General features: G+C 73.7%; 50 protein-coding genes and 2 pseudogenes (2 of these 52 cut by a window edge). 37 read left to right on the top strand and 15 right to left on the bottom strand.

What is annotated here, in order from left to right; all coding sequences use genetic code 11:
* Positions 1-613: the 5' portion of a DUF389 domain-containing protein gene (locus tag A3IG_RS0105450; RefSeq protein ID WP_018382533.1), read on the bottom strand. The gene continues 326 nt to the left of window position 1, outside the view; 613 of the gene's 939 nt are visible here — the first part of the coding sequence; the start codon lies at positions 611-613; its stop codon lies beyond the left edge, outside the window.
* Positions 614-631: 18 nt separating this feature from the next.
* Entirely contained in the window at positions 632-1,588 is a 957-nt protein-coding gene (gene coaA, locus A3IG_RS0105445) for a type I pantothenate kinase (protein ID WP_026219920.1), read from the bottom strand.
* 198 nt (positions 1,589-1,786) lie between these two features.
* Between coaA and A3IG_RS0105440 the strand changes: the two genes are divergently transcribed.
* The 5 genes from A3IG_RS0105440 (at position 1,787) to A3IG_RS0105420 (ending at position 7,396) form a co-directional block, all read left to right on the top strand.
* The gene (locus tag A3IG_RS0105440; protein WP_018382531.1) at positions 1,787-2,818 is read left to right on the top strand and encodes an ATP-binding cassette domain-containing protein; all 1,032 of its coding nucleotides are present in this window, start codon (positions 1,787-1,789) and stop codon (positions 2,816-2,818) included.
* Positions 2,815-3,627: an ABC transporter permease gene (locus tag A3IG_RS0105435; RefSeq protein WP_018382530.1), complete on the top strand. Its 813-nt coding sequence runs from the start codon at positions 2,815-2,817 to the stop codon at positions 3,625-3,627. Before A3IG_RS0105440 ends, A3IG_RS0105435 begins: the two co-directional genes overlap by 4 nt.
* A 78-nt stretch (positions 3,628-3,705) precedes the next feature.
* Positions 3,706-5,553 (top strand): glutamine--fructose-6-phosphate transaminase (isomerizing), encoded by a 1,848-nt coding sequence (glmS, locus tag A3IG_RS0105430; RefSeq protein ID WP_026219919.1) that lies wholly within the window; start codon positions 3,706-3,708, stop codon positions 5,551-5,553.
* Positions 5,554-5,571: 18 nt separating this feature from the next.
* Positions 5,572-5,955, top strand: a complete 384-nt coding sequence (locus A3IG_RS0105425; RefSeq protein WP_018382528.1) for a holo-ACP synthase — start codon at positions 5,572-5,574, stop codon at positions 5,953-5,955.
* On the top strand, positions 5,948-7,396 hold the full coding sequence (locus A3IG_RS0105420; RefSeq protein WP_018382527.1) for a bifunctional ADP-dependent NAD(P)H-hydrate dehydratase/NAD(P)H-hydrate epimerase: 1,449 nt from the start codon (positions 5,948-5,950) through the stop codon (positions 7,394-7,396). Before A3IG_RS0105425 ends, A3IG_RS0105420 begins: the two co-directional genes overlap by 8 nt.
* Here the strand turns inward: A3IG_RS0105420 and A3IG_RS0105415 are convergent.
* Positions 7,383-7,703: a hypothetical protein gene (locus A3IG_RS0105415; protein ID WP_018382526.1), complete on the bottom strand. Its 321-nt coding sequence runs from the start codon at positions 7,701-7,703 to the stop codon at positions 7,383-7,385. The two genes, A3IG_RS0105420 and A3IG_RS0105415, sit on opposite strands and share 14 nt — an antisense overlap.
* 192 nt (positions 7,704-7,895) lie before the next feature.
* Between A3IG_RS0105415 and A3IG_RS0105410 the strand changes: the two genes are divergently transcribed.
* From A3IG_RS0105410 to A3IG_RS0105400, 3 genes are read left to right on the top strand one after another with little or no spacing between them, the layout of a single operon-like run.
* Entirely contained in the window at positions 7,896-8,840 is a 945-nt protein-coding gene (locus A3IG_RS0105410) for a helix-turn-helix domain-containing protein (RefSeq protein ID WP_018382525.1), read from the top strand.
* Positions 8,797-8,937, top strand: a complete 141-nt coding sequence (locus tag A3IG_RS34995) for a DUF397 domain-containing protein (RefSeq protein ID WP_018382524.1) — start codon at positions 8,797-8,799, stop codon at positions 8,935-8,937. Before A3IG_RS0105410 ends, A3IG_RS34995 begins: the two co-directional genes overlap by 44 nt.
* 43 nt (positions 8,938-8,980) lie before the next feature.
* Positions 8,981-9,202 (top strand): DUF397 domain-containing protein, encoded by a 222-nt coding sequence (locus A3IG_RS0105400; RefSeq protein WP_018382523.1) that lies wholly within the window; start codon positions 8,981-8,983, stop codon positions 9,200-9,202.
* Between the two features lie 91 nt (positions 9,203-9,293).
* Here A3IG_RS0105400 and A3IG_RS0105395 read toward each other — a convergent pair whose 3' ends face one another.
* Positions 9,294-9,908 (bottom strand): TetR/AcrR family transcriptional regulator, encoded by a 615-nt coding sequence (locus tag A3IG_RS0105395; RefSeq protein ID WP_018382522.1) that lies wholly within the window; start codon positions 9,906-9,908, stop codon positions 9,294-9,296.
* Positions 9,909-9,992: 84 nt separating this feature from the next.
* On the opposite strand from A3IG_RS0105395, the gene A3IG_RS0105390 reads away from it, so the two are divergent.
* The 6 genes from A3IG_RS0105390 to A3IG_RS0105365 all read left to right on the top strand — a co-directional run bounded on the left by A3IG_RS0105390 (position 9,993) and on the right by A3IG_RS0105365 (position 17,035).
* Complete coding sequence (locus tag A3IG_RS0105390) at positions 9,993-10,838, top strand: SDR family oxidoreductase (RefSeq protein WP_018382521.1); 846 nt, start codon at positions 9,993-9,995, stop codon at positions 10,836-10,838.
* Positions 10,839-10,940: 102 nt separating this feature from the next.
* Complete coding sequence (alr, locus tag A3IG_RS0105385; RefSeq protein ID WP_078500070.1) at positions 10,941-12,149, top strand: alanine racemase; 1,209 nt, start codon at positions 10,941-10,943, stop codon at positions 12,147-12,149.
* Positions 12,142-13,473 carry an alpha/beta fold hydrolase gene (locus A3IG_RS0105380; protein WP_040910841.1) on the top strand — a complete coding sequence of 444 codons (1,332 nt, stop codon included), beginning with the start codon at positions 12,142-12,144 and terminating at the stop codon, positions 13,471-13,473. The genes alr and A3IG_RS0105380 overlap by 8 nt, the downstream gene beginning before the upstream one ends.
* Positions 13,474-13,484: 11 nt before the next feature.
* Positions 13,485-14,054: a tRNA (adenosine(37)-N6)-threonylcarbamoyltransferase complex ATPase subunit type 1 TsaE gene (gene tsaE, locus A3IG_RS0105375; RefSeq protein WP_018382518.1), complete on the top strand. Its 570-nt coding sequence runs from the start codon at positions 13,485-13,487 to the stop codon at positions 14,052-14,054.
* 234 nt (positions 14,055-14,288) lie between these two features.
* Positions 14,289-14,996, top strand: a complete 708-nt coding sequence (locus A3IG_RS31765) for a leucine-rich repeat domain-containing protein (RefSeq protein WP_078500068.1) — start codon at positions 14,289-14,291, stop codon at positions 14,994-14,996.
* A complete protein-coding gene (locus A3IG_RS0105365; protein WP_018382516.1) occupies positions 14,993-17,035 on the top strand; it encodes a hypothetical protein in 2,043 nt (680 codons plus the stop codon). Before A3IG_RS31765 ends, A3IG_RS0105365 begins: the two co-directional genes overlap by 4 nt.
* Positions 17,036-17,169: 134 nt before the next feature.
* Here A3IG_RS0105365 and A3IG_RS0105360 read toward each other — a convergent pair whose 3' ends face one another.
* The 4 genes and pseudogenes from A3IG_RS0105360 to A3IG_RS28675 all read right to left on the bottom strand — a co-directional run bounded on the left by A3IG_RS0105360 (position 17,170) and on the right by A3IG_RS28675 (position 21,553).
* The gene (locus tag A3IG_RS0105360; protein ID WP_018382515.1) at positions 17,170-18,429 is read right to left on the bottom strand and encodes an MFS transporter; all 1,260 of its coding nucleotides are present in this window, start codon (positions 18,427-18,429) and stop codon (positions 17,170-17,172) included.
* Positions 18,426-19,580 (bottom strand): PLP-dependent cysteine synthase family protein, encoded by a 1,155-nt coding sequence (locus tag A3IG_RS0105355; protein ID WP_018382514.1) that lies wholly within the window; start codon positions 19,578-19,580, stop codon positions 18,426-18,428. Before A3IG_RS0105355 ends, A3IG_RS0105360 begins: the two co-directional genes overlap by 4 nt.
* A 134-nt stretch (positions 19,581-19,714) precedes the next feature.
* Positions 19,715-20,131, bottom strand: a complete 417-nt coding sequence (locus A3IG_RS0105350; RefSeq protein WP_157862343.1) for a hypothetical protein — start codon at positions 20,129-20,131, stop codon at positions 19,715-19,717.
* A gap of 146 nt (positions 20,132-20,277) precedes the next feature.
* Positions 20,278-21,553, bottom strand: a pseudogene (locus tag A3IG_RS28675) (MFS transporter).
* Between the two features lie 302 nt (positions 21,554-21,855).
* On the opposite strand from A3IG_RS28675, the gene A3IG_RS0105340 reads away from it, so the two are divergent.
* A complete protein-coding gene (locus tag A3IG_RS0105340) occupies positions 21,856-22,047 on the top strand; it encodes a hypothetical protein (RefSeq protein ID WP_018382512.1) in 192 nt (63 codons plus the stop codon).
* Between the two features lie 38 nt (positions 22,048-22,085).
* Here the strand turns inward: A3IG_RS0105340 and A3IG_RS0105335 are convergent, their stop codons facing one another.
* Positions 22,086-22,637 carry a hypothetical protein gene (locus A3IG_RS0105335; protein WP_018382511.1) on the bottom strand — a complete coding sequence of 184 codons (552 nt, stop codon included), beginning with the start codon at positions 22,635-22,637 and terminating at the stop codon, positions 22,086-22,088.
* Positions 22,638-22,725: 88 nt separating this feature from the next.
* Here A3IG_RS0105335 and tsaB point away from each other — a divergent pair, with 88 nt between their 5' ends.
* Genes tsaB through A3IG_RS0105315 form a run of 4 tightly spaced genes read left to right on the top strand, consistent with a single transcriptional unit; the run spans position 22,726 to position 25,437 of the window.
* Positions 22,726-23,379, top strand: a complete 654-nt coding sequence (gene tsaB / locus A3IG_RS0105330) for a tRNA (adenosine(37)-N6)-threonylcarbamoyltransferase complex dimerization subunit type 1 TsaB (protein ID WP_018382510.1) — start codon at positions 22,726-22,728, stop codon at positions 23,377-23,379.
* A gap of 17 nt (positions 23,380-23,396) precedes the next feature.
* Positions 23,397-23,963, top strand: coding sequence for a ribosomal protein S18-alanine N-acetyltransferase (gene rimI / locus A3IG_RS0105325; protein ID WP_018382509.1), 567 nt, complete (start codon positions 23,397-23,399; stop codon positions 23,961-23,963).
* The gene (gene tsaD, locus A3IG_RS0105320) at positions 23,960-25,147 is read left to right on the top strand and encodes a tRNA (adenosine(37)-N6)-threonylcarbamoyltransferase complex transferase subunit TsaD (RefSeq protein WP_018382508.1); all 1,188 of its coding nucleotides are present in this window, start codon (positions 23,960-23,962) and stop codon (positions 25,145-25,147) included. The genes rimI and tsaD overlap by 4 nt, the downstream gene beginning before the upstream one ends.
* On the top strand, positions 25,144-25,437 hold the full coding sequence (locus A3IG_RS0105315) for a hypothetical protein (protein ID WP_018382507.1): 294 nt from the start codon (positions 25,144-25,146) through the stop codon (positions 25,435-25,437). The genes tsaD and A3IG_RS0105315 overlap by 4 nt, the downstream gene beginning before the upstream one ends.
* Before the next feature lie 33 nt (positions 25,438-25,470).
* On the opposite strand, the gene A3IG_RS28670 is transcribed toward A3IG_RS0105315, so the two are convergent.
* Complete coding sequence (locus A3IG_RS28670; protein WP_018382506.1) at positions 25,471-26,736, bottom strand: class I SAM-dependent methyltransferase; 1,266 nt, start codon at positions 26,734-26,736, stop codon at positions 25,471-25,473.
* Between the two features lie 107 nt (positions 26,737-26,843).
* On the opposite strand from A3IG_RS28670, the gene A3IG_RS0105305 reads away from it, so the two are divergent.
* From A3IG_RS0105305 to groL, 3 genes are all read left to right on the top strand, one after another.
* Positions 26,844-27,869 (top strand): polysaccharide deacetylase family protein, encoded by a 1,026-nt coding sequence (locus A3IG_RS0105305; protein ID WP_104530669.1) that lies wholly within the window; start codon positions 26,844-26,846, stop codon positions 27,867-27,869.
* Positions 27,870-28,177: 308 nt separating this feature from the next.
* On the top strand, positions 28,178-28,486 hold the full coding sequence (gene groES / locus A3IG_RS0105300) for a co-chaperone GroES (protein ID WP_018382504.1): 309 nt from the start codon (positions 28,178-28,180) through the stop codon (positions 28,484-28,486).
* Positions 28,487-28,671: 185 nt separating this feature from the next.
* A complete protein-coding gene (gene groL, locus A3IG_RS0105295) occupies positions 28,672-30,294 on the top strand; it encodes a chaperonin GroEL (protein ID WP_018382503.1) in 1,623 nt (540 codons plus the stop codon).
* Positions 30,295-30,414: 120 nt separating this feature from the next.
* On the opposite strand, the gene A3IG_RS0105290 is transcribed toward groL, so the two are convergent.
* Both A3IG_RS0105290 and A3IG_RS0105285 read right to left on the bottom strand, forming a co-directional pair.
* Positions 30,415-31,083 carry an MOSC domain-containing protein gene (locus tag A3IG_RS0105290; protein WP_018382502.1) on the bottom strand — a complete coding sequence of 223 codons (669 nt, stop codon included), beginning with the start codon at positions 31,081-31,083 and terminating at the stop codon, positions 30,415-30,417.
* Between the two features lie 94 nt (positions 31,084-31,177).
* Positions 31,178-32,239 (bottom strand): aminotransferase class V-fold PLP-dependent enzyme, encoded by a 1,062-nt coding sequence (locus A3IG_RS0105285; protein ID WP_018382501.1) that lies wholly within the window; start codon positions 32,237-32,239, stop codon positions 31,178-31,180.
* 82 nt (positions 32,240-32,321) lie between these two features.
* Between A3IG_RS0105285 and A3IG_RS0105280 the strand changes: the two genes are divergently transcribed.
* Positions 32,322-33,299, top strand: coding sequence for a LysR family transcriptional regulator (locus tag A3IG_RS0105280; protein ID WP_018382500.1), 978 nt, complete (start codon positions 32,322-32,324; stop codon positions 33,297-33,299).
* A gap of 33 nt (positions 33,300-33,332) precedes the next feature.
* On the opposite strand, the gene A3IG_RS0105275 is transcribed toward A3IG_RS0105280, so the two are convergent.
* Positions 33,333-33,632: a WhiB family transcriptional regulator gene (locus A3IG_RS0105275; RefSeq protein WP_018382499.1), complete on the bottom strand. Its 300-nt coding sequence runs from the start codon at positions 33,630-33,632 to the stop codon at positions 33,333-33,335.
* A 496-nt stretch (positions 33,633-34,128) separates the two neighbouring features.
* On the opposite strand from A3IG_RS0105275, the gene A3IG_RS0105270 reads away from it, so the two are divergent.
* The 4 genes from A3IG_RS0105270 to A3IG_RS0105255 all read left to right on the top strand — a co-directional run bounded on the left by A3IG_RS0105270 (position 34,129) and on the right by A3IG_RS0105255 (position 38,717).
* Positions 34,129-34,740 (top strand): response regulator transcription factor, encoded by a 612-nt coding sequence (locus A3IG_RS0105270; RefSeq protein ID WP_018382498.1) that lies wholly within the window; start codon positions 34,129-34,131, stop codon positions 34,738-34,740.
* A 395-nt stretch (positions 34,741-35,135) separates the two neighbouring features.
* On the top strand, positions 35,136-35,744 hold the full coding sequence (shbA, locus tag A3IG_RS0105265) for an RNA polymerase sigma factor ShbA (protein ID WP_018382497.1): 609 nt from the start codon (positions 35,136-35,138) through the stop codon (positions 35,742-35,744).
* A gap of 174 nt (positions 35,745-35,918) precedes the next feature.
* On the top strand, positions 35,919-37,424 hold the full coding sequence (gene guaB / locus A3IG_RS0105260; protein ID WP_018382496.1) for an IMP dehydrogenase: 1,506 nt from the start codon (positions 35,919-35,921) through the stop codon (positions 37,422-37,424).
* A 168-nt stretch (positions 37,425-37,592) separates the two neighbouring features.
* Complete coding sequence (locus A3IG_RS0105255; RefSeq protein ID WP_018382495.1) at positions 37,593-38,717, top strand: GuaB3 family IMP dehydrogenase-related protein; 1,125 nt, start codon at positions 37,593-37,595, stop codon at positions 38,715-38,717.
* Between the two features lie 23 nt (positions 38,718-38,740).
* On the opposite strand, the gene A3IG_RS0105250 is transcribed toward A3IG_RS0105255, so the two are convergent.
* The gene (locus A3IG_RS0105250; protein WP_018382494.1) at positions 38,741-39,997 is read right to left on the bottom strand and encodes a nucleotide sugar dehydrogenase; all 1,257 of its coding nucleotides are present in this window, start codon (positions 39,995-39,997) and stop codon (positions 38,741-38,743) included.
* Positions 39,998-40,179: 182 nt separating this feature from the next.
* Between A3IG_RS0105250 and A3IG_RS0105245 the strand changes: the two genes are divergently transcribed.
* From A3IG_RS0105245 to A3IG_RS0105205, 9 genes are all read left to right on the top strand, one after another.
* Entirely contained in the window at positions 40,180-41,886 is a 1,707-nt protein-coding gene (locus tag A3IG_RS0105245; RefSeq protein WP_018382493.1) for a glycerol-3-phosphate dehydrogenase/oxidase, read from the top strand.
* 377 nt (positions 41,887-42,263) lie between these two features.
* A complete protein-coding gene (locus tag A3IG_RS0105240) occupies positions 42,264-44,186 on the top strand; it encodes a serine/threonine-protein kinase (protein ID WP_018382492.1) in 1,923 nt (640 codons plus the stop codon).
* Between the two features lie 95 nt (positions 44,187-44,281).
* Positions 44,282-46,426, top strand: coding sequence for a protein kinase family protein (locus A3IG_RS0105235; RefSeq protein WP_026219915.1), 2,145 nt, complete (start codon positions 44,282-44,284; stop codon positions 46,424-46,426).
* 204 nt (positions 46,427-46,630) lie between these two features.
* Positions 46,631-47,488, top strand: a complete 858-nt coding sequence (locus A3IG_RS0105230) for a hypothetical protein (RefSeq protein WP_157862344.1) — start codon at positions 46,631-46,633, stop codon at positions 47,486-47,488.
* A 194-nt stretch (positions 47,489-47,682) separates the two neighbouring features.
* Entirely contained in the window at positions 47,683-49,401 is a 1,719-nt protein-coding gene (locus A3IG_RS0105225; protein WP_040910859.1) for a serine/threonine-protein kinase, read from the top strand.
* A 133-nt stretch (positions 49,402-49,534) separates the two neighbouring features.
* Positions 49,535-50,923 carry a dihydrolipoyl dehydrogenase family protein gene (locus A3IG_RS0105220; RefSeq protein WP_026219914.1) on the top strand — a complete coding sequence of 463 codons (1,389 nt, stop codon included), beginning with the start codon at positions 49,535-49,537 and terminating at the stop codon, positions 50,921-50,923.
* A 110-nt stretch (positions 50,924-51,033) separates the two neighbouring features.
* Complete coding sequence (locus A3IG_RS0105215; protein ID WP_026219913.1) at positions 51,034-52,641, top strand: succinic semialdehyde dehydrogenase; 1,608 nt, start codon at positions 51,034-51,036, stop codon at positions 52,639-52,641.
* A gap of 23 nt (positions 52,642-52,664) precedes the next feature.
* Positions 52,665-54,449 carry a GMC oxidoreductase gene (locus A3IG_RS0105210; RefSeq protein ID WP_018382486.1) on the top strand — a complete coding sequence of 595 codons (1,785 nt, stop codon included), beginning with the start codon at positions 52,665-52,667 and terminating at the stop codon, positions 54,447-54,449.
* A 694-nt stretch (positions 54,450-55,143) separates the two neighbouring features.
* The gene (locus A3IG_RS0105205; RefSeq protein WP_018382485.1) at positions 55,144-55,983 is read left to right on the top strand and encodes an alpha/beta fold hydrolase; all 840 of its coding nucleotides are present in this window, start codon (positions 55,144-55,146) and stop codon (positions 55,981-55,983) included.
* 345 nt (positions 55,984-56,328) lie between these two features.
* Here the strand turns inward: A3IG_RS0105205 and A3IG_RS0105200 are convergent.
* Positions 56,329-56,628 (bottom strand): annotated as a pseudogene (locus A3IG_RS0105200) (chorismate mutase); the annotation flags it as partial.
* 353 nt (positions 56,629-56,981) lie between these two features.
* Between A3IG_RS0105200 and guaA the strand changes: the two are divergent.
* A protein-coding gene (guaA, locus tag A3IG_RS0105195; protein WP_018382483.1) for a glutamine-hydrolyzing GMP synthase crosses the window boundary here: on the top strand, positions 56,982-57,013 show its 5' end (the start). 1,552 nt of this gene lie beyond the right edge of the window; the window shows 32 of its 1,584 coding nt (coding positions 1-32); it begins with the start codon at positions 56,982-56,984; its stop codon lies off the right edge, out of view.

Here is a 57,013-nt window from a genome sequence, read left to right as displayed (position 1 = left end):
ACTGTGACCGGTGGAACAGGTCGATGCCGTTCATCAGCCTGCTGAACGCGAACGTCGTGAGCATCGCCACGGGGAACCCCACGAGCAGCGCCAGCACCGAGCGCAACGCGAGCCGCAACCGCCACTGCACCAGGGCGACGGACACCCCCGCCAGCGGGCCGAACTCGGGTCCCACGACCATGGCGCCGACCACCAGGATGGAGCTGTCCACCACCACGCCGCAGGCGGCGAGCATCACCGCGACGGTGAGGAACGCCAGGAAGGTGCCGGAGAGGGTGGACTCCTCGCTGGTGGCCTCGGTCATGGACTCCCACACCACGGCGTCGGCCGGTTCGCCGGGGGCTTCCCGGTCCGCCTGTTCCGCGTACCGGGACAGGGTCAGGTCGAGGTCCTCCATGGTGATCGCGCCCTCGTCGCCGAGGCCGCGTTCGCGCAGGGCGGTCAGCACCTCGTGGGCGGCCTCCCTGGCGACGTCGCAGGTGACCACGTCGCCGGGTGGGCGCCGGGCGGCTCCGGGCAGCACCGTCAGGTGGGTGGTGCCGACCGCCCGGTCCAGCATGGCGACGATCTTCTCGGTGCGGTCGGTGGGGACGATCAGTCGTAGATGGAGCACGAGCCGAGAATAGGCGGGTCAGAGCTTGCGCAGGCTCAGCCGTTGGACGGTGTGGTCGCTGCCCTTGCGCAGCACCAGGGTGGCCCGGCCGCGGGTGGGCAGGATGTTGCGCTCGAGGTTCGGTCGGTTGACGGTGCGCCAGATCATGGCGCCGTACTCCAGCGCCTCCTCCTCGCTGACCTTGGTGTAGCGGTGGAAGTACGAGGAGGGGTTCTGGAACGCGGTCTGCCGCAGTTGCCGGAACCGGCTGAGGTACCAGCGTTCGACGTCCTCGGTGCGGGCGTCCACGTACACGCTGAAGTCGAAGTAGTCGGCGAGGGCCACCCGCATCAGGCCGTCGCTGCCGGGCAGGGCCGGCTGGAGCACGTTGAGGCCCTCGACGATGAGGATGTCCGGGCGGCGCACGGTCTGTACCGCGCCGGGGACGATGTCGTAGGTGAGGTGGGAGTAGACGGGCGCGCCGACCTCCTCCTGCCCGGCCTTCACCGCCGCGACGAACCGGGTCAGTGCCCGCCGGTCGTAGGACTCGGGGAAGCCCTTGCGGGACATCAGCCCGCGCCGTTCCAGTTCCGCCCGGGGCAGCAGGAAGCCGTCCGTGGTGACCAGCTCCACCCGGGGGTGTTCGGGCCAGCGGGCGAGCAGGGCCCGCAGCAGCCGGGCGGCGGTGGACTTGCCCACCGCGACGCTGCCGGCCACCCCGATGACGAACGGGGTGCCGGACTGCGGGGGCCGGTGGGTCTCGGCGCCCGCGAGGAACGTGTTGATCGCTCCGCGCAGCCCGTGGGTGGCGGCGACGTGGAGGTTGAGCAGCCGTGACAGCGGCAGGTACACCTCGATGACCTCGGTGAGGTCCACCACGTCACCGAGGCCGCGGAGCTGTTCGACCTCGTCGGCGGTGAGCGGCAGCGGGGTGACGTCCCGCAGGGCGCTCCACTCGGCGCGGGAGAGGTCCACATAGGGACTGGGGGAGACCACGCACCCATGTCACCACACCGGTGCGCCCCCGATGCGCGGGGGTTGTGCGCCGCCCGGTTGGCCGCTCGTCCGGGGCCGCTGACGGTGCCCTGACAGCCGTACGGCCCGCCCCGGGAGCGCTGTCAGCGTCCTGCACCCGTTCTGTCAGCGCGGCGGTCCAGCGTGGAACCCACGAGCACAGCGCACGAAGGGCTTCCCATGACCTACGCGATCGAGGCCGAAGGCCTGACCAAACGCTTCAAACAGACCCAGGCGCTGGCCGGGGTGGACCTCGCGGCGCGCACCGGCACCGTGCTGGGGGTGCTGGGCCCCAACGGCGCCGGGAAGACCACCACGGTGCGCGTCCTGTGCACCCTGCTCCGCCCGGACGGGGGACGGGCCCGGGTGGCCGGGCACGACGTGCTGCGCCGACCCGGCCTGGTCCGCGCCTCGATCGGGTTGACCGGGCAGTACGCCGCGGTGGACGAGATGCTCACCGGGTACGAGAACCTGCTGATGATCGGTCGGCTGCTGGGGGTTCCCCGCCCCGCGGCCCGCCACCGCGCCACCGAGCTGCTGGAGCGGTTCCGGCTCGCCGACGCCGCGGGCAGGGCGGCCAAGACCTTCTCCGGCGGGATGCGGCGGCGGCTGGACCTGGCGGCGAGCCTGGTCGGCCGCCCCGAGGTGCTGTTCCTCGACGAGCCCACCACCGGGCTGGACCCGCACAGCCGCGGCGAGCTCTGGGAGATCGTGCGGGGCCTGGTCTCCGACGGCACCACCGTGCTGCTCACCACGCAATACCTGGAGGAGGCGGACCAGCTCGCCGACCACGTCGTGGTCATCGACCACGGCCGGGTCATCGCCGGCGGCACCCCCGACGAGCTCAAGGACCAGGTGGGCGGGCAGGTGCTGCGGGTGCGCCCGGCGGACCCGGCCGACCTGGACACCGTCCACGCCCTGGTGGCGGTGGCCGCGGGCCCGGCCACCGCGCTGGACGGCCAGGCGGTGACCGCCCCGGTCCGCGACCCGGGGCTGCTGCCCACCGTGGTGCGGCACCTGGCCGAGGCCGGCGTCGCCGTGGCCGAGCTCGAGCTGCGCCGCTCCAGCCTGGACGAGGTGTTCCTCGCCCTGACCGGGCACCGCGCCGAGGCGGACCCGTCACACGCGGGTCCTGGCGCCGCACCACCGGGGCCGGGGCCCGGGCACCCCGGCGCCCGGGCGCACGCCGCGAGGACGGAGGTCCCCGCGTGACCGCCGTGGGCCTGACCGCCGAGCGGCCGACCGGGAGCGGACACGCCCGGCCGTGGGCCGCGATCCAGCAGACCGCCACCATGGCCTGGCGGAACCTGGTGCAGATCAAGCACAACCCGATGGAGCTCATGGACCTGAGCGTCCAACCGGTGATGTTCGTCCTGCTGTTCACCTACGTCTTCGGCGGCCAGATGGAGGGCTCGACCGAGCGGTACCTGCAGTACGCGCTGCCCGGCATCATCGTGCAGAACGCGCTGTTCGCCACCATGTCCACGGCGATCGGGCTGAACACCGACCTCACCAAGGGCGTCTTCGACCGGCTGCGCAGCCTGCCGATCGCCAGGTTCGCTCCCCTGCTCGGCCGTATCCTCGCCGACCTCGGCAAACAGCTCTGGTCGCTGGCGCTGATGCTGACGCTGGGCTTCGCGCTCGGCTTCCGGGCCGACCGGGGGGTGGCCGGGGTGCTCGGCACGGCCCTGCTGATCCTCGTGTTCGCGCTGGCCGTGTCGTGGCTTTCGGTGCTGGTCGGCATGGTGGCCGGTGACCCGGAGAAGGTCCAGATCCTCGTGTTCACCCTGATCATGCCGATCACGTTCACCAGCAGCGCGTTCGTCCGCCCGGAGACCATGCCGGACGGGCTGCGGGCCTGGTCGGACATCAACCCGGCCACCCAGTTGTCCGACGCCTGCCGGGGACTGCTGACCGGCGGCGAGGTGGCCTCGCCCGTGCTGTGGTCGCTGGTGTGGGCCGCGGGGTTCGCGGCGGTCTTCTTCCCCCTGGCGATGCGTGCCTACCGGGCCCGCGCCTGACCCGTACGGCCGCCACGGACCCGCGGGCGACGGCCCCGTGGTCCGGGGCCGGCCGGTCCCCGCCTTAAGCTGGGCCGCATGTGCGGAATCGTTGGGTACGTGGGCGGCAGGTCCGCCCTGGACATTGTCATTGCCGGTCTCCGGCGACTCGAGTACCGGGGGTACGACTCGGCCGGGGTGGCCGTGCTCGCCGACGGCCAGCTCGCCTCGGCGAAGCGGGCGGGCAAGCTCGCCAACCTGGAGAAGGCACTGGCCGAGGCGCCGCTGCCGGACGGGGGAACGGGCCTGGGACACACCCGGTGGGCCACCCACGGCGTGCCCAACGACGCCAACGCCCACCCGCACCTGGACAACGCGGGCCGGGTCAGCGTCATCCACAACGGGATCATCGAGAACTTCGCGGCGCTCCGCGACGAGCTGGCCGAACGGGGCCACACCCTGGTCTCGGAGACCGACACCGAGGTGGTGGCGCACCTGCTGGCGGAGGAGTTCCACGCCGACACCGGCCTCGCCGACGCGATGCGCCGGGTGTGCCACCGGCTCAAGGGCGCCTTCACTCTGGTCGCGGTGCACGCCGACGAGCCGGGCGTGGTCGTGGGCGCCCGCCGCAACTCGCCGCTGGTGGTGGGCCGCGGTGACGGTGAGAACTTCCTCGCCTCGGACGTGGCCGCGTTCATCGCGTACACCCGGGAGGCCGTCGAACTCGGCCAGGACCAGGTCGTGGAGCTGCGCCGGGACACGGTGACCGTCACCGACTTCGACGGCAACCCCGCCGACGTCCGTGAGTACCACGTGGACTGGGACGCCTCGGCCGCCGAGAAGGGCGGCTACGACTACTTCATGCTCAAGGAGATCGCCGAACAGCCCAAGGCGGTCGCCGACACGCTGCTGGGGCGGATCGACGCCTCCGGCCGGCTCACCCTCGACGAGGTGCGCATCCCCGAGCCGGTGCTCCGGGAGATCAACAAAATAGTGATCGTGGCCTGCGGCACCGCGTTCCACTCCGGGCTGATCGCCAAGTACGCCATCGAGCACTGGACCAGGGTGCCCTGTGAGGTGGAGCTGGCCAGCGAGTTCCGCTACCGGGACCCGATCCTGGACCCGCGGACGCTGGTGGTGGCCATCTCCCAGTCCGGGGAGACCATGGACACCCTGATGGCCCTGCGGCACGCCCGCGAGCAGGGCTCCAAGGTGCTCGCCATCTGCAACACCAACGGCTCGACGATCCCCCGCGAGTCCGACGCGGTGCTCTACACCCACGCCGGTCCCGAGGTCGCGGTCGCCTCCACCAAGGCGTTCCTCACCCAGTTGGTGGCCTGCTACCTGGTGGCGCTGTACCTGGGCCAGGTGCGCGGCACCAAGTGGGGCGACGAGATCGACACGGTGATCCACGAGCTGTCGGACATCGGCCGCCAGGTCGAGCAGGTGCTCGGCACCATGGAGCCGGTGCGGGAGCTCGCCCGCTCCCTGAAGGACAAGAACACCGTGCTGTTCCTCGGCCGGCACGTGGGCTACCCGGTGGCCCTCGAGGGCGCGCTCAAGCTCAAGGAGCTCGCCTACATGCACGCCGAGGGGTTCGCGGCGGGCGAGCTCAAGCACGGCCCGATCGCGCTGATCGAGGAGGACCTGCCGGTGGTGGTCGTGGTGCCGTCGCCGCGGGGCCGCTCGGTCCTGCACGACAAGATAGTGTCCAACATCCAGGAGATCCGGGCCCGCGGCGCCCGCACCATCGTGATCGCCGAGGAGGGGGACACCACCGTCCTGCCCTACGCCGACCACCTGATCTCCATCCCCCAGACGCCCACCCTGCTCCAGCCGCTGGTGGCCACCGTTCCCCTCCAGGTGTTCGCCTGCGAGCTGGCCACCGCCCGGGGCAACGAGGTGGACCAGCCGCGGAACCTGGCGAAGTCGGTCACCGTCGAGTAGCCGGCCCCGGGGGAGCAGGTGATCATCGGAGTCGGCATCGACGTGGCGTCGATCGACCGTTTCGCGCGGGCGTTGCAGCGGACCCCGCAGCTCGCGGAACGGCTGTTCACCGAGCCGGAACGGTTCGGCCGGGACGGCACCCCCCGCGGCACGGCCTCCCTGGCGGCCCGCTTCGCCGCCAAGGAGGCCGTGGCCAAGGCCCTGGGCGCGCCGGGCGGCCTGTCCTGGACCGACGCCACGGTGACGAGTGACCCCGACGGCCGCCCCCGTCTGGTGGTCACCGGCACCGTGGCCGCCCGCGCCGCGGCCCTGGGCGTCCGGCACTGGCACGTCTCGCTCAGCCACGACGCGGGGATCGCCACCGCGGTGGTCATCGCGGAAGGAGAACCGGGACATGCGTAGGGCACACGCGGTCGCCGACGTCCGGGACGCCGAGGCCGCCCTGATGCGGCGGCTGCCGGAGGGCACCCTGATGCGCAGGGCGGCGGCGGGGCTCGCGGCGACCTGCGCCGGGCTCCTCGGGCGGGTGTACGGCAGCCGGGTGGTGCTGCTGGTGGGCAGCGGCGACAACGGGGGTGACGCGCTGTACGCGGGCGCGCTGCTGGCCCGCCGCGGTGCCGGCGTCACCGCGGCGTTGCTCGCGCCGGAACGGGCCCACCCCGGCGGCCTCGACGCGTTGCGCGCCGCCGGTGGGCTGGCCGTCACCGACCTGGCCGCGGCGACGCGGCTGATCGACCGGGCCGACGTGGTGCTCGACGGCATCGTGGGCATCGGCGGCAAGGGCGGGCTCCGCGACGACGCCGCGCCGCTGGCCGCCGCCGCCGACCGGTCGGCGGGCCTCACCGTCGCCGTGGACCTGCCCAGCGGCATCGACCCGGACACCGGGGAGGTTCCCGGCGCGGCGGTGCGGGCCGACGTCACCGTCACCTTCGGCACCCACAAGCCCGGGCTGCTGGTGGACCCCGGGGCCCGGTACGCCGGCGCCGTCCGGCTGGTCCCCATCGGGATCGACCCGGGGCCGCCGGTGCTGGAGGCGTTGCACCATTCCGACCTGGCCGGGCTGCTGCCGGTGCCCGGCGAACTCAGCGACAAGTACCGGCGCGGCGTGGTCGGCGTGGTGGCCGGCTCGGCCCGCTACCCGGGGGCGGCGGTGCTCGCGGTGGCCGGTGCGCTGGCCGGCGCGGCCGGTGCGGTGCGCTACGTCGGGCCCGCCGCCGACGCGGTGGTGCGACGGTTCCCCGAGGTCCTGGTGCACGCCGGGCCGCCGGCGGACGCGGGCCGGGTGCAGGCGTGGGTGATCGGCCCCGGGATCGGCGACGGCTCAGGCGCCAGGGAGGCGATCGCCCAGGTGCTCGGCTCCGGGGTGCCGGTGCTGGTGGACGCCGACGGCCTGGCCCTGCTCCGGGACACCACTGTGGAGCCGTCCGCGGAGCTGCTGCTCACCCCGCACGCCGGGGAGGCGGCGGCGCTGCTCGGCACCGACCGGGCCGCCGTGGAGGCCGCCCGGCTCGCCCACGTCCGCGAACTGGCGCGGGCGCGCCGGGCGACGGTGCTGCTCAAGGGCTCCACCACCCTGGTGGCCGACCCCGTGCCAGCCCCGGTCCGGGTGAACCCCACCGGCACGGGCTGGCTGGCCACCGCCGGCAGCGGGGACGTGCTGTCCGGGCTGGCCGGCTCGCTGCTCGCGGCGGGGCTCACCGCCCGGGACGCGGGCTCGGTCGCGGCGTACCTGCACGGGCTGGCCGCCCGCCGCGCCACCGGGGTGCCCGGTGCGCCGATCACCGCGATGGACGTGGCGGCGGCCCTCCCCGGGGCCTGGCGGGACGCGGTCACCCCGGGCTGACCGGGGCCGGACCGGGGACGCCCGCCCCGGTGGGGCCGTCGGCCGGGTCTTCCCCGGCCGGCTCGACCAGGACGGTCTCGGAGACCAGGGACTGCCGTTCGGTGTGGTCCGCCAGGCGGGTCCACAGGTACGCGTGCCGGGCGTCCACGCCCGCGTACCCGCTGCCGACCTGCACCACGACGCCCTCGAAGGGCTCCGGCCGCTCCCACCGCCGTCGTTCCGGCGGCACGTACGACACGCCGCGGACCCGGTCACCGAGCCGGAAGGGGGGTGGGGGCACGTCGGCCCCGTTCGTCGTCCGCACCACGCTGTGCTCCCTGTTCGTCCTGGGTCACGCCCCGGCGCCGCGCGCCGTCGGGCCTCCGCGCGCCGGGGCGGTGGCCCGTGCGCTGTCGGGTTGCCAGCCATCAGCATCGGTCCGTGCAGCTATGTTCACCAGGCGTGACGGCGTTACGCGTTCGGCGTTAACGGAGTCGTCGTTATCGGAGGGGAGCGGCTCATGGCCAAGGACACCGACCCCACCGCGTCCATGGCGGAGTTGTTCGGCTCGCACCTGCGCCGGCTCCGCCTGCGTGCCGGGTGGACCCAGGCCGAGACGGGCCGTCGGGTCCACGTGGTCGGCTCCCGCATCGCCCAGCTCGAGGGCGGCACGGGGCACCGGCCCACCCTGGCGCTCACCCGCGCCCTCGACGCGGTCCTGGACGCCGACGGCCTGCTGGTGGAGCTCTTGCCGCACGTGTGGCGGGAGGCGTTCCCGGACTGGTCCCGGCGGTTCATGGAGCTGTCGCACCGGGCCACCGGCATCCGCCAGTACCTGGCGCACGAGGTGCCCGGCCTGCTCCAGACCGAGGACTACGCGCGGGCCGTGCTGGGCGTGGGGTGCACCCTCCGTGACCCGGCGCACCTCGAGGAGCGGGTGGCCGCGCGGATGACCCGTCAGCAGCGCCTGGACGGACCGGACCGCCCGGAGTACGAGGTGGTCCTCGACGAGTCGGTGCTGCTGCGGCACGTCGGCGAGGCGGAGGTGATGCGGAGCCAGCTCCAGCACCTGTTGCGCTCGGCGGGCGCAGGCCACGTGACGCTCCAGGTGCTGCCGTTCCGCAGTGGGGAGCACCCGTCGCTCGGTGGGTCGCTCACCGTGCTGACCATGCCGGACGGCTCCAGGGTGGGCTACCGGGAGGGGGCCGAGGACGGGCGGCTGCTCGAGGAGCTAGAGGATGTCATGTCCTGTACATGGGCGTACGATCGGCTGAGGGTGCTCGCCCTGCCCCCGCGAGCGTCGCTCGCCCGCATCCGAGCGGTTCTGGAGGACGAATACCGTGTCGAACGTGTCCCGTCCCGATCGAAGCGTCGTCGTCTGGCGAAGGTCCAGCTACAGCAACAAGGAGGGCGGCGACTGCGTGGAGGTGGCCGACGGCCTCCACGGGGTGGTGCCGGTGCGTGACAGCAAGGACCCGCTGGGGCCGGTGTTGGTGTTCTCCGCGCGCGGCTGGGCGTCGTTCGTGGCCGCGGTGCGGCTCGGGGAGTTCCCTGAGGGCTGAGCTTGCCGCTGCCGCATCCGAGCGGTTCTGGAGGACGAATACCGTGTCGAACGTGTCCCGTCCCGATCCGAGCGTCGTCGTCTGGCGAAGGTCCAGCTACAGCAACAAGGAGGGCGGCAACTGCGTGGAGGTGGCCGACGGCCTCCACGGGGTGGTGCCAGTGCGTGACAGCAAGGACCCGCAGGGGCCGGCGTTGGTGTTCTCCGCGCGCGGCTGGGCGTCGTTCGTGGCCGCGGTGCGGCTCGGGGAGTTCCCCGAGGGCTGAGCCCCCTTCTTGACGGGGGCCCGCCCCGGGAGTTCTGCCGGGACGGGCCCCGTGTCGTTCCCGTGTGCGCCGCCGCTGGTCGCCTGTGGGGTCAGGGAGTCCGGTCGGGGGCCTGGTCGGGTGCCGCGAGGGAGTCGATCCAGCCGATCAGGCGGGCGCCCTCGCGGCTCATGATGTCCGGGTCGCGCAGGGCGTTGGCCAGCAGCGACATGCCCTGGTAGCCGGAGACCAGGGTGACGGCGAGGTCGTCCGGGTCGGGCAGGCCCAGGGAGCGGAACTGCTGTCCCGTCCAGTCCAGCAGTTGCCGGATCACGCCGCCGGCAGCCATGTCGAGGGCCCCGTCGTCGCGTTTGTCCAGCTCGACGGCGAGCGTGCCGGTGGGACAGCCGTAGCGGGCGGCGACGACACGCTGGTTGACCCAGACCTCGACCAGGGCCCGCAGGCGGTCGCGCGGGTCGGGCAACTCCTCCAGCCGACGGGTGAGTTCGTCCAGGCGCGCGCTGTGCTCGGACAACGCGGCCTGGATCAGCTCGTCCTTGGTCTTGAAGTAGTAGTAGACGTTGCCGACCGGGACGTCGGCGGCGCGCGCGATGTCGCCGAGGGTGGTGCGTTCGACGCCCTGCTCGTGCAGGACCCGGGCCGCCGCGGTGGCCAGCCGTCGGCGTTTGTCGGCCCCCCGCGCCCGGGGCTTCGGTGAGTCAGTCACCCGACCAACTGTAGGTAGGTCCCCGCGGGGACCTGTGCTACCTTTCGAGTTAGTCAGTGAGCTAACTAACTTGTGGGAGTGGCAGTGATCGTGGTGACCGGTGCGACGGGCAACATCGGGCGGACCCTGGTGGGGCTGCTGGCCGAGGCGGGCGAGGAGACCGTGGCCGTCTCGAGGCGACCGCGGCCCGTGGGGCATCCCGCGGGTGTCCGGCACGTCCAGGCCGACGTCGGGGACTCCGCCAGCATGCGGCCGGCCCTCGAGGGCGCCGACGCCCTGTTCGTCCTGCTGGGCGGCGAGCTCAACATCCGCGGAGAGGGCCCCGACGCCCTGCTGGGCGTGGCCGCGGACAGCGGGGTCAAGCGGGTCGTCCTGCTCTCCTCGCAGGTCAACTCCACCCGCCCAGAGGCCCGATCCCACGCCCGCCTGCGCCAGTTCGAAACCGCCGTGCGCGCGTCCGGCCTTGACTTCGCGGTCCTGCGCCCCAGCGGTTTCGCCTCCAACGCCCTCGCCTGGGCCGAGTCGGTCCGCACCCGGCGCACGGTCCTCGCCCCGTTCGGCGACGTGGCCCTGCCCGTCATCGACCCGGCGGACATCGCCGAGGTCGCCGCGGCGGCGCTGTGCGGGGACGACCACACCGGCCGGACGTACGAACTGACCGGCCCGGAGGTCATCAGCCCGCGCCGGCAGACCGCGGTGATCTCCCAGGCCCTCGGCGAGGAGGTGACCTTCGTGGAGCTGTCCCGCGCGGACGCCCACGCCCACATGGCGCAGTTCATGCCCGAGGACGTCGTCGGCGGCACCCTGGACGTCCTCGGCGTCCCACGGCCGGCCGAACAGGAGGTCAGCCCCGCCGTGGAGGACGTCCTCCACCGCCCCGCCAGACCCTTCGGCGCGTGGGTCGCGCGGAACCTGGCGGCCTTCCGGTAGGAGCCGCCCCGCGGTGACTGACGCCCTCGCGGTGCGCCAGCGGGACCGGTGAGGGCGGATTACCGTTTTCCGCCGATCGGTCCGCCTGAGACACTGACCTGGATGGATACTGCGATGCGAGCCCAGGCGACCGTTGATCTGGCCGCGATCGGGGCCAATGTCCGGGCCCTGCGCGACCGGGTCCGCGGGGCCGGCGTGATGGCTGTGATCAAGGCCGACGGGTACGGGCACGGCGCGGTGCGGGTCGCCCGCGCGGCCCGGGCGGCCGGGGCGGAGTGGTTGGGCACCGCGACCCCGCACGAGGCGTTGGAGCTGCGCGCCGCCGGGCTCGACGGGCGCATCCTGTGCTGGCTGTGGACGCCCGGCGGCCCCTGGGCGGAGGCGATCCGCGCCGACGTGGACGTCTCGGTCAGCGGCCGGTGGGCGCTGCGCGAGGTCGTCGCCGCGGTCGAGGAGACGGGGCGGCCGGCCAGGGTGCACCTCAAGGCAGACACCGGCCTGGGGCGCAACGGCTGCCAGCCCGCGGACTGGCCCGACCTGGTGGCCGACGCCCGGGCCGCCGAGGCCGCCGGCGTGCTGAAGGTCACCGGCCTGTGGTCGCACTTCGCCTGCGCCGACGAGCCCGGGCACCCCTCCATCGAGGCGCAGCTCACCGCGTTCCGGCAGGCCCTCGCGGTGGCCGGCGCCGCGGGGATCGATCCCGAGGTGCGGCACATGGCCAACTCCCCGGCCACCCTCACCCTGCCCGCCGCGCACTTCGACCTGGTCCGCCCGGGCCTCGCGGTCTACGGCCTGTCCCCGGTGCCGCAGCTCGGTGGGCCCGCCGAGTTCGGGCTGCGCCCGGCGATGACGCTGCGGGCGTGGCTGGCGAACGTCAAACGGGTCCCCGCCGGGCACGGCGTCTCCTACGGGCACACCTACACCACGCCCGGGTCCACGACGCTGGGCCTGGTCCCGGTCGGCTACGCGGACGGCGTGCCCCGGCACGCCTCGGGCACCGGGCCGGTGTGGATCGCCGGCAAGTGGCGCACCGTCGCCGGGCGGGTGGCGATGGACCAGTTCGTGGTGGACCTCGGCGGCGACGCGGCGGAGGTCGGGGACGAGGTGGTGCTGTTCGGTCCGGGGGACGCCGGGGAGCCGACGGCGGAGGACTGGGCGCGGGCCTGCGGGACCATCGCCTACGAGATCGTCACCCGGATCGGGGTCCGGGTTCCCCGGGTGTACCGCACCGCACCGCCCGAGCGGGGCGGCGGCGCCCCGAGCCCCGGCCTTGAGGCCCCGCTCGCCGGCACCGGTGAGGGCGATGGCTGATCGGCCGGGGGTGGCGGCAGCCGCGGGAGAGGCGCTGTCCGAAGCGGTGCGGGGCCGCTGGGCCAAGGCCGGCAAACAGGCCGGGGTCCTGGGCGTCGCGGTCGGCGTGGTCGCCGCGGGCGCGGTGGCCGGGGTCGCGGCGGAGCGGCTGACCGTGGGCAGGTCCATCCGCCGCAGGGCGCAGCTCGCCCTGGACGTGGCGGGCCCCTACGGCTCGCTGCGCGGCACTCCGGGGACCGTGGTGGCCGAGGACGGCACGGTGCTGTCCTACGAGACCGACCCGGCGGAGGCATACGGGGCCGGGGCCGACGGGGCCGGGGCCGCTCAGGTCGGACCCGGGCAGCGGGTGCTGGGCGCGCTGGGACTCGGCCACCCCCGGGTGGACACGGGCACCGGTCAGGCACCGTCCCGCCCGCCGCTGACCGCGGTCTTCTGCCACGGCTACGCGCTCAACCAGGACTCGTTCCACTTCCAGCGCCAGGCACTGCGCGGCCGGGTCCGCTCGATCTATTGGGACCAGCGCAGCCACGGGCGGTCCCAGCGCGGGGTGACCCAGGGCGACGGCACCCCCGCCACCATCGACGAGCTGGGCCGGGACCTCAAGGCGGTGCTTGACGCCGCCGTTCCCGAGGGGCCGGTGGTGCTGGTGGGGCACTCCATGGGCGGGATGACGATCATGGCGTTCGCCGACCAGTTCCCCGAGTTCGTGCGGGAGCGGGTGGCCGGGGTGGCGTTCCTCGGCACCACTGCTGGCGGTCTCGGCACGGTCACGTTCGGACTTCCGGCCGCCGGCGCACGGACGCTGCACCGGGTCGCCCCCGGGGTCCTGCGGGCCCTCGGCAACCAGGTGGACCTGGTGGAACGGGGCCGCCGCGCCGCATCGGAGGTGCTGACCTCGCTGGTCAAGCGGTACTCGTTCGGCAGCCGCGACGTGGACCCCGCCGTGGTGCGGTTCGCCCAGCGCATGCTGGAGTCCACCCCCATCGACGTCGTGGCGGAGTTCTACCCGGCGTTCGCCGCCCACGAGAAGACCGAGGCGCTCGCCCACCTGGACGGGATACCCGTGCTGATCCTGGCCGGGGAGCGGGACCTGATCACCCCACTGGACCACAGCGCCGCGATCGCCGCTCAGCTCCCGGGTGCCGAACTGGTGCCCGTCAAGGACGCGGCGCACATGGCGCTCCTGGAGCGGCCCGAGCTGGTCAACGCGCACCTGGCCGGGCTGTTGGTACGGGCCGCCGACCGGGCGGGGGCGGCGCTGCCCGAGCCGATCAGGGCCCTGGCGGCGACGGTGAGCGCGGGAGCCCGGCCGCCCGACGCGTAGAGTCCGCGGACATGGACGCACCCATCAGCCAGACACAGAACGGGGAAGCACCACACGCCCCCGTGCCGCTGACGGTGGCCAGGGCCACGATCGACTCCGCGGAACGGATGCGGGAGCTGGGCCGCCGCCTCGCCGCCGCGCTGCGCCCCGGGGACCTGGTGCTGCTCACCGGTGCCCTGGGCGCCGGCAAGACCACGCTGACCAGGGGGGTCGGTGAGGGCCTCGGGGTCAGGGGGGCCGTCACCTCCCCCACGTTCGTGATCGCCCGGGTCCACCCCTCCACGGTCGGCGGCCCGCCGCTGGTCCACGTGGACGCCTACCGGCTCGGTGGTGGCCTCGATGAGATGGAGGACCTCGACCTCGACGTGTCGCTGCCGGAGTCGGTGGTGGTGGTCGAGTGGGGCGAGGGCAGGGTCGAGGAGCTCTCCCAGGACTACCTCCAGGTGGTCATCGAGCGCACCACCGGTGGAGCCGGGACGGAGGCGCCGGACGCCGAACCGGACGAGGACCGCGCGGTCACCCTGCGGGGGGTGGGCGCCCGCTGGGCCGGGGTGGACCTGGCCGCGGTGGCCGCAGTGTGAGCGTCGCTGCCGGGCGGACCACCGGTTGCGGACCCGGGACCGGTGACCGACGCGGACCCCCACGATCAGCTCGCCGTTGTCGAGGGGTGCGGGTGATTCGGCAGCCACCGGCGCGGAGGCGTCGGACTCCCGGGCGTCGTCCCGGTGCGTGACGGCAAGGCCCCGTCGGGGGTCGCCGTGTGCGCCGGGGCGCGGGCCGGTCGACTGTCAGTGGTCGCGTCTAGGGTGCTGGACATGACCGCGATGCCGTCAGAACACGTGTCATTACTGCCTCCTGGCGTCCCGGAGGCCGACGGCGGCCACACGGTGGTCGTCGAGTGGTCGTCCGAGGCGCCCGCGCGCATAGCCGAGTTGGTGCGCGCCCCGGGGGTGACCGGGCTGCGGATCAGGCCCGGGGCGGAGGCCGCGGAGGCGGACGACGAGTACTGGAGCGACGAGCCGGACTTCGACGAGGACGGCAAGCCGCTCCTGCCGCCGCACGAGGCGGGCGGCCTCGCTGGGCTGGATCTCGGCGGGATCGGCGAGCTGGACCTCGCGCACTTCCGGTTCGGCGACCCGGGTGCCACGAGCCTGGCCGCCGCCTCCTCGGACGGGCGGATCGAGACGCTCGACCTGCGCTACTGCGGCATCGGCGACGACGGGGTGGCGGCCCTGGCCCGCTCTGCGACGTTCCGCGGCGTGCGGCGGCTGCACCTCCAGTCCAACGCGCTGACCGCCGAGGGGGTGCGCGCCCTGGCCGGCTTCGAGCGGCTCCGCGAGCTCGACCTGCGGTACAACCGGATCGGCGCGGACGGCGCGCGGGCGCTGCTGGCGGCGCCGTTCGTCGGCTCCCTCACCCGTCTCCTGCTCTACCGGCGCGACGTCTCCGACGCGGGTGTGGCGGTCCTGGCGTCCGCCCCTCAGCTCCCGTCCGCGCTGCGCAGCTTCTGGAGGAGCGTGTGAGCACCGATCTCCGCGACCGCTTCTTTGCCCTGTCCACCGGCACCGCCAGCGCGGACGAGGTGGCCCGTTACCGCGCCGAGGTCGATGCCACCGACGCCGAGCCCGCCGCGTTCGTCGACGGGCTGGCCGTCTCCTGGCACCCGACGGCCCGCTTCAAGGCGGTGCGTTTCGTCGACGCGGACCGCATCGACGCCCCCACCCGCGAGCTGTTCGCCCGGCCCAGCGAGGGCGCGCCGCATCTGGCCGCCGTGTTCGTGGACCCGCGGGAGCTGTCGTTCCGCACCTTCGAGAACATCGTGCCGCTGGACCGGCTCTTCGCGGACGTCCCCCTGGACCTCACGCTGGCCGAGCCCGAGGAGCTGGCGCGGGGGGTGTACTCGGCGCGGCTGCGGCTGCCGGACGCCGGCCGGGCCCGCGTCGAGGGCCTGGACGGACTGGGCCTGTACGTCCCGCCGCTCAACTCGGGCTCCCGGGGTGGCGAGCGTTTCATCTTCCACTCGGCGCTGCTGGCCGACGCGCTCACCAAGGCGGTGTCCGCGGCGCTGCCCGAGGCGGTGCTCGACGGCTTCCTGCACGTCAACCCGGTGTTCCGGTGCAACCGCTTCGAGCCGGGCGACGCCAACTTCCACCACCACCTGGACACCCCGTACTACGACGCCGCCCGCGGCCACGTCTCCCGTCACACGCTGCTGCTCTACCTCACCGGTGGTTCGGGCGAGCCCGCGCTCGACCTCTCCGACGGTGTCGCCCTCACCGACATCGCGCCCTTCACCTGCGTCGTCTTCGACCAGCGGTACGAGCACGAGGGCGCGCCCTACCGGGACGGCCGCAAGGTCTTCCTCCGCACCGAGCTGGTCTTCGAGCAGGCCGGGTCGGAGGTGGCGCACGCCCCGGAGATCGGCGCGCTGTTCAGCAAGGCGTGCTACCTGACCGGGGAGAGCGTCTTCGCCCCGGAGCTGGCCGCGCACGCCGACGCCTACTACAACCAGGTCGCGGCCGCCCACTGGAACGGCCCGTCCGACGGCGCCGCCGCGAGCGAGCCGTTCGTCCACAAGCGGTTCCGCGGCGTCGACTTCGTCGCCAACGGCTACGACTTCTGGTTCGCCAGGCAGGAGGGGATCTCGCTCGCCGAGTGCGCCGCGATCACGCTGCTCGACTACTTCAACTGCAAGCTCGGCGACTCAGCGTTCCGGGACGTGTGCGAGTCGTCCGTGATCGAGGCCGCGGGCACGGACTGGATTCCCGGTTTCCTCACCGCGCGGCGGGACGAGCGCGGCGGGGGCGGCGAGCGGGCCGCGGACGCCGTCGCCGCCTTCGACAAGTCCCTGCTCTTCCCCGAGTCGGAGGAGACGAACGACGCCTGTTGCCCGTTCCACTCCTTCCCCGAGTTCGTCGCCACGCGGTTCGACGAGATCGTCGACCTCAACGAGACGGCGCAGACGTTCGCCAGGGCGCACATCATGCCGGCGCCCATCCTGATGCTCGGCCAGGACGTGGTCCTGGACCCGGCGAGGTTCCAGGTCCGGGGGAACCAGATCCACGTCCTCGGCCGGGAGTCGCTGGCCCCGGTGAACTTCGCGGCCTGCTGGAACGCCGGTGGCACACCGGCGAACTACATCGACGTGGCGGCCACCGTGGACGCGGCGCACTTCCTGGTCCCCCCGATCTTCTTCACCGAGACGGACGACTGTTACCACCTGCGGTTCGACTTCTTCCGGAACACCTGGATGGCGAAGCACCGGCAGGTCCGGGTTCCCGTCCCGATGATCCGCGACTACGACGACATGGACTTCGACCCCGACGACTGGGACTCGTCGGTCCCCGCGGCCGAGGCCGTGCCCTGGATAGCCGCGGCGGAACGCGCCCTGGGGCGGGAGTCCGACGGGGGACCCGGGGCGGCCTGGTGGGTCGAGCAGGACCCGGCCGGGGACAAGGAGCTTCGCGAGCTCCTGGAAACCGCCTACGAGTACGACCATGACGAGGAGGACGACGAGGACGAGGAGGACGACGGGGACGGCGCCGCGGAGGGCGGGGAGTAGGGGAACGGGCGGGGCCGCCGGTCGTCAGTCCGGCCCACCGGGCCTCCGCCACGGCCTGGTCGAACCGGGGGCGCCCCTGGATCTGGCGGGGCTGCTCGCCCGCTGAGCCCAAAGGCAGTCAGACAGTCAGGTGATCAGGCGGTGGCGGGGCGGGCGGTGGCGGCGGCGTTGAGCCGGCCGGTGCGGGCCAGCGCGGCCACGGCCACCGCGCACCCGCCGCCGGTGCCGGCGAGGACGGCCCACACCAGCCAGGGGGCGTCGCGGGCGTGGGCGAAGTCCCACAGGGCCCCGCAACCCAGGTTGCCCAGCGTGATGCCGAGGCCGGAGACCGTGTTGTACAGGCCGTAGTGGGTGGCCACCAGGGTGTTGCCGGACAGGGTGACGACGGTGTCCATCTCGAACGGGTACACGATGGCGCTGCCCGCGGCCAGCACCGTGACCGCGACCACCAGCGCCCCCAGCTCCGCCACCGGCACCGAGGCTGGGACCAGGGCGAGGGGGAGGAAGGCGGTTCCCATGGCGGTCAGTCCCCGCACCAGCGCCTGGTGCGGGGTGAGGCGACGCTTGGCCCAGCCGGTCAGCCTCAGTTGTCCGGCCACCGCGACCGCCGCGGAGACCACGAACAGTCCGCTGGTGGCCTTCGCGCCCTGGCGGCCCAGCGCGGCGTCGGCGGCCAGCGGCAGCGCGAGGTAGACCTGGAAGGCCAGTACGTACGAGCCGGTCATCGCGGCCGAGAACAGCAGGAAGGACCGGTTGCCGACCACCCGCCGCCACTGGTCCCACACCCCGCCCCGGCCGCCGGAGCCCTCCCCGGCGCCCCGCCGCCGCGGCAGGGCCCGCGCCTGTAGGAGCGTCAGGGCCGCGAAGACGGTGGCCGCGGCCGTGCACACCGCCCGGAAGTCAGCGGCCAGCAGGGCCAGCCCCACCAGCGGACCCAACAGCATCCCCGCCTGGTAGTGGACGTTGAACGCCGCGAACGCGTCCACCCGCCGCTCCTCGCCCGCCTCGGCGGCGAGGTAGGCACGCACAGCCGGGTTGAACAGCGCGCCCGCGAAGCCGGTCGCCGCCGACGCGGTGACCAGCGCGGGCAACGAGTCCACCCAGCCCAGCAGGGCGAACCCCCCGGTGCGCAGCAGGCACCCGGCCAGGATGGGTGACTTGTAGCCGAAGCGGTCGGCCAGGGTGCCGCCGATGAGGAACAGGCCCTGTTGGGAGAGGTTGCGCACGCCCAGGACCAGGCCGACCGTCCACGCCGCCAGCCCCAGGTCTCCGGAGAGGTGCCCGGCCAGGTAGGGCATGAGCATGTAGAAGCCGAGGTTGATGCCGAACTGGTTCGCCATGAGCAGTCGGACCGGGAACGGGAACGAACGCGTCTGCGCGATCAGGCTCCTCACCGGGCGGCTCCCGTCAGCCCCGTTCCGTCGGGACGCGCGGCGGAGCGCGGGGGCCGGACCGTGCGGCAGCGGGTCCAGTGCGTCACGACCACTTCGGCGCACTGGGTGATCTCGGCCGGGTCGTCGGCCGGTACGTGCCCGAGGACGTCGTGCCGACGGCACCAGTCGTCGTCGAAGACCGTTCCGACGTAGCGGTGCGGCCCGTCGGGGAACACCGCGGCGACCCGCTGCTCCGCCGGGCCGGTGCGCGCGGTCCACCGGGCGACCAGGGCGACCGCGCCCACGCTCCACCCGCCGGTGGCGTACCGGGTGCGCGCCAGTTGCCGGGCCGCCCACACCGCCTCGCCGGCGGCGACCCAGTGGACCTCGTCGAACAGGTCGTAGGCGACGTTGCCCGGGTAGATGGACGACCCCAGCCCGCGCATCAGGCGGGGGCCGGCCGGCTGACCGAAGATCGTTGAGTGGCAGGTGTCCACGCCGACCACCCGCAGCGAGGGGAAGAAGGACCGCAGGACACGGCCCACCCCGCCGGAGTGGCCGCCGGTGCCGACGGAGACGACGAGGGTGTCCACGCGGCCCAGTTGGGCGACGAGTTCGTGGGCCAGGGGCCGGTAGGCGGCGACGTTGTCCGGGTTGTGGTACTGGTCGGGGCACCAGGCGCCGGGGTGGGCGGCCAGCAGCTCGGCGACGCGGTCGCGGCGGGCCTGCTGCCAGCCCCCGACGGGGTGCGCGGTGGTGACGGTGTGCACCTCCGCGCCGTAGGCCCGCAACAGGCCAGCGACCTGGGGTTCCATGTCGGGGTCCGTGACCACCGAGACGGGGTGGCCGTAGGTGACGCCGGCCAGGGCCAGGCCCAGCCCGAGGGTGCCCGAGGTGGACTCCACGATCCGGGCGCCGGGCCTGAGCTGCCCGCGCTCGCGGGCGGCAGCCACCATGTACAGCGCGGTGCGGTCCTTGAGTCCGCCGGGGTTGTGGCCCTCCAGCTTGGCCCAGAATCCGCGTCCGGCGGCGGTGAACGGCTCACCCACCCACAGCACGGGCGTGTCGCCGACCAGGGCGGCCGGTGTGTGCGCCGACCGGGCCGCGAGGGGCAGCAGTTGCGCGGGTGAGGAAGGGGCGGGGGCGAGGAGGGAAGGCTGGGGGTGCATCATGACGGCTCTCCCACCGCACGGGCACGACAGCGTGTCGGCCGCGGCGGTGTGCATCGGGTGACGGTCGGTACGTGACGGGCGCCGCCCCGGCCGCGGAAGGACGCGTGGCCCTGCCATGGCCGGGGGTGGCTCCGTCAGTTCCGCCAGGCCTGCAACACCGCGAGGGCATCCGTGCCGCTGACCGACCTGGGCACGCGCCGGACCGTGGGCCCGCGCAGGGGAGCGGGGCCCGGCGCCGCCACCGCGTCGAGGACCGCCGGGGCCGGCAGCAGACCCGGGCCCCGCTCGGCCTGGGGGAGCGCCGGACCGTCGGTGCCGGTACACGTCCGGCGGTCCTGGTCGTGCGATCCGCACCCGTCCGAACGGGCCGTGGCGGTCTCCGCCACGGACACGGGCGCGGACGCCACGAACCCCAGGGTGTCGATCCGGGACGCACCGGTCGGCAACGGGCCGTGCGCGCAGCCCACGACGTGCAGCAGCACGATCAGGACGAGCACCCCCCACGGTGCCCGCGCGGCTGTCCGCCGCCCGACCGGATCACTGACGCCCACGTGCACAAGGTAACCGATCCGCCACGGACAGTGTGGATGGGTGATGGGTCGCCTACTCGTTCGGGCCGGCCGCTCGGGTGGCCGTGCCGCAGTGCGACGGCCCGGCCGCGGCCGTCAGCGACACACGGGTGCCGGCTCCGCGGGGGTCAGGTGCGGCCGGTGTCGGGGAGCGGCGGCGGGGGCCCTGGTGCGCCCCGGGGCTCCAGGAAACGGTGCCGCTGGGGGACGCGGGGCAGGGCGAGCAGACCGAGGACGGCCGCGGCCAGGCAGGCGGCGGCGCCGAGGCCGAGCCCGGCACGGGGCCGAGGTGCTGGGCGACAGCGCCGACGACGGGCCCGCCGACGGGCGTGCTGCCCAGGAAGGTGACCGACCACAGCGCCATGACCCGGCCGCGGAACGCCGGGGCGGCGACCAGTTGCAAGGTGGTGTTCCCGGTCGCGAGGAACGCGGTGCTCCCCAACGCCCACGCAGGCCAGGGCCGCCAGTTGCGCGGGGAGCCAGGGGATGACCGCCGCCGCCAGCGCGGCGGCGAAGCCGGCGGCGGCGCCGATCAGCGGGATGACCCCGGCCCGGCCGTGGGCGGCCACGGCGAGGCCGCCCACCACGGCGCCGAGGCCCATGGCGGAGGCCACGAAGCCGTAGGTGCGCGCGTCGCCGTGCGCACCGGCGCGGGCCAGCAGGGGAAGCACCACCTGGAACTCGTAGGCGAGCGTGCCGATCAGGGCCATCATGGCCAGCGGCGCCCACAGCCCCGCGGTGCCCCGCACGTAGCGCAGACCAGCGGCGACCTGCCCCCGTTCCTTCTCCAGTGCCGGGCTCCGCTGGAGCCGGTCGGTGCGCATGACGCGCAGGGCGAGCAGCACCGCGGCGAAGCTGGCGGCGTTGGCCAGGAAGCACACGCCCACTCCGACGGAGGCGATGAGGATGCCGGCGAGCGCCGGGCCGACGGCCCTGGCGGCGTTGGTCATCACGCTGTTGAGGCTGACGGCGTTGCGCAGGAGCCGCGGCCCGACCACCTCGGGCACGAACGTCTGCCGGGTGGGACTGTCGACGGCGTTGACGGTGCCTAACGCGACGGCGAGGAGCACGACCATCCACGGCCACGACCCGGGTGGCCGTCAGCAGGCCCAGCAGCAGGGCCAGGGCCGCGAGGGTGGTCTGCGTGGCCATCAGCAGCCGGCGCTTGTCGGCGCGGTCGGCGACGAGCCCTCCGTAGGGGCCGACCAGCAGCACCGGCAGGAACTGCGCGGCCACCACCAGGCCGAGGACCGTGCCCGAGCCGGTGAGCTGGAGCACCAGCCAGGACTGGGCCACGACCTGCATCCAGGTGCCGACCAGGCTGACGGACTGCCCGGCGAAGTACAGCCGGAAGTTCGGCACCCGCAGCGCCGCGAACGTCTCCCTTTTGTCGCGCCGGCTCATCCCCGCGTCCTGGCCGGCCCGCGGACGGCGCCGCACACCGGGGGCGTGCGCCCGGGAAGCCACCCGGGACCGGTCACCGGATCACCCGCCATCGGGCCTCCTCCACCTGCCGAGGTCGCCCGGCCGTCGGCCGGGGCGCCGTCCTCCCCCCTGCCGAGCCCACCCACCCGGGGTGAGGACCGCTCGGGCCCCGCTGTCGCACACGTTCCGACGCGCTGTCGGCAAGATGTTGCGCAGCACACCCGGCGCGTGGTCACATGGAGCTGGTTAGGGCTGCCTCACCACGTCCCCCAGGAGGCGTCATGTCCGCCCACGACACCCCCGACGCGGCGCGTGCCGCGCGACCGCCGACGGCTGCCCGGCCGGCGCCCTGCGTGCGGGACCTGTTGGCTGCGGGCGTCGCGGCCACCGCCGTCTCCACCCCGCCGAGGCCCCCGGAGCCGCTGGACGAGGGCCCCGGTGTCACCGGCCCGGCCAGCCGCGACGCCGCCTGACCCGGCCCGCCGTCCCGGCCCGCCGTCCCGGGCCGCCGTCACCTGACCACCACCACCGGGACGTCGATCACCGCGAACCGCCACATCGCCTCGCCGTCCGCACGGCCCTCCCGGATCGCCCCGCCGCCCACGCCCGACGTCCCCGGGCGGGCGTCCTCGTCCACCGTGGCGCTGAACCCGATGGGCGTCCCGTCGGCGTCGGAGAACCGCACCACGTGCTCCACCGGCACGCCGTCCGAACCCGTGGCGCGCCCGGTCCTGCTCCGCACCTGGTAGTGGCCGGGAACGGGTTGGACCGCGCCGGGCGTCACCGTGAAGGTGCGCAGCAGCCCACCGTCGGGGCGGACCAGCCACACCCGTTGTGCGGACACCGAGTACACCACCCGCTTCCCGTGCCCCGAACGGGGCGGGACCACCGTGGGCTCGTGGCGCCCGGGGGAGTGCCGTCGGGTCTCGGTGGCGTCGGGAGGGAGGGCGACGGAGCCGCCCTCCCGCAGGCTGTCCAGCGCCTGGACGCCCAGGAAGGCGACCCCGGCGAAGGCCGCCGTGGTGAGCGCCGCAACGGCGGTGGCTGAGGCAACTCCTGGCACGACTCGCCCCTTTCTCTCACTTTTATAGGGTTTTGCCGCTTTGCTCATCGTGCCAGGAGGTCGCCACGGAGGCCGTTAGGGTGGTGGCGTGCTGCTCCTCGCGTTTGACACGGCCACCCCGGCGATCACCGTCGCCCTGCACGACGGCGTCCGGGTGCTCGCGGAATCGACCGAGGTGGACGCGCGCCGCCACGGCGAGTTGCTGTTGCCCGCCGTGGACCGGGTGCTGGCGACGGCCGGGGCCCGGATCGGCGACGTCACCGACCTGGTGGTGGGCGTGGGACCGGGCCCCTACACGGGACTGCGGGTCGGCCTGGTCACCGCCGCGGCGCTCGGTGACGCCCTCGGCGTGCCGACGCACGGCGTCTGCACCCTGGACGGGATCGCCGCCGCGTCCGGTCTTGACGGGCCGTTCGTGGTGGCCACGGACGCCCGGCGCAAGGAGGTGTACTGGGCCAGGTACCAGGACCCGTTCACCCGTGAGGGGGAACCGGCGGTGGACCGACCGGCCGAGGTCGCCGCCCGGGTCGCCGGGCTGCCCGCGGTGGGCGCGGGCGCGCTGCTGTACCCGGAGGCGTTCCCGGGCGCCGCGGGGCCCGAGCACGTCTCGGCCGCCGCCCTGGCCTCGCTGGCCGCCGCCCGGCTGGCCGGGGGCGTGCCGCTGCTGCCGCCCCGGCCGCTGTACCTGCGTCGTCCTGACGCCCAGGTCCCGGCCGGGTACAAGGCGGTCCTGCCGACGTGACCGCCCGTCTTCGCCCGATGCGGTGGTGGGACATCCCGGCCATCGTCCACCTCGAACATGAGCTCTTCCCACAGGACGCCTGGTCGTCGGGGATGTTGTGGTCCGAGTTGGCCCAGGCGGGCCACCCCGGGGCGACGCGCTACTACGTCGTCGCCGAGGAGGGCGAACGGATCGTCGGGTACGCGGGCCTGATGGCGGTGGCCGGCGAGGGCGACGTGCAGACCATCGGTGTCGCCCGGGACCACTGGGGTACGGGGCTCGGGGCAAGGTTGCTGACCGACCTGCTCCGCGCGGCCACCGCGTTCGAGTGCGGCGACGTGCTGCTCGAGGTGCGGGTGGACAACGACCGGGCACAGCGTCTCTACGAGCGCTTCGGCTTCGAGCCGGTCGGCATCCGCCGCGGCTACTACCAGCCCGACAACGTGGACGCCCTGGTGATGCGGCTCGCCGACCCCGGCGGATCGGGGCCCACCGCGGGCGCCAGGAAGCCGGCCGGCGGGGCCACCGCCCCGGGGGCCACCGCCATCGGTACCGGCAGCACCACGGAAGCCAACGCCACCACGGAGACTGGGGAGACCCCATGACATCCGAACCCCTGGTCCTCGGGATCGAGACCTCCTGTGACGAGACCGGAGTCGGCATCGTCCGCGGCCACACCCTGCTGGCGGACGCCGTCGCCTCCAGCGTGGACGAGCACGCCAGGTTCGGCGGTGTGGTGCCGGAGGTGGCGAGCCGCGCCCACCTGGAGGCGATGGTGCCCACCATCCAGCGGGCGCTTGAGCAGGCCGGGGTGAAGGCCTCGGACCTCGACGGCATCGCGGTCACCTCGGGCCCGGGACTGGCCGGGGCGCTGCTGGTGGGCGTCGCCGCCGCGAAGGCGTACGCCTACGCCCTGGGCAAGCCGCTGTACGGGGTGAACCACCTCGCCTCACACATCTGCGTGGACCAACTGGAACACGGCGCGCTGCCCGAGCCGACCATGGCGCTGCTGGTCTCCGGCGGCCACTCCTCACTGCTTCTCGCCCCCGACATCACCAGCGACGTGCGGCCCCTGGGAGCCACCATCGACGACGCGGCCGGGGAGGCGTTCGACAAGGTGGCGCGGCTGCTCGGGCTCGGCTTCCCCGGCGGCCCGGCGATCGACCGGCACGCCCGGGAGGGCGACCCCACCGCCATCGGCTTCCCCCGTGGGCTCACCGGGCCCCGCGACCCGGTGTACGACTTCTCGTTCTCCGGTCTGAAGACCGCGGTGGCACGGTGGGTCGAGGCCAGGAAGCGGGCGGGCGAGCCGGTGCCGGTGGCGGACGTGTCGGCGTCGTTCCAGGAGGCCGTGGTGGACGTCCTCACCCGCAAGGCGGTCCGGGCCTGCCGGGACAACGGCGTGGACCACCTGATGATCGGTGGGGGGGTGGCCGCCAACTCCCGGCTGCGCGCGCTCGCCGAGGAGCGCTGTGCCGCGGCCGGGATCGTGCTGCGGGTGCCCCGGCCCAAGCTGTGCACCGACAACGGCGCCATGGTCGCCGCCCTCGGCGCGGAGATGGTGGCCAGGAACCGCGCGCCGTCCGCGCTCGACCTGTCCGCGGACTCCTCGCTGCCGGTCACCGAGATCTCCGTGCCGGGCCCGGGCCCTGGGACGGGGTTGGGCCGGGCCCACGGGCTGTCCCAGGGGCCGGAGAACAGCCATGACCGTCAGGTGGGCGGTGGGCACCGGCACGGCCCGGGACACGACCACGTCCACGAGGTGAGCGGGGAGAACCTCTACTCGTGACCGTCGCCCTGATGTGGGAGGCCCGGGCCGCCGCCGGCCGTGGCGCGGAGCTGCTGGCCTGGGCCCTCGGACAACGGCTGGACGGGGCGCCGCTGCGCCGGGAGACCTTCCGCGCGCCCCAGGACCGGGTGCTGGTGGTCACCTGGTGGGACGCCCCCTACACCGCGGTGCTCCCGGAGCTGCCGGAGCCGCCCGCCGAACTGGTGGCCCGCCCGCCGCACCGGTGGCGGTTCGAACAGGTGGACACCGCATCCCCGGAACGGGACCACGGCGCCCCCGGGCGGGACTGAGCCGCCCAGCCGACCGACCAGCAGGACCGGTGGTCAGCCGGCCCCGACCTCACCGGCTTCCCCGGTCCCACCGGCCCCGGGTGCCGGCTGGGCGAGGAGCATGCTGGGGGCGCCGGACACCCTGGTCAGGATCACCACGCAGGAGCGGGGGCCGGACAGGGCCAGCCGTCTGCGGAGTTCCTCCGGTTCCACCGCCGACCCCCGCTTCTTGATCACGGCGGTGCCGACGCCGCGTTCCCGCAGCAGCGCCCTGAGCCGCTTGAGGTGGAAGGGCAGCACATCGGTGACCTGGTAGGCCGTCGCGAAGGGCGTGGCGACCAGGTCGGGGGAGGTGACGTAGGCGATGGCCGGGTCGATCAACGTGCCCCCGACCAGCTCCGCCACCCGGGCCACCAGGTGCGCCCGGATCACCGCCCCGTCGGGCTCGTAGAGGTAGCGGGCCACCGGGCCGACCGGCGCCGTTCCCTCCCCGTGCGGCCCCCGTGGGCCACCGGGCCGGGGCGCCCCCGAGGTGCCCGAGGCACCGTCCCGCGGCGCGGCACCGGGCGCTGCCCCGGTCAGCACGTGCGGCCCCGGCAGCAGGGTGGCCCGGCGGCCCGGTCCGCCGCCGAACCACAGGGTGGCCTCCTTGACCTCGCCCCGGTCGGAGACCCACTCGGCGTCCGCCTCCTCGGGCACCACCTCGTGCGGGATGCCGGGGGCGACCTTCACCGCCGCGTGCGGGACCCGGCGGGCGGCGCGCACCGCCCAGGACAGCGGAGGTGAGTACGCCTCGGGGTTGAAGACGCGCCCCCGCCCGCCCCGTCGCGCGGGGTCCACGAACACCGCGTCGAAGCCGGCCACGTCGACGTCGGTGACGTCCGCGCACCGCACCTCGATCCGGTCGGCGAGCCCCAGGGCCCGGGCGTTGGCCGCGGTCACCGCGCAGGCGAGGGGGGAGCGGTCCACCGCGAGCACCTCGATCCCGGCCCGTGCCAGCGCCAGCGCGTCACCGCCGATCCCACAGCAGAGGTCGGCGACCCGGCGCACCCCGCGGGCGGCGAAGCGATCGGCCCGGTGTGCGGCGACCGTCGCCCGGGTGGCCTGTTCGACCCCGTCGGGGGTGAAGTACATCCGTTGGGCGTCCGCCCCGAACTTGGCGCCGGCCCGCTGCCGCAGTCTGGTCTGGGCCATCGCCGCGGACACCAGCGGGGCCGGATGGTCCCGGCGCAGCCTGGTGGCGAGCGCCAGCTCCCGCTCCGGGGCGTAGTCGCCGAACTCGGCCACCTCGTCGAGCAGCCGTTGCCCTTCGTCGGACATCAGCGGGGAGAACGTCTCGAGATCCACTGCGCCATTGTGCCGAAGCGCTGACGAGGTGCCGCGAGCCGTCCCGGGAGACCGGGACCCCCCTGGCACCATCCGAAAATATGGAAGTATTTCTACAAAAGGGGGGAGCATGGGGGCCCCGCCTGCGGCGCACCCGCCGTGTCCTGGCTGCCTCCCTCACCCTGTCCCTCGCCGCCACCTGCGGCGCCGCGGCCGTTCCCGACCGCCCCACACCCGCCGGGTCCCGTGCGGGCCCCGCGCCGCACCCCAGCCCGGAGCCGGACGGCAAGCCGCGCGCCACGGCGGGCCGCCTGGCGCGGACGGCCTCCCCACGGTGGGTACCGCGCCCGTTCCCCCGCCCCCTCCCCCCGCTGTTCCCGTCGCTCGCCGCCGAGAACGGCATGGTCCCGCCCCCGGCCGTGGTGGAGCCGGACGTCGAGTCCCTCGTCGGACGGGCGTCGGGCAGCCCGCCGCGGCCCGAACGGGGTTCCGGTGGCGGCCCGGCGCGACCGCCCGGCGGTGGAGCGCCCACCGGTGCCGGGGTGCCGGTCGTCTCCCGGGTGCCCGTCGAGGAGCGCGTGGTGTTCCTGACCATCGACGACGGCGGGGAGAAGGACCCCGCGTTCCTCCGCCTGGTGGGCCAGCGCGACCTGCCGGTCAGCGCCTTCCTCACCGACCAGTCGGTGGGAGAGGAGTACGGCTACTTCCGACGGCTGCGGACCCTGGGTGCCGGGATCCACAACCACACGCTGGAACACCCCGACCTGCGCACCCTGTCCTACGCGCAGCAGCGCGCCGAGATCTGCGGCCAGCAGCGGGTCCTGACGCGGCAGATGGGGGTGGCGCCGCGGTTCTTCCGCCCGCCGTACGGCAGCTACAACCAGGACACCCTGCGGGCCGCCAGGGACTGCGGGCTCCAGGCCGTGGTGCTGTGGACGCTCGAGGCGTGGGCGGGGCGCATCGACTACCAGAACAGGGACCGCCAACTGCGTCCGGGTGACATCATCCTGTCCCACTTCCGGGGGCCGGCCGAGTGGGGCGGCACCATGAACGACATGACCCGGCGGGTGCTGCGCGAGGCACGCGAGCAGGGCTTCACCGTAGCTCGACTGGAGGACTACCTGTAGGCGTCCGACCCGGGGAATCGGCCATCCGGGGCACGATCCGGTCGAGTTGCCCGCTGCTCCCTCGGCCGGGTGATGGCCTTCCGACCTGCGGGTTCGCCGGATCCGCCGCGAGTGGGAGGACGACATGATCAGCCGCTCATTGGCACTCTAGTTGACTGAGTGCTAATCGCCGTCCTAATGTCAGCGTTGGCACTCTCACCCCGAGGGTGCCAACCGCGACGGGCAGGTCCGGCACCCGCGACGACGGGCCTACCAGGTCGCCACCACAGACACACTCCCGTGAGATCTCCGAAGGGGGAGGTCGGATCGTGACGACCGCCAGCACCAAGGTTGCCATCAAGCCGCTCGAGGACCGCATCGTGGTCCAGCCGCTCGAGGCCGAGCAGACCACGGCCTCGGGCCTGGTCATCCCGGACACCGCGAAGGAGAAGCCCCAGGAGGGGCGGGTCCTCGCGATCGGTCCGGGCCGCTTCGAGGACGGGCAGCGCCTGCCGCTCGACGTGAACGTCGGCGACGTCGTCCTCTACAGCAAGTACGGCGGCACCGAGGTGAAGTACAACGGCGAGGAGTACCTCGTCCTCTCGGCCCGCGACGTCCTCGCGATCGTCGAGAAGTAAGCACCCGCAGCCCGTTGCCTCCATAGCTCCTCGTCCGGCCCGGTCCGGCCGGACCGGACGGCCACGAGCCAGGAGGGACCCGAGCCTGCACCTCCGCCCCGGGAATCCCGTGTCACCTGGACCGGGGCCCGGGGCGGACGCATGTGGGCGACAGTCAGCGCCCGAGAGGACGAAGAAGACCAGCCATGGCGAAGATCCTGAAGTTCGACGAGGACGCCCGTCGCGCGCTCGAGCGTGGCGTCAACAAGCTTGCCGACACCGTGAAGGTGACGATCGGCCCGCGGGGCCGCAACGTCGTCATCGACAAGAAGTTCGGCGCCCCGACCATCACCAACGACGGCGTGACCATCGCCCGCGAGGTGGAGATCGAGGACCCGTACGAGAACCTGGGCGCCCAGCTCGTGAAGGAGGTGGCGACCAAGACCAACGACATCGCGGGTGACGGCACCACCACCGCCACCGTGCTGGCCCAGGCGCTGGTCAGGGAAGGCCTGCGGAACGTCGCCGCCGGTGCCTCCCCGGCCGCCCTGAAGAAGGGCATCGACGCCGCCGTGGCCGCGGTCTCCGGTGAGCTGCTCGCCACCGCCCGCCCGGTGGAGGGCAAGGAGGACATCGCGGCGGTCGCCGGTCTCTCCGCCCAGGACAAGCAGGTCGGCGAACTGATCGCCGAGGCGATGGACAAGGTCGGCAAGGACGGCGTCATCTCCGTCGAGGAGTCCAACACCTTCGGCCTGGAGCTCGACTTCACCGAGGGCATGTCCTTCGACAAGGGCTACCTCTCCCCGTACATGGTCTCCGACCAGGAGCGGATGGAGGCCGTCCTCGAGGACCCGTACATCCTGATCAACCAGGGCAAGATCTCCTCCATCCAGGAGCTGCTGCCGCTGCTGGAGAAGATCATCCAGCGGGGCGCGAGCAAGCCGCTGCTGATCATCGCCGAGGACGTCGAGGGCGAGGCCCTGTCCACCCTGGTCGTCAACAAGATCCGTGGCACCTTCAACGCGGTCGCGGTGAAGGCCCCCGGCTTCGGTGACCGCCGCAAGGCCATGCTCGGTGACATCGCCACGCTCACCGGCGCCACGGTCATCGCCGAGGAGGTCGGCCTCAAGCTCGACCAGGCCGACCTGGACGTGCTGGGCACCGCCCGCCGGGTGACCGTCACCAAGGACGACACCACCATCGTGGACGGCGCCGGCGACAAGGCGGACCTCGAGGGCCGGATCGCCCAGATCAAGGCCGAGATCGCCAGCACCGACTCCGACTGGGACCGGGAGAAGCTCCAGGAGCGCCTGGCCAAGCTGGCCGGCGGGGTCTGCGTGATCCGCGTCGGTGCCGCCACCGAGGTGGAGCTGAAGGAGAAGAAGCACCGCCTGGAGGACGCCATCTCCGCGACCCGCGCCGCGGTCGAGGAGGGCATCGTCGCCGGTGGTGGCTCCGCCCTGGTGCACGCCTCCAAGGTCCTCGCCGACGGCCTGGACAAGAAGGGCGACGAGGCCACCGGTGTGGCGGTGGTCCGCCGGGCCGTGGTCGAGCCGCTGCGCTGGATCGCCGAGAACGCCGGCCTCGAGGGTTACGTGATCACCTCCAAGGTCGCGGAGCTCGAGGCGGGGCAGGGCTTCAACGCCGCCACCGGTGAGTACGGCGACCTGGTCAAGGCCGGCGTCATCGACCCGGTGAAGGTGACCAGGTCCGCCCTGGAGAACGCCGCCTCCATCGCGTCGCTGCTGCTCACCACCGAGACCCTGGTGGTGGACAAGCCGGCGGAGGAGGAGAACGAGGCCGGTCACGGCCACGGCCACTCCCACTGACGCGAGCGCGCCCGAAGGGCCCGGTTCCCCCGCCGACCGGCGGGGGAACCGGGCCCGACGCGTGGAAACGGGCTGTCCCCGTCTGATCGAGGCCGGGCCGGGCCCCGGGGGAGGGAGGGGTCAGGCCTCCAGCGTCGCCGCCGGCCGGTAGGCGCGGGCCGTGTCCTTCTCCTCCTCGGGCAGCGCGTCCGCGGCCAGCAGCGCGGGGAGCAGGTGGCGTTCCCTGGTAAGCGCCCGGAAGGCGAACGCCACCGTCACCTCGTGGTCCGGACGGTGTTCCACCACGACCTCGTCGCCGGCCGTGATCTCGCCCGGTTCCAGCACCCGCAGGTAGGCGCCCGGCAGGGCGCGTTCGGTGAACAGCCGGACCCAGCCGGCCCTGTCCATCCAGTCCTGGAAGGTCCGGCACGGGATGCGCGGGCAGCTCACCTCGAGCAGCACCTGGCCGCCCACGCGCCAACGCTCGCCGATCAGCGCGCCGTTGACGTCGAGCCCCGAGGTGGTGAGGTTCTCCCCGAAGGTGCCGTCGGCCAGCTCCCGGCCCAGCTCCCGCGCCCAGCCGTCGAGGTCCTCCCGGGCGTAGGCGTAGACCGCCTGGTCGTCCCCGCCGTGGTGGTCCACGTCATAGGCCCGGTCGCCGGCGAGCCCGACGGCGCCGGTCCCCTTGGGCCCGGGTGCCCGGACCGCCACCAGGCCGGCGACGGGACGCTTGTCGATGCCGGTGAGCGCGTGGCGCTTCCCGGGGTCGGGGCGGGGCCTGCCTATGTTCACCGAGAGAAGAGAACCCATGGCGGAACAGTAAGGCGGCACCGGGCCGGGACACGAAGGGCTTTCGGGCCGCCGCGGGGCCGGTCGGGTCGTCGCGCCCTCACCGGCCGCCGGGTCAGCGGGCCGCCGCGGTGGCCGTGGAGAGCACGTCGAGCACCCGGTCCACGTCCTCGTCGGTGTTGTACAGGTGGAACGCGAACCGAAGGCCGTCCGCGCGCATGGAGGCCCGGATTCCGGCGCTGGCCAGGTCCGCCTCCAGACGGCCGAGGCCAGGCACGCTCACGATCGCCGAAGGCGCGTCGGGCACCTCGTGGCCCAACTCCCGCAGACCGGCGCGGAACCGGGCGGCGAGCGCCACGTCGTGCGCCCCGATCCAGTCCACCCCGATCTCCTCGACCAGCCGCAGCGAGGCGGCGGCACCGAGGTAGGGGAGCCAGGCGGTGGACACGTCGAAGCGGCGGGCCGACGACGCCAGGGTGACCGGTCCGTAGCAGTTGGACCACGGGTCCTCCGCCCCGGCGTACCAGCCCGCGGCCACCGGCACCACCCGGTCCGCGGCCTCGGGACGCACCGTGAGGAACGACACCCCGCGGGGACAGAGCAGCCACTTGTAGGCACCGCACACCGTGTAGTCCCAGTCGTCCGCGACGATGGGGAACCAGCCGGCGGCCTGGGTGATGTCCAGCAGGGTCCTGGCCCCGTGGGTCCGCGCCGCGGCGCGCAGCGCGGGCAGGTCGGGCACCCCGCCGTCCACGGACTGCACCGCGCTGACCGCGACCAGCTCGGTGCGGGGCCCCACCTCCTCGGCGATCCGGTCCAGCGGGACGAACCGCAGCGACAGGTCGTCGCGGACCACGAACGGCTGCACGAGCGAGGTGAACTCTCTCTCCGCGAGCAGCACCTCCGCCCCCGGAGGCAGTCCCGCGGCGACAGCCCCCACCATCGGGGAGACCACGGAGCCCAACGCCACCCGGTCCGTCTCGGTGCCGACCAGCCTGGCGAACGAGGCCCGCGCAGACTCCTCGGCGCCCACCAGCGTGGGCACCGTCATCAGGCCCGCCGCCATGGTCTCCGCGCCGCGCCGCACCGCGGAGACCGTCCTGGCGGGGGTCAGGCCCATGGAAGCCGTGTTCAGGTAGGTCGTCTCCGGGGCGAACTGCTGCTTGATGAGGTCCATGACCCCCAGCCTGGAACCTTTCCTCCTCAAAGTACAGCCAGAGAAAGCAGGTGAAACCCAAAGCAATCCTTATAATGCGAACGTGATCGAAGCGCGCTACCTCCGAGTGCTCCGCGCCGTCGCCCAGTCCGGTTCCTTCTCCGCCGCGGCGCGGGAGCTCGGCTGTACCCAGCCCGCGGTGAGCCAGCAGATCAAGGCGCTCGAGCAGGCGGTCGGCGTCCCGGTGGTGGTGCGCTCGGGGCGCACCACGCGGCTGACCGAGGCGGGCGAGGCGCTGCACCGGCACGCCGCCGGAATCCTCGCCGGGCTCACCGCCGCGGAGGAGGAGGTCGCCGCGATGGCGGGGCTGCGGGCCGGGCGGGTCCGGCTGGTCGCCTTCCCCAGCGGCAGCTCCTCCCTGGTGCCGCACGCCGTGGCCGAGGTCCGCGCCGCGCACCCGGGGGTCCGGGTCTCGCTGGTGGAGGCGGAGCCGCCGGAGGCTGCGGCCATGCTGCGCGCGGGGGACGTGGAGATCGCCCTGGCGTTCCGGTACCCGTCGCCGTCCGGGGCGCGGCTGGGCCCGGCCGGGGACGACTGGTCCGACCTGGTGGTCCGGTCGCTGCTCGACGACCGACTGGTCGGCCTGGTGCCGGCCGGGCACCCGTTGGCGGCGGCCGGTCGAGTGGGTCCGGTGAACGTCGCCGAGCTGGCCGACGAGCACTGGATCGCGGGTTGCCCGCAGTGCCGCAGCCATCTGGTGGACCTGTGCGAGAGCGCCGGCTTCACGCCGCTGATCGAGTTCGCCACCGACGACTATCCGGCGGTGGTGGGCCTGGTCGCCGCCGGCCTCGGGGTCGCCGTGCTGCCGCTGCTCGCGCTTGAGGCGGTCCGGCTCGCGGGCGTCGCCGTGCTCCCGCTGGGTCCCGAGGCGTGCCGGGAGGTCGTCGCGCTCACCCTCCCCGACCTGGTCAACGTCCCGGCGGTGGACGTGACGCTCGGCCGGCTGTCCCGGGCCGCCCTGCGGATCAGCGCCTTACGCGACACCGGGGCCAGCCTGGGGCTTCCCCACACCGGGGCGTGAGGGCGCGCGGACGCTGCGCGGCGAGCGCGGTCGCTACTGGGTGCCGACGAGCCGGCGCCGGGCGCGGCCCTGGATCTCTTCGCGTTCGTCCTCGGTGAGTCCGCCCCACACCCCGTAGGGCTCACGGACGGTCAGCGCGTGCGCCGCGCACTCGGCGCGGACCGGGCAGCGCATGCACACCTCCTTGGCCGCCGACTCACGGGCGGTGCGCGCTGCCCCCCGCTCACCTTCCGGGTGGAAGAACAGGGCGCTGTCCACTCCGCGGCAAGCGGCCAGCAGTTGCCAGTCCCACAGGTCTGCGTTGGGGCCGGGGAGGCGGGAGAAGTCTGCCATTGCTCATTCCCCTTGGGAGTGCGGTGACGGACAGGGCGAGGGTCGTTGCGTCCATCAGGAGCCACTGTCCAAGAGCTGTAAATATGACTCTTTTCGCATGTACCCGCGAGCATGAGTATTAGCCCGCAAAAGCGCCCGAACAGTGCACAACAGCCGCTCGACTCGTTGGGGCGGGTGGCTCGCCGGGACGTCGCGTGTCCTGCGAGCGGGTGCCCTCGTTGGCATCAGGGCGAGCCCGCCGGGGCTTCACGGAGTACCCGCGAGCCGGGCGTTCACGCCCGACCGGTGCGGTGTGGCTGATCCGTAGCTGGTCAATCACGTAGAGTGTCGGCGATGGCTGCCAAACTCCGTAACTCTTTCGAGTGACCGTCGTTGAGAGTGCGGAGGCGGTCAACGGGTGTCGGGCATGAGGCAGATGCCTGGCGTCGCCGACCGTATCGAGACGATTCGTACCAGCCTGGAGGCCCAACGTGACGCGGATCTGCGGAGGACGGCCATGACATCCGTCCTCGTCTGCGACGACTCTCCGCTTGCCCGAGAAGCGCTCCGCCGCGCGGTCGCGACCGTGCCCGGCGTCGAGCGGGTGACGACCGCCACCAACGGTGAGGAAGTCCTTCGCCGCTGGGGCGCCGACCGCTCCGACCTGATTCTGATGGACGTCCGCATGCCCGGCCTCGGCGGGGTGGAGACGGTCCGGCGACTGCTCTCGGCCGACCCGGGGGCGCGCATCATCATGCTCACCGTCGCCGAGGACCTGGACGGCGTCGCGCTCGCCGTCGCCGCCGGGGCGCGGGGCTACCTGCACAAGGACGCCTCGCGCGCCGAGTTGCGGGCGACCGTGACCCAGGCCCTCGCCGACCCCACCTGGCGGCTGGCCCCGCGCCGGCTGCGCTCGGCCGAGATGGGCGCGGCGCCCACCCTGACCGCCCGCGAGATCCAGGTCCTCGAGGGGATGAGCCACGGCCGCAGCAACGCGGAGATCGGCCGGGAGCTGTTCCTCTCCGAGGACACCGTCAAGACCCATGCCAGACGGCTGTTCAAGAAGCTCGGTGCTTCCGACCGCGCGCACGCGGTGGCGCTCGGCTTCCGTTGGGGTCTGGTCCGCTAGGCCGTGGCGGGGCGACCAGCAAACCCCCGACCCGGTTCCGTACCGGGACGGGGGATCGCCGCCGCCCTGCATACGGCGTTCTCCCCGCCCCGCTGCCGGTTTCTGCCCGGAGGACGCATCCTTGAGGTATGGGCGACCACGGGGACCAACACGGGGACCAGGAACACGGGGACCAGGAACCGGAAGGCACCCTGCCGCGAATCCTCGCCCGTGACCGGGTGGGCGCGAGGGACTCTTCCGCCCGGGGACGGGCGAGGAGGCAAGGACAAGCAGGCAGGGGGCACCAGATGATGACCGCGCCAACCACTGCACGGACCGTGGCGTCGCATAACGCTTCGGTGCACAAGTACGGACGCGGTGCGGCGGATCAGGCGGTGGCGAGGCACCATGGACCGATGCGCGACGACGAGACCCCGGCCGCGGCCATCGGTGCCCTCGTGCGTCGTGCGGTCGCCGGGGACGCCCAGGCCACTCACGACCTGCTGGCCCAGGTGCACCCGCTGGCGTTGCGCTACTGCCGCACCCGGCTCGCCCGGCTGCCGGGGGACGCCCGCCACTTCGTGGACGACCTCGCCCAGGAGGTCTGCCTCGCGGTCCTCTGCGCCCTGCCGCGCTACCGCGACCAGGGGCGGCCGTTCGAGGCGTTCGTCTTCGCCATCGCCTCCCACAAGGTCGCCGACCTGCAACGGGCGGCGATGCGGGGCCCGGGGAGCACCGCCGTGCCCGCCGACGCCCTGCCGGAGAAGCCCGACGACGCCCTGGGGCCCGAGGAGCGCGCGCTGCTCAGCTACGACGCGGCCTGGGCCAGGGAACTGCTGGCCTGTCTGCCGGCCACCCAGCGCGAGCTGATCGTGCTGCGGGTCGCCGTGGGGCTCACCGCCGAGGAGACCGGGCAGGTCCTGGGCATGTCCCCCGGCGCGGTCCGGGTGGCGCAGCACCGCGCCCTGAGCCGGCTCAGGGCGCTGGCCGAGGAGACCGACGCGGCCCAGAACCTCAGCGCCTAGGTTGCGCCTGGTGCCCGTTCCACCACCCACCGTGTTCCCCGCGGCGGGCCCGTGGGGAACACGGTGCGCGGTGCCCTGGCGGGGCGACCGGGGGCCGGGCCGCGGGCGCGGCGTCGGGGTCCACCGCCAGTAGCATTGAGGCTCGGGTTGGGCAAGACCGCTGGGGAAGGTGCCATGACACTCAACGTCACCGATGGCGTTCCGGAGAAGTTCGCGATGCTGGGACTCACCTACGACGACGTCCTGCTGCTGCCGGGCGCGTCGGACGTGGTGCCCAACGAGGTCAACACCGCCTCCCGGATCTCGCGCAACGTCCGGGTGAACATCCCGCTGCTGTCGTCGGCCATGGACACCGTCACCGAGGCCCGGATGGCCATCGCCGTGGCCCGCCAGGGCGGCGTCGGCGTGCTGCACCGGAACCTGTCGGTCGAGGCGCAGGCCGAGCAGGTTGACCTGGTCAAGCGGTCCGAGGCCGGGATGGTCATCAACCCGATCACCATCACCCCGGACGCCACCCTCGGTGAGGCCGACCGGCTGTGCGCCCAGTACCGGATCAGCGGCGTGCCGGTCACCGACCCCAACGGGCGGCTCCTGGGCATCGTCACCAACCGCGACATGGCGTTCGAGTCGGACCGGCAGCGCGCGGTCCGCGAGGTGATGACGCCGATGCCGCTGGTGACCGGGGCCGTCGGGATCTCCGGCCCGGACGCCATGGACCTGCTGCGCAAGCACAAGATCGAGAAGTTGCCGCTGGTGGACGGCGAGGGCAAGCTGCGCGGCCTGATCACGGTCAAGGACTTCGTCAAGACCGAGCAGTACCCGAACGCCACCAAGGACTCCAACGGACGCCTGGTGGTCGGCGCCGCGGTGGGAGTCGGCGACGAGGCGTACGCCCGGGCCCAGGCCCTGGTGGACGCGGGCGTCGACTTCCTGGTCGTGGACAGCGCACACGGCCACAGCCGGGGGATCCTGGAGATGATCTCCAAGCTCAAGGCCAACTTCAAGCTCGACGTCATCGGTGGCAACGTGGCCACCCGGGACGGCGCCCAGGCGTTGATCGACGCGGGAGCCGACGGGATCAAGGTGGGCGTCGGCCCCGGCTCCATCTGCACCACCCGGGTGGTGGCCGGTGTGGGCGCCCCCCAGGTCACCGCGATCTACCAGGCCGCGCAGGCCGCGGGCCCGGCCGGGGTGCCGGTGATCGGCGACGGCGGCCTGCAGTACTCGGGGGACATCGCCAAGGCCATCGCGGCGGGCGCCGACGCGGTGATGGTGGGCAGCCTCCTCGCCGGCTGCGAGGAGAGCCCCGGAGACCTCATCTTCATCAACGGCAAGCAGTTCAAGGCGTACCGCGGGATGGGCTCGCTGGGCGCCATGCAGTCCCGGGGGCAGGGCCGCTCCTACTCCAAGGACCGGTACTTCCAGGACGACGTGCTCTCCGAGGACAAGCTGGTCCCGGAGGGGATCGAGGGCCAGGTGCCCTACCGGGGGCCGTTGGCGTCGGTCGCCCACCAGCTCATCGGCGGACTGCGCGCCTCGATGGGCTACGTCGGCGCGGGGACGGTCCCCGAGCTGAAGGAGAAGGGCCGGTTCGTCCGGATCACCGCGGCGGGCCTGAAGGAGAGCCACCCGCACGACATCCAGATGACCGTCGAGGCACCCAACTACCACAGCCGCTGAGCCCCGCACCGTTCCGGTGACGCCCGGCCGGTCCCGGCCGGCCGGGCTCCCCCCGAACGGACACCGGTCACCCCTTGGCGCAAGCCGGTGACCCGGGCCCTACCGACGGACGAGCCGCTCCGAGCCGCAGCCGTGGGGCGGGCGACACAGGAAAGAGAGTCAGAGACGTTGACCGAGATCGAGATTGGTCGGGGCAAGCGCGGGCGCAGGGCCTACGCGTTCGACGACATCGCCGTGGTGCCGAGCCGGCGGACCAGGGACCCGGAGGACGTCTCCATCGCCTGGCAGATCGACGCCTACCGGTTCGAGCTGCCGTTCCTCGCCGCCCCCATGGACTCGGTCGTCTCACCGGCGACCGCCATCGCGATAGGCAACCTCGGCGGCCTCGGCGTGCTCAACCTCGAGGGCCTGTGGACCCGCTACGAGGACCCCGAGCCGCTGCTCGGGGAGATCGCCGAACTGCCGGACGAGGCCGTGGCCACCCGCCGGCTCCAGGAGATCTACGCCGCGCCGATCCGCGAGGAGCTGATCGGAGAGCGGATCAGGCAGGTGCGCGAGGCGGGGGTGGTGACCGCCGCGGCCCTGTCCCCGCAGCGCACCGCCCAGTTCTCCAAGGCCGTGGTGGACGCCGGCGTGGACCTCTTCGTGATCCGCGGCACCACGGTGTCCGCCGAGCACGTCTCGGGGCACAGCGAGCCGCTCAACCTCAAGCAGTTCATCTACGAGCTGGACGTCCCGGTGATCGTCGGCGGCTGCGCCACCTACACCGCCGCGCTGCACCTGATGCGGACGGGTGCCGCAGGGGTGCTGGTGGGCTTCGGCGGCGGCGCCGCGCACACCACCCGGAACGTGCTGGGCATCCAGGTGCCCATGGCCACCGCGGTCGCCGACGTGGCGGCGGCCCGCCGGGACTACATGGACGAGTCCGGCGGCCGCTACGTGCACGTGATCGCGGACGGCGGGGTCGGGCACAGCGGGGACCTGCCCAAGGCCATCGCGTGCGGTGCCGACGCGGTGATGATGGGCTCTCCGTTGGCCAGGGCCACGGACTCGCCGGGCAGGGGCCGGCACTGGGGCATGGAGGCGGTCCACGAGGAGCTGCCCCGGGGCAAGAGGGTGAACCTGGGCGTGGTGGGCACCACCGAGGAGGTGCTGCTCGGCCCCTCGCACACCCCCGACGGCTCGATGAACTTCTTCGGCGCGCTGCGCCGGGCCATGGCCACCACGGGGTACTCGGAGCTGAAGGAGTTCCAGCGGGTCGAGGTCACCGTCGCCCCGGTGCAGAAGGTCTGAGGCCGCTGCCCCGGCCGGCCCCGCTACAGGCGGTGGGCGGCACCGGCCGGGGTGACGCCCCTCGCGTCGAGCAGCCGCCGGGCCTTCGCGGTGAGCCCCTGGAGGTCGTAGAGGCGGTGCGGCTGGAGCAGCAGCGTCAGGTCCGCGCCGGCCGCGGCGTCGTAGGGCGAGTCGGCGCGGGGCACCGGACGGTCGAGCACCCGCCACTGCGGCACCCACGGGTCGTGGTAGCTGAGCTGGGCGCCGAGTTCCAGGAGCCGGGCGGCGACCTGGTGCGCGGGGGAGGCGCTGGTGTCGGCGACGTCGGGCTTGTAGGTGACGCCGAGCAGCAGCACCCGGGCCCCGCGCACCGCCTTGCCGTCCTCGTTGAGCAGGGCCGAGGCCCGGTGCACCAGGTAACGGGGCATCCGTTGGTTGACCTCCTGCGCCAGTTCCACCATCCGCAGGGGGTAGCCGATGGTCCGGCCGCGGCGCGGCAGGTAGGCGGGGTCGAGCGCGGTGCAGTAGCCGCCCATCCCCGGGCCCGGCCGGAACGCCTGGAAGCCGTAGGGCTTGGTCTCGGCGCAGCGGATGACGTCCCACAGGTCGATCCCGGCGTCGTGGCAGAACACGGCCATCTCGTTGACCAGCGCGATGTTGACCACGCGGTAGTTGTTCTCCAGCAGTTTGACGGTCTCCGCCTCGCGGGTCCCGCGGGCGCGCACCACCCGTTCGGTGAGCCTGCTGAGGAACGCCGCGGCGGCGTCCGCGCACGCCGGGGTGGCGCCACCGACCACCGCGGGCGTGCTGGAGAGGCGGTGACCGCGGTTGCCCGGGTCGGTGCGGGTGGGGGAGACGGCGAGGTGGAAGTCGACGCCGCAGCGCAGCCCCGAGCCCTCGAGCAGCGGTCTGAGGACGTCCTCGGTGGTGCCCGGGTGCACGGTCGATCCCACGATCACGGTGGAGTGCGGACGGAGCCTGCGGGCCAGCGCCGCGGCGGAGGCCCGCACCGCGGTGAGGTCGGGGGTGCCCTCCTCGGTGAGCGGGGTGGGTTCGCAGATGACGGCGATCCGGGCCCGGCCGAGGGCGTCCGGGTCGGTGGTGGCGCGGAATCCGCAGGCGAGCATGCGGCGGATGTCGGCGGCGCTGAGGTCGTGCACCGGGGAGCGGCCGGAGCCGACCTCGGCGACCCGCTGTTCGTCCCGGTCGTAGCCGATGACGTCCATGCCGGCGGCCACCGCGGCCTGGGCGAGGGGAAGGCCGGCGAAGCCGAGTCCGATGACGACGAGGTCAGCGGCCATGGGCGGTCCTTCCTGCGCAGACAGGCCGGATGGATAGAATAAAGAGCGATTCACCTGATATTCGGTAGTGCGCGGCTTTTCGGGAAGGTATTCGCTGATTCCCCCGAACGGAACAGTGCGAGAACGGGGTGACGGACGGGGTATCGGAGTAGCGAAGGCACCGCGACTCACGGGAGGCCGTGTTGAGGACCGCGAAACTCGAACCGGCGGCGCGCTCGGCGGCGCTCGCCCGCATGTCCGAACAGGAACTCGACGTACTCGTCGTCGGCGGTGGTGTGGTCGGAGCGGGAACGGCCCTCGACGCGGCCACCCGGGGGCTCCACACCGGCCTGGTGGAGGCGCGGGACTGGGCGGCCGGGACGTCGAGCCGCTCCAGCAAACTGGTGCACGGGGGCCTGCGCTACCTGGAGATGCTGGACTTCGCGCTGGTCCGGGAGGCGTTGCGGGAGCGGGGGCTGCTGCTCCACCGGATCGCACCCCACCTGGTCAGGCCCGTCCCCTTCCTGTACCCGCTGGAGCACCGGGCCTGGGAACGCGGCTACGTCGGCACCGGGGTGCTGCTCTACGACACCCTGGGCCTGTCCCACGGGTACAGCCGGGGGCTGCCGCGCCACCGGCACCTCAGCCGCCGTCGGGCCCTGCGGGTGGCGCCGTGCCTGCGCAGGGACGCGCTGGTCGGCGCCGTCCAGTACCACGACGCCGAGGTGGACGACGCCCGTTTCGTGGCCACCGTGGTCCGCACCGCCGCGTCGTACGGGGCGCACGTGGCCAACCGCGCCAAGGTGGTGGGGTTCCTGCGGGAGGGGGAGCGGGTCGTCGGTGCCCGGGTCCACGACCTGGAGCACGGCGGTGAGTTCGAGGTGCGCGCCCAGCAGGTGGTCAACGCCACCGGGGTGTGGACCGACGACACCCAGGCGCTCGTCGGGGAACGCGGCCTCTTCCACGTCCGGGCGTCCAAGGGCGTCCACCTGGTGGTCCCCCGGGACCGCATCCACTCCAGCACCGGGCTGATCCTGCGCACCGAGAAGAGCGTGCTCTTCGTGATCCCGTGGGGCCGGCACTGGATCGTGGGCACCACCGACACCGACTGGGAACTGGACAAGGCGCACCCGGCCGCGTCCAGCGCGGACATCGACTACCTCCTGGAGCACGTCAACTCGGTGCTCGCGGTACCGCTCACCCGGGACGACGTCGAGGGCGTGTACGCCGGGCTGCGCCCGCTGCTGGCCGGGGAGTCCGAGGCCACGAGCAAGCTGTCCCGGGAGCACACCGTGGGGCACCCGGTGCCCGGCCTGGTGGTCGTGGCCGGGGGGAAGTTCACCACCTACCGGGTGATGGCCAAGGACGCGGTGGACGAGGCGGTGCACGGCCTGAACACCCGGGTGCACCCGTCGATCACCGAGGACGTTCCGCTGGTGGGTGCGGAGGGGTACGCGGCGCTGTGGAACGCCCGGGGGCGCGTCGCGGCGCGCACCGGGCTGCACGTGGCAAGGGTGGAGCACCTGCTGAATCGGTTCGGCTCGCTGGCCGACGAGGTGCTCGAGTTGATCGCCGCCGATCCCCGGCTGGGTGAGCCGCTCACCGGCGCCGACGACTACCTGCGGGCCGAGGCCGTCTACGCCGCCTCCCACGAGGGCGCCCGGCACCTCGACGACGTGCTGGTCCGCCGCACGCGGATCTCCATCGAGACGTTCGACCGGGGCACCCGCTGCGCCCGGGAGGTTGCCGAGCTGATGGCCCCGGTACTGGACTGGGACGCCGAGCGGATCGAGCGTGAGGTGGACCACTACCACAAGCGCGTCGAGGCCGAACGGGAGTCGCAGCGGCAGCCGGACGACCTCACCGCCGACGCGGCCCGGCTGGGCGCCCCCGACATCGTCTCCGGCTGACCGCGCGCCCGTCGCCGTCCCAGCGCCCGACCGCCGCCGTGGCCCGGGAGCCGACCCGCCGTACCGTTCCCGCCGCACCGGAGCCCGCGGACCGCACCCCCCGGATCGGAACGGACGCGCCCACCCGGGGGAGCGGTCCGACGACACCGCAGGGACGAGCGGCGATGGGACTGGCGCCGTCGCTGACGGCCCGGCACGATGTCCAACGGGAGCGCGGAGCGAGGAGTTCGCCACCCGCGAAGGCACGGGCCCGCGCACGGGCACCCCGTGAGTCAAGAGATGATAGGGCGGGCGGTCGCGACCGGGCGGGGGTCGGGCCGACGCACCCTCACTCCGGGTGCGCCGCAAGCCCGCAGGCTCTGAGGGATAGGACGTCGATGACCCAGGCGCAGGGCACCACCGGCCGCCTCCTGGCGAACCGCTACCGGTTGGGCGAAGTACTCGGCCGTGGCGGGATGGGCACCGTGTGGCGGGCTTCGGACGAGACACTGGGCCGGGTGGTCGCGGTCAAGGAGCTGCGCTTCCCGGGGAACGTCGACGAGGAGGAGAAGCGCCGCCTGATCACCCGCACCCTGCGGGAGGCCAAGGCCACCGCGCGGATCAGGTCCACCGGCGCGGTCACCGTCTTCGACGTGGTCGAGGAGGACGACCGGCCCTGGATCGTGATGGAGCTGGTCGAGAGCCGCTCGTTGTCCGACGTGATCCGGGACGACGGCGCGCTGACGCCCGTTCGCGCGGCCGAAGTGGGCCTCGCCGTCCTCGACGTGCTCCGCGCGGCGCACCGCGAGGGCATCCTGCACCGCGACGTGAAGCCGTCCAACGTGCTGATCGCCGACGACGGCCGCGTGGTGCTCACCGACTTCGGGATCGCCCAGGTCGAGGGCGACCCGTCGGTCACCTCCACCGGCATGCTGGTGGGCGCGCCGTCGTACATCTCACCGGAGCGGGCCCGTGGTCAGAAGCCCGGCCCGGCCGCCGACCTGTGGTCACTGGGGGCGCTGCTCTACGCGGCGGTCGAGGGCAGGCCGCCGTACGACCGGGGGTCGGCGCTGGCCACCCTCACCGCGGTCATGACCGAGCCGCTGGAGCCGCCGCTGAACGCCGGCCCGCTCACCGACTCCATCTACGGCCTGCTGCGCAAGGACCCGATGCGGCGGCTGAAGGAGCCGGAGGTCCGGCAACTGCTGCTGGCGGTGGCGCACGCCGGGCCGGACGCCGAGCCGGAGCCCGGCCCCCGCGGGGCGGACGCCACCGCCACCACGGCACTGCCCACCCCGCGGGACGGTGTCCGCACCGCTGACGCGGCACCACCTCCCGGGCGCAGACCCGGTGCCGGGCCGGCAGCGGCCCGGGGCCCGGCGGCCGGCCAGGGNGCCGCCCGCCAGGACGCCGCGCCCCCGCGCCCGGAACCCCGGCCCGCGTCCCCACACCCCGCCACGGCCGGGGCCGCAGCCCAGCCCACCTCCGTTTCGACGCCGTACGGTCCCGCGACGGCACGGCGCGCGGGGCTCAACAAGCTCTCCCGCCGCGCCCTCGCCATCATCGTCGCCCTGGTGGTGGCCGCCGGAGTGATCGTGGCGGTCGCGCTGACCACCCGAGGCGGTGACGACGAGGGCGGCCAGTCCAAGGACACGTCGGGAACGGCCAGCGGCGGCACCCAGCACCAGGCCGGGGACCCCGCGGACGAGAAGGCGCAGTCCGGGGGCGAGAGCCCGACCGAGGCGTCCGGTGCCGGTGACGACAAGGGCGGCGACGACGGCAAGGACAAGGACAAGAACAAGGACAGGCAGAAGGGGAAGGACGAGGAGAAGGCGGAGGACAGCCCCGGCGGAGCGCAGGTCCCGTCCGGCTACCACCAGTACCGGAGTGGGCGGTTCCACTTCTCCATGGCCGTCCCCGACGGCTGGAAGAGCACCGGGATCGCCGGCCAGGGCTCCGGGGTCAAGCTCGGCGCGCCCGGCTCGGCCAGCAAGGTGCAGGTGGACTTCACCGCGGAGCCCGGCACCGACGCGCTGGCGGCGTGGCGCCAGCAGGAGCCCTCGGTGATCAGGTACTCCACCGGCTACCACCAGCTGTCGATGGAGAGCACCCGGTGGCGCGGCTACCCGACCGTCGCCGACTGGCAGTTCACCCGCAAGGCGTCGGACGGCAGCACCGAACGGGTACTCAACCGCGGCTTCGTGGTTGACGGCTCGCACGGGTACGCCATCATGTTCACCGCCCCCGCTGACGAGTGGGACAGCCCGAAGAACAGACAGGCACGAAAGGTGTTCTTCACCACGTTCCAACCGCTCAACTGAAAGCAACCCGGCACGGACAGCGCCGAAGAGACCGCTCTCGGTGGCAAGCTGGACCGGTCGGATGGTTCGGACCGGTCGGTCGGCGAGGAGGTGCTGTGGAGGAGTATGCCGGGCGAGTGCTCGCGGACAGGTACCGGTTACCGCTGGTGCCCGAGGGCGAGGAACCTCTGGAGCTGCCCGCGTTCGACACGTACAGCGGCCAGGAAGTGATCGTCCGTCAGGTGCCACTGCCCGAGGTGGTCAGCGCGGAGATGGTCTTCGCGCCCGGTGAGGAACCGCCGGACGTGCTCGCCCCCGGCGACGACCCCGGGCAACGGGCGTTGCGTGCCGCGACGGCCGCCTCGCGAATACCGGACCACCCGGGTCTGGTGCAGGTCTACGACCTCTTCCTGGAGGACGGCGGCCTGTGGATCGTCTCGGAGTGGGTGCCGGCCCGGTCGCTCGCCGAAGAGATCGACGAGAGGCCGATCAGTCCCTACCGGGCGGCGGAGATCGGCGCCGACATCCTCGCTGCACTGCGCGCCGTGCACGCCGAGGGGTGGACCCACCGCAACGTCACCGCGGACACGGTGCTGCTCTGTGACGACGGCAAGGCCATGCTCACCGGCATGTGCGCCGCCGCCGCCGAGGAGGCGCTGTGCGGCAGCGATCCCGTTCCGGACCGGACGGCCGCCCCCGGGCGGGGTGCGGTTCCCGGGCCGCGGCAGCCGCTGTTCGACGAGGCCGCCGCGGGGGCCGGGGACCGACCGGACGGCGAGTACGGCACCGGGGGGCACCCCGACGACGGGTACGTGGACGATGAGTACGCGGACGACGGGTACGCGGACGACGAGTACCCGGACGCGGAGTACCGGGACGGCCACCCCGGCCACGGGTACCGGGCCGGGGCACCCCTGGGCCACGACCCGCACGCCGGCCACGACGGCGTCCTGGGCCACGACGGCCCCACGGGCGGTCGCGGGTTCCCGGTCAGCCTCGACGCCTGGTCCGGTGGTTCCGCACCGCAGGAACCCCTGCGCGGAACCCGCCAGCAGGTGGCGCAGGAGCGTGCCCGCCAGGCCCGGATGGGGCTGATCGGCCCCTGCACCGAGCGCTGGTCCCCCGAGCAGGCCGGCCCCGTGCCCGCCGACGGCGGCGGCGCGGCACGGCGACACCCCGTGGGGCCGCCCAGCGACCTGTGGGCCCTGGGCGCGCTGCTCTACCGCGCGGTGCAGGGCCACCCGCCGTTCCCGGAGACCAGCGCCGTGGAGCTGGTGGACATCGTCCGGAACGAGCCCCCGGCCTACGCCGAGGACTGCGGGCCGCTGCGCCCGGTGGTGGAGTCGCTGCTGCGCAAGAACCCGCAGGACCGCCCGGGCGCGGAAGAGGTGCGCGGTTGGCTGCGCTCGCTGATCAGGACGGCGCCCGAACCGGACCTCGGCCAGGAGACGGTCGCCGTCCCGGCGGACCCGCACAAGATCGTCGAGCTGCGGCGCAAGGGGGAGGTGACCCGTCGCCGCCGTTCCGAGAAGGCAGTGGTTCCGCACGGGCGGCACGCCCGCAACCGGGACAGCGGCGGCTCCCGGAACCTCCCCAAGGTGCTGGTGGGTCTGGTGGTGCTGTTGGTGGTGGGGATACTGGCGTTCGCCGCCCTGTTCATGCCGGAGAAGGGCGGGCCCACCCAGCGGGAGAACCGGGTCGGCAAACCGCCGGGCACGGCTGGTGAACCGTCCCGCTCCGCCAAGGCGTCCACTCCGGCCCAGTCCCCGTCCCGTCCCGCCCGTTCCCCGTCCTCCCGGCCGGACCTCAGCTCGGACTTCGCCGTCCACGAGGACCCCATGGGGTTCTCCCTCGCCCTGCACCAGGACCTCCGGGCCAAGGGCGAGACGGGGCAGGGGCAGATGTGGTTCGACGACGGCGACGACGTGGAGATGGTGGTGGTGCCCGGCCGTGACACCACGGCCGACTTCGGCAGTGACGTCGCCGCCTACCAGAAGACCGGAGAGCCGGAGCTCAAGAGGTTCCGGGAGGCGGACTGGTCCGCCTCGAACGGGCTGACGGCGTTCGAGGTCGGGGGGAACCCCGCGATCCAGGGTGAGTTCTCCTGGATGGAGGGGCACCGGGAGTACTTCGGCCGCAACTTCGTGATGCTCCAGGACGGTCGCTACCACGTGGTGTTCGTCTACGGACCCGACCGGGACCGGGAGGACGTCTCCCGCTTCTTCGAGAAGGCAGCGGAGACCTACCACTACACCAAGTAGTCCGACGGCGGGCCGGGGGCGGCCCCGGCCCACCCGTTCGGGATCGAACACCCGGCCGACGCCGGTAGGGTGTGGTCGTCACCGTGGGCTCACGGCCCGGTACGCACCGCCCATGCCGCGGCCCCACCGGTGCCCCACCACAACCACCACCGAGACGACGGCGCGACACCGACGACGCGCGGCAGGACAGGGAACACGGCCACCATGAGCACCCCGCTGCCCCCATCCCACCCGGGCCCACCCGGCCCCCCGCCACAGCACCAGCCGTACCCGGCCCCGCCCGGCTGGACGCAGGCCCCCCACCAGCCCAACCCGTACCTGACGACACCTCACCACCCGGCTCCCGCCCGGTACCTGACCCCGCCCGGGTGGGGTCCGCCGCCGCCCCAGCGGGTGTCCCGGGCCGCGGTCGTCATCCTCTTCGCGGCGTTGACGTTCGCCTCCGTCGCTGCCGTCGGGTTCGGCGTGGCCACCGACGGGTCCCGGGACGGCACCCCGCCGGCCCACGCGCTCCGGCTGCCCGGGACGCTGCTCGACGGCGAGTACACGCTCAGCGAGGACGTCAGCGACCGCCTCCGGGGTGTGCCGGACACGACGATGGTGGGCGGCCAGTACACCAGTGGCTCCGGAGCCGAGGCGCGTTCCCTGGTCTTCCTGGGCGGCTACGGGCGGTTCGACGACCCCCAGGCGACCCTGGCCGGGTTCCGGGCCGGCCTGGCGGACCGCGACGAGGTCGTGCTCGTCCGGGGCCGGGAGATCATCCCCGCCGGCTACGGCGAGCCGGTGACCTGTGAGGTCGTCGGTAACTCGCAGGGCAGCACGCCGTACGTCGTCCCGTACTGCGTGTGGGTTGACGACGACACCTTGGGCGTGGTCACCGAGTCGTCCTCGGCGAGCATCGAGGCGTCCCCCGACTCGATCGACCTGGAGGAGTTCGCCGCGCTGACCGCGCGGGTCCGGGAGGAGACGCGGGTCCCCGCGGGCGCCGCCCGGCCCACCAACGCCCCCGCCTCCGACCCCGCAGGCGCCGCCGCCCTCCCCGCGCCCGACCCGCACCGGTAGTCCACACGCGTGCCCACCCGCCGTACCGGGGCGGGCCTGGCCGGTTCGGGCCCCGCGGCATGGCCCGGCGGAGTGGTCCGGACTGGCCCGCGGGACGCCGCCGACGCCACCACGGTGACCAACTCGCGTCGCTGGCTGACCACTTCTCGGCGTCAGGATGAGCCCGGGGGTGCGGTTGCGCCATGATGTGGGGCATGACGCACGACGGGGGACAGGACCGCACGCCCACCAGCTACAGCCTCCAGCCGCCCGGCCGGCGGTCCGTGGACGGGCCGCCGGTCCCCAGTCAGCCGCCGGCCGAGCCGCCGGCCGAGCCATCGGCCCAGGACACGCACCGCGCCGTGACCCAGACGGCCATCGGAGCCGCTCCGCCGCAGCCGTCCGCCGCGACCCCGCCGCGGCCGTCGCCCGCGGCCCCGGCCGGGCGGCTGCTCGGCGGCCGGTACCGGCTGCGGGAGCGCCTCGGCTACGGCGGCATGGGCACCGTGTGGAAGGCCCACGACGAGGTCGTGGACCGGGACGTCGCGGTCAAGGAGCCCCGGGTCCCCGACCACCTCCCCGAGCGGCAGCGGGCCACGGCCTTCTCCCGGATGCGCCGGGAGGCCCGGGTCGCGGCCAGGATCGACCACCCCTCCGTGGTCACCATCCACGACGTGGTGATGGAGGACGAGCAGCCGTGGATCGTGATGGAGCTGGTCCGCGGGCGTTCGCTGGCCGACCTGATGGACGAGGGAATCCTCGACCCGCAGGAGGCGGCACGGATCGCGCTTCCGGTGCTGGGGGCGCTGGGGGCGGCGCACGAGGCCGGGGTGCTGCACCGGGACGTCAAGCCGGCCAACGTGCTGCTCGGCCCGTACGACCGGGTGGTGCTCACCGACTTCGGCATCGCCCAGGTCGAGGGCGAGGCCCCGCTCACCGAGACGGGCCTGTTCGTGGGGTCCCCCGAGTACATCGCGCCGGAACGCGTGCTGGGCCAGCGCCCCGGCCCGGCGTCCGACATCTTCTCCCTCGGGGTGCTGCTGTACACGGCGGTGGAGGGCTGGTCCCCGTTCCGGCGCTCGACCACCCCCGCCACGCTCCAGGCCGTGGTCTCCGGCGAGCCGGCGCCGCCGGTCCGCGCCGGCCAGCTCGGGGAGCTGATCCTGCGGTGCCTGAGCAAGGACCCGGACGCCCGGCCGACGGCGCGGGCGGCAGCCTCCGCGCTCGAGGCGGTGATCCGGCCGCGTTCCCAGCCGACGACCCCGCCGGCACCGGCTCCCACGGTGCTCGACCCGACGCCGCAGGCCGTGGGCCCCACGAACGGTGGGAGGGGTCCGCTGGCCGGCGTGGGAGCCGCGGTGCGGGGCCGGCGCGGCGTGCGGATCGGCCTGGCCGCGCTGGTCCTCGCCGTGGTGGCGGGGGTGGGCGTGGTGGTGGCCGACCCGTTCGGCGGTGACTCGGGGCTGCCCGAGGGCTGGAAGCAGTACGACGAGAACGAGCGGGTCAAGGCCCAGGTGGCCGCCCCGGAGAGCTTCAAGCGCAGCGCCAACGAGCAAGCGGTGACCTACAGCGACCCCGCGGGGGTGCACACGATGCAGGTCGAGCGGCGGCCCGGCGTGGACAAGACCTCACTCACCGAGGCCAACGACTGGCTGAAGTCCTACCGCGAGGACTACACCAAGTCGGACGTCAAGGGCCAGGTCACGGAGCGGAAGTTCCAGGGCGAGCCGGCCGCGGAGGTGGTCACCACCTACCGGTCGTCGAACAGCGACGACACGAAGCTGTACCGCAGCCGGGAGCTGATCTTCGTGGACAAGGACACCAGCGTCGAATGGCGACTGGTGGTGTGGATGCCCGGCGAGGGCGAGCAGGTCGCCAGGGGCGACGAGATCTTCACCGAGGCCGTGCAGAACCTGGAGGTCAACGGCGGCTGACAGCCCTGCGGGCGCACACACCGTGACGGCCCGCGGCCACGTGTGACGCATCGCTGTCCGAGGGCTGGCGGCGCCCCTCGCGGGTACCGTGGGAGGTGACTCCTGGCTGTCCCGCTGGAGGGAGCACCATTCCATGCCAGTGCACGTGGACGCGGTCGTCGTGGGGCTCGGCCCGGGTGGTGAGGAGGTGGCCGGCCGGCTGGCCGACGCCGGTGTGGACGTGGTCGGCGTGGACCGGCACCTGGTGGGCGGGGAGTGCCCGTACTGGGGCTGCATCCCGTCGAAGATCATGGTGCGCGCCGCCGACCTGGTCGCCGAGGGGCACCGCATCCCCGGGATGGCCGGCACCGCGATGGTCCGCGCCGAGTGGCACCCGGTCGCCAGGAACGTGCGGGAGGCCACCGCGGACTGGGACGACACCGCCGCGGTGGACCGGCTCACCTCCCGCGGCTGCCGGGTGCTGCGCGGCACCGCCCGGCTCACCGGCCGCGACGAGGTCACCGTGCGCGCCCCCGACGGCCAGGAGACGGTGCTCCAGGCCGGGCGGGCCATCGTGCTGGCCACCGGCACCGAGCCGGCGCCGCCCCCGATCCCCGGGCTGGACGGCACCCCCTACTGGACCAACCGTGACGCGGTGGCCGCCGAACGCCTCCCGCGTTCCCTGATCGTGCTCGGTGGTGGCGCCATCGGCCTGGAGCTCGGCCAGGCGTTCGCCCGGTTCGGCACCGATGTGACGGTCGTCGAGTCCGCCCCGCGCCTGCTGCCCCAGGAGGAGCCCGAGGCCGGGGAGCTGCTGGCCCGCGTCCTCAGTGACGAGGGCGTGCAGGTGCGCACCGGGGCCCGGGCGGCCCTGGTGGTGCACGACGGGAACGGCTTCACCCTCAGTGGGGAGCGGGGCGAGCGGCTCGACGCCGAACGCCTGCTGGTCGCCACGGGGCGCCGGACCGACCTCGCCGGGCTCGGCGTGGTGAACATCGGGGTGGACCCCGACGCCAGGGCACTCCCCGTGGACGAGCGGATGCGGGTGCTCACCGCCTCCGACAGCGCGCCGGGGGTGTGGGCGCTCGGCGACATCACCGGGAAGGGCGCGTTCACCCACATGGCCGTGTACCAGGCGGGCATCGTGGTCAACGGCATCCTGCGGCACGGCGGCGCCGTGGCGGCGTACCACGCGGTGCCCCGGGTGACCTTCACCGACCCGGAGGTGGGCGCGGTCGGCCTCACCGAGGAGCAGGCGCGGGAGCGGGGCCTCGCGGTGCGGGTGGGCCTGGCCGACGTGGCCCGCAGCTCCCGCGGCTACATCCACCGCGCCGGCAACCAGGGGCTGGTCAAGGTCGTGGTGGACGACCGGGAGGGGGTGCTGGTGGGCGCCACCTCGGTGGGCCCGTGGGGTGGCGAGGTGCTGGGCGCGCTGACGGTCGCGGTGCACGCCCGGGTGCCGGTGGACGAACTGCACCGGACGATCTGGGCGTTCCCCACCTTCCACCGGGCGATCGGGGACGCACTGCGGGACGCCGGCTGACCGGTCGGGCGCACACGCGAACGCTCCGCTCCGGGGCCGTCACCGGGGGACGCCAAAAAGCATTACCGACGGGTACACACAGCCGAGCCGGCAGGCATACCCTGAAGGTTATGACGGACTCAGTGGTTGTGGCTCCCTCTGACGGCAACCCGGTCGCTCCGGCGGGCGAGCGCAGAGCCAGCGACGTGGTGACGCCCGAGCTCGTCGCCCGGCTCACCGCGGGCATCCGCGGCAGCGGCACCGACACCAACCACTGCCCGTTCACCGGTGAGGTGCTCGCGGAGTTCCCCACCTGCTCCACCGACGACGTCGCCGCCGCCTACGAGGACGCCCGCGCCGCCCAGCGCGCCTGGGCGGAACGCTCGGTGCGGGCCCGCGCCGCGGTGCTGCTGCGCTTCCACGACCTGGTGCTGCGGGACCAGGACGAACTGCTCGACCTGATACAGCTCGAGACGGGCAAGACCAGGCTCCAGGCCCACGAGGAGATGCAGGCGGTCCTCGTGGTCGCCCGCCACTACGGCCGCAAGGCCCCGTCCTACCTGCGCCCCCGCCGCCACCTCGGCGCGGTGCCGCTGCTCACCCAGGCCCTGGTGCTGCGCCACCCCAAGGGCGTGGTCGGGCACATCTCGCCGTGGAACTACCCGTTCGAGCTGTCCGCCGGTGACGCCCTGCCGGCCTTCGTCGCCGGCAACGCCGTGGTGATGAAGCCCGACTCGCAGACCGCGCTGACCGCGCTGTGGGGGCGCCGGAAGCTGATCGAGGCGGGGCTGCCCGAGGACGTGTGGCAGATCGTGCTGGGCGAGGGCCCGGTGGTCGGGCCCGCCGTGGTGGAGCAGGGCGACTACGTCTCGTTCACCGGTTCCACCCGCACCGGCCGCGACGTCGCCCAGCGGGCCGCCGCCCGGCTGGTCGGCTCCACCCTGGAACTCGGCGGCAAGAACGCCATGCTGGTGCTGGACGACGCGGACATCGACAAGGCCGTGGACGGCGCCGTGCGGTCCTGCTTCTCCTCCGCGGGCCAGTTGTGCATCTCCATCGAGCGGCTCTACGTGCACGCGGCCGTCGCCGAGGAGTTCCTGGGCAAGTTCACCGAGCGGACCAGGGCGATGCGCCTGGGCACCGGGCTCGCCTACGGCGCCGACCTCGGTTCCCTGGTCTCCGCCCGGCAGCTCGAGGTGGTCACCCGGCACGTGGACGAGGCCCGGGCCAAGGGGGCCACCGTACTGACCGGCGGACGCCCCCGGCCGGACGTCGGCCCGCTGTTCTACGAGCCGACCATCCTGGACGGCGTGGAGCCCCCGATGGCCGTGTGCACCGAGGAGACCTTCGGCCCCGTGGTCTCCGTCTACAGGTTCGGGGACGTCGAGGAGGCCGTGGACCGGGCCAACGGCACCCCCTACGGGCTCAACTCGTCGGTGTGGACGCGGAACACCCGCCGTGGCCGGGCAGTCGCCGCTCGGCTGCGCACCGGGACCGTCAACGTCAACGAGGGCTACGCTGCGGCCTACGCCAGCGTCGCCGCGCCCATGGGCGGCATGGGCCAGTCCGGGCTCGGCCGCCGCCACGGGGCCGAGGGCATCTGGAAGTACACCGAGGCCCAGACCGTGGCCACCCAGCGGTTGTTGCCGCTGGCGCCGTCGTCGGGGATGACCGACGCCGGGTACGCCGCGCTGATGAACAAGGGCCTGCGGGCCATGAAGACCCTCCGACTCCGCTGAACCTGGATCTGACGGGAGATCCGTTGCACTCCTCGCACCCCTCGGACGACCACGACGTCGTCGTCATCGGCTCCGGGTTCGGCGGCTCGGTCTCCGCGCTGCGGCTGTCGGAGAAGGGCTACCGGGTCGCCGTCCTCGAGGCCGGCCGCCGGTTCACCGCCGACACCCTGCCCAGGACCTCGTGGGACATCCGCAACTACCTGTGGGCCCCGGCGCTGGGCCTCTACGGCATCCAGCGCATCCACCTGCTGCGCAACGTGCTGGTCCTGGCCGGTGCCGGCGTGGGCGGCGGTTCGCTCAACTACGCCAACACCCTCTACGAGCCCCTGGAGCCCTTCTACCAGGACCCGCAGTGGGCGCACATCACCGACTGGAAGGACGAGCTGGCCCCCTACTACGCCCAGGCCAAGCGGATGCTGGGGGTACGGATCAACCCCACGGTCACGCCCGCGGACGAGCACCTGCGCAGCGCGGCGGAGCGGATGGGCGTCGGCGACACGTTCCACCTGGCGCCGGTCGGGGTGTTCTTCGGGGACGGGAAGGACGCCGACGGCTCGGCCACCGCGGAGCCCGGCGGGGAGGTGGCCGACCCCTACTTCGGCGGGGTGGGCCCGCGGCGCAGGGCCTGCATCGAGTGCGGCGCGTGCATGACCGGCTGCCGGCACGGCGCGAAGAACACCCTCAACGAGAACTACCTCCACCTCGCCGAGCGCGCCGGGGCGCAGGTGCACCCGATGACCACGGTCACCGACCTGGTGGAGCACCCCGACGGCGGGTACACCGTCACCTCGGTCAGCACCGACAAGCCCAAGGGCCCCACCCGGCAGTGGCGGGCACGTCAGGTGGTGGTCGCCGCCGGGACCTACGGCACCCAGACCCTGCTGCACGCGCTGCGCGACTCCGGCCGGCTGCCCCGGCTCTCCCCGCGGCTGGGGGAGCTGACCCGCACCAACTCCGAGGCGCTGGTCGGGGCGCAGACCACCGACCGTCGTTACCGCAGGCACGGCAGCCGGGCCGGCGGTCCCGCCCGGCGCGCCGACTTCACCCAGGGCGTGGCGATCACCTCGTCGATCCACCCCGACGCCACCACGCACATCGAGCCGGTCCGCTACGGCAAGGGCTCCAACGCCATGGGGCTCATGTCCACCATCCAGGTCCCCGGGGGCGGCCGGGCCCCGCGCTGGCTGCGCTTCCTGGCGCTGGCCGCGGCGCACCCGGCGGTCTTCGCCCGGTCGTTGTCCAAACGCCGCTGGTCGGAGCGGACCATCATCGCCCTGGTGATGCAGACCCACGACAACTCCCTCACGACGTTCCGCAAACCCAAGGGGCTCGGCAAGGGCAAGCTCAGCTCCCGCCAGGGCCACGGCCAGCCCAACCCGAACTGGATTCCCGAGGGCCAGCGCACCGCGGAGATCATCGCCGAGGACATCGGCGGCTTCGCCGGCGGCACCGTGGGGGACGTGTTCAACATCCCGATGACCGCCCACTTCCTGGGGGGCTGCCCGATCGGCACCGACGCCGAGCACGGGGTGATCGACCCGTACCACAGGGTGCACGGGCACCCCGGGGTCCACGTGGTGGACGGGTCCGCGGTGTCGGCGAACCTCGGGGTCAACCCCTCGCTGACCATCACCGCCCAGGCCGAGCGGGCCATGTCGCTGTGGCCGAACAACGGGGAGCACGACCCGCGTCCCGCCCAGGGGGAGGGGTACCGCCGGCTGGAACCCGTGGTGCCGAAGAACCCGGTCGTCCCGGACGGCGCGTTCGCCGCGTTGCGGCTGACCCGGCCGGCCGGCCCCGTCGACTGAGCCCCGCGCCCCGGGGACCAAGCAAAGGGCCCCACGCCGGAAGTGCACCTCCGGCGTGGGGCCCTCGGCCGTCAGCACGCGGCGTCAGGGCAGCGCCGGTGCTGTGGGGCGGCGCCGGGGAAGCGCCGTTGGTTGGCCTTCGGTTCTGCTGTTGGAGCAGGGCGGGTCAGGGCCTTGCGGGGTCGGGGTGGTGCGTGATTCAGGGTGTCGGTGCGGCCGTTGGTGGCGGCGGATCGTCGTGCGTGCTGCGTCGGGCGGAGGGTGGGGCGGACGTACGGTGCCGCTCGCGCCGTGCAGATCGTGCCGGACGCGTCGGTTCCGTACCCGGCCCCGCGGTGCGGTTGCGGGCCGGCGCGGTTGCCAACCAGTACGGTGCGTGGTGCCTTGGTGCCGTGGTGCGCCTGCCGGACATGCGGGTGTAGCACGATGACCAGGACAGTATCCGGAATCGGTCCCGGATGCGGTGCCGTGGCCTCGTGGCTTATCGTGCTCGACCCGGATCGCTCGGCGCAACCTCTTCGACTCACTCCATCGTGGCGTGAACCCTCCGGTGCACCTCACGCTGCGTGCCCTGACCGCGGGGTTCCTCCGGGGGAGCGGCCGTGGGGACGGTCCCCCACACCGCGGGCGCGACGCCCCGATCCGCGGGGAATTCCGTTGTCCACGCCCGATCGCTGTGACAGGGTCGCGGCCCATGCCCACCTTCTCCGCGCACGACGGCACCACGCTCGCCTACACCGTTTCCGGACACGGCACCGCACTGGTCTGCCTCCCCGGCGGACCGATGCAGGACTCCGCGTACCTCGGGGACCTCGGCGGTCTCTCCGCGCACCGTCAGTTGATCAGGCTGGACCTCCGGGGCACCGGCGGCTCGGCGGTGCCCGACGACCCCGCCTCCTACCGCTGTGACCGGCTGGTGGACGACGTGGAGGCGCTGCGCGAGCACCTCGGCCTCGACCGGGTGGACCTGCTCGGGCACTCCGCCGGCGCCAACCTGGCCGCGCGCTACGCCGAGCGCCACCCGGAACGCGTCACCAAGCTGCTCCTGGTCACGCCGAGCACCATCGGTGTGGGGATTCCGGTCACCGGGGAGGTCAGGCGCGACACGGCCCTGCTCCGGCGGGACGAGCCGTGGTTCCCCGCGGCGTTCGCGGCCCTGGAGGCGTTGTTCGCCGGCACAGCGGGCGCCGACGCCTGGCAGGCCATCGCGCCGTTCTTCTACGGCCGCTGGGACGAGGCGGCCAGGGCCCACCAGGCCGCTGAGGCCGGGCAGCGGAACCAGGTGGCCGCGGCTGTCTTCGGCGCCGACGGGGCCTTCGACCCGGAGGCCACCCGCGCGGCGCTCGCCCGGTTCGCGTCGCCGGTGCTCCTGCTCGCCGGGGAGGTGGACCTGAACTCCCCGCCGCCCGCGATCACTGAGTTCTCCGGGCTGTTCCCGCGCGCGGAGTTGGTCATCCAGCCCGGGGCCGGGCACTTCCCCTGGCTCGACGACGCCGACCGGTTCGTGGCGACCGCCTCGACGTTCCTGGGGTGAGCTACCGCCCCGGGGGCGCCGTCCCGCGGCGCCGCTCGACGCCCGTGCCGGGTTGACCCGCCGGGCGGCCGGTCCCGGGCGTCCCCGGAACCGGCCGCCTTCCTCAGTCGTGACCGGACTGCTGTCCCCTGCTGGCCGGTCACCGCACCGGAGCGAGGTCCCACGACGGCCCGACAGGCCCGTCCCATCACTCCGGCGGACTGACGATGTCCACACGTGGTGGATGTCCCGTCCCCGACGGGCGACCGCCCCTGGTTGGCACGGACAACGGGACCAACGAGGACCCGCGGCGACGGTCACGCTCCGGACGGGTGAACCGCCCTGTCGTGCCTGGTCAGTAGGGCTTCAGACCCTGCCCCTGCACAACTCGAGGAGAGTCATCGCCAAGGTGGTGCCGGGCCTGCCCAGCACGTCGTTGTACCGGTTGAGGATCTCCATCTCCCGGTTGAGGGAGAGCCGGCGCCCGCCGGAGGCCATGCGTGCGCGCTGCACTTCGGCCGAGACCTCCATCCGTTGCTGGATCAGGGCGATCAGCCGCGCGTCCAGGTCGTCGATCCGTTCCCGGGCACCGGCGATGATCTGCGCCGCCCGCTGCTCGTCCATGACCTGCTCGTCCATGACCTGCGTGTCCATGTCGTCCGCTCCTGGGGTCCGTTCCCGGGGCGCTGCCCGGGAACCGTCGTGGGTGCCGAGGCCAACCCGTGGGCGTCCCGGACCGTGCGGCCCGGAGGACGACGAACGCCCCGGGCCAGTTGGCCCGGGGCGCCGGTACGAAGTCGGTGAGTCAGTCGCTCACGCAGCGTCACCATGGCAGCCGGACCATCCGGTGCCATAGGTAAAGACATCTGCAAAGCGCGACATGGCTCCAGTATGCCCGAGGCCCGCACTCCGACCAAACCGGTCGCACGGTGGGACGACCCGGTGGGTGCGGTGGCGCCGGAGGGCGCCAGTAGACTCGGGGTGACCCCTGTGAGTTCTCCGCCGGAAGGCAGCCGCCCGTGGCCGCAGCGCCCCCGCCCGTCCCCGACAC

Source organism: Wenjunlia vitaminophila DSM 41686 (assembly GCF_000380165.1).
In the GTDB taxonomy this organism is placed as follows: Bacteria; Actinomycetota; Actinomycetes; order Streptomycetales; family Streptomycetaceae; genus Wenjunlia; species Wenjunlia vitaminophila.
This window is presented reverse-complemented; position numbering and strand designations above follow the sequence as displayed.

Bases quoted from the DNA above. Each gene is read 5' to 3' on its own strand.
- A3IG_RS0105440 (WP_018382531.1), top strand. From the start codon at position 1,787: ATGACCTACGCGATCGAGGCCGAAGGCCTGACCAAACGCTTCAAACAG.
- glmS (WP_026219919.1), top strand. From the start codon at position 3,706: ATGTGCGGAATCGTTGGGTACGTGGGCGGCAGGTCCGCCCTGGACATT.
- A3IG_RS0105420 (WP_018382527.1), top strand. From the start codon at position 5,948: ATGCGTAGGGCACACGCGGTCGCCGACGTCCGGGACGCCGAGGCCGCC.
- A3IG_RS0105410 (WP_018382525.1), top strand. From the start codon at position 7,896: ATGGCCAAGGACACCGACCCCACCGCGTCCATGGCGGAGTTGTTCGGC.
- alr (WP_078500070.1), top strand. From the start codon at position 10,941: ATGGATACTGCGATGCGAGCCCAGGCGACCGTTGATCTGGCCGCGATC.
- A3IG_RS0105380 (WP_040910841.1), top strand. From the start codon at position 12,142: ATGGCTGATCGGCCGGGGGTGGCGGCAGCCGCGGGAGAGGCGCTGTCC.
- tsaE (WP_018382518.1), top strand. From the start codon at position 13,485: ATGGACGCACCCATCAGCCAGACACAGAACGGGGAAGCACCACACGCC.
- A3IG_RS31765 (WP_078500068.1), top strand. From the start codon at position 14,289: ATGACCGCGATGCCGTCAGAACACGTGTCATTACTGCCTCCTGGCGTC.
- A3IG_RS0105355 (WP_018382514.1), bottom strand. From the start codon at position 19,580: ATGATGCACCCCCAGCCTTCCCTCCTCGCCCCCGCCCCTTCCTCACCC.
- A3IG_RS0105340 (WP_018382512.1), top strand. From the start codon at position 21,856: ATGTCCGCCCACGACACCCCCGACGCGGCGCGTGCCGCGCGACCGCCG.
- rimI (WP_018382509.1), top strand. From the start codon at position 23,397: ATGCGGTGGTGGGACATCCCGGCCATCGTCCACCTCGAACATGAGCTC.
- tsaD (WP_018382508.1), top strand. From the start codon at position 23,960: ATGACATCCGAACCCCTGGTCCTCGGGATCGAGACCTCCTGTGACGAG.
- A3IG_RS28670 (WP_018382506.1), bottom strand. From the start codon at position 26,736: ATGTCCGACGAAGGGCAACGGCTGCTCGACGAGGTGGCCGAGTTCGGC.
- A3IG_RS0105305 (WP_104530669.1), top strand. From the start codon at position 26,844: ATGGAAGTATTTCTACAAAAGGGGGGAGCATGGGGGCCCCGCCTGCGG.
- groL (WP_018382503.1), top strand. From the start codon at position 28,672: ATGGCGAAGATCCTGAAGTTCGACGAGGACGCCCGTCGCGCGCTCGAG.
- A3IG_RS0105290 (WP_018382502.1), bottom strand. From the start codon at position 31,083: ATGGGTTCTCTTCTCTCGGTGAACATAGGCAGGCCCCGCCCCGACCCC.
- A3IG_RS0105285 (WP_018382501.1), bottom strand. From the start codon at position 32,239: ATGGACCTCATCAAGCAGCAGTTCGCCCCGGAGACGACCTACCTGAAC.
- A3IG_RS0105275 (WP_018382499.1), bottom strand. From the start codon at position 33,632: ATGGCAGACTTCTCCCGCCTCCCCGGCCCCAACGCAGACCTGTGGGAC.
- A3IG_RS0105270 (WP_018382498.1), top strand. From the start codon at position 34,129: ATGACATCCGTCCTCGTCTGCGACGACTCTCCGCTTGCCCGAGAAGCG.
- shbA (WP_018382497.1), top strand. From the start codon at position 35,136: ATGCGCGACGACGAGACCCCGGCCGCGGCCATCGGTGCCCTCGTGCGT.
- guaB (WP_018382496.1), top strand. From the start codon at position 35,919: ATGACACTCAACGTCACCGATGGCGTTCCGGAGAAGTTCGCGATGCTG.
- A3IG_RS0105250 (WP_018382494.1), bottom strand. From the start codon at position 39,997: ATGGCCGCTGACCTCGTCGTCATCGGACTCGGCTTCGCCGGCCTTCCC.
- A3IG_RS0105230 (WP_157862344.1), top strand. From the start codon at position 46,631: ATGAGCACCCCGCTGCCCCCATCCCACCCGGGCCCACCCGGCCCCCCG.
- A3IG_RS0105225 (WP_040910859.1), top strand. From the start codon at position 47,683: ATGACGCACGACGGGGGACAGGACCGCACGCCCACCAGCTACAGCCTC.
- A3IG_RS0105220 (WP_026219914.1), top strand. From the start codon at position 49,535: ATGCCAGTGCACGTGGACGCGGTCGTCGTGGGGCTCGGCCCGGGTGGT.
- A3IG_RS0105215 (WP_026219913.1), top strand. From the start codon at position 51,034: ATGACGGACTCAGTGGTTGTGGCTCCCTCTGACGGCAACCCGGTCGCT.
- A3IG_RS0105205 (WP_018382485.1), top strand. From the start codon at position 55,144: ATGCCCACCTTCTCCGCGCACGACGGCACCACGCTCGCCTACACCGTT.